The organism is Pararobbsia alpina (assembly GCF_902859895.1).
Lineage (GTDB): Bacteria > Pseudomonadota > Gammaproteobacteria > Burkholderiales > Burkholderiaceae > Pararobbsia > Pararobbsia alpina.
The window spans coordinates 57,672-101,134 of the sequence record NZ_CADIKM010000018.1 but is presented as its reverse complement, the minus strand read 5'-3'; the positions used below and the strand labels follow the sequence as shown (position 1 = coordinate 101,134).

Here is a 43,463-nt window from a genome sequence, read left to right as displayed (position 1 = left end):
AGAAACAGTCTGTCGACGCAGACATTCGGTTACACGGATCTGGAGAATCACGCGAGCGATTCGGGTGACACGATCGGCTTGAGTGCAAGCGGTGGCTTCGGACAGAGTACGTCGGGTGGAGTGAACCTCGATACGCCGGTCAAGCAGGGGGGGAGCAGCACGCCTGGACCGTTGAACTCGCAAGGCTTGGGGCCGAGTGGCTTCTCGACGGCGGGGACGAGTTCGGAGGCGTCGGGGACGACCCATGCGGTGGTCAGTCCCGGCACGATCACGGTTCGTGGCGATGCAGGAACGGGTCAGGACAGCACGGCCGGCCTGAGTCGCGACACCTTGAGCCGCGACACCCTGAGTCGCGATACCACGAGCGCGAACGGTTCGGTGCAGAACACATTCGATGCGCAGCAGGTGCAGAACGATCTGGCGGTCCAGCAGGGCGTCGGCCAGGTCGGGATGCAGGTGGTGGGCGATGTGGCAGGCGCGCTGGAAAGCCGTGCGAGTGCGGCCCAAGCCACGGCGGCGCTGGCGTACGAGAACGCGAAGGCAACCGGCGATCGCGCCGGGATGGCCCAAGCTCAGGCGGACTACGACGCGGCGACGCAGCAGGTCACGCTGTGGGGGAACGACGGAGCAGCGCGGATTGCCTCGCATGCGGCGGTGGCGGGACTGGGTGCGGCGTTGGGTGGAGGCCATGTTGCGGGAGCACTCGGTGGTACGGTTGCCGGCAATGTGGTGGGCAATACGGTCAGTGGTGCGATGAGCCGTGCGAGCGGTGCGGCGGGCGACACGCTGGGCGGGACGCTGATAGCGAATGCGGCGTCGGGGCTGGCGGGTGCGGTGGCAGGCGGAGCGCTGGGTGGAGTATCAGGCGCGACGAGTGGGGCCGGGGGGGCGTTGAATGCTGATCTGTACAATCGGCAGTTACATTCAGATGAAAAAACGGCGATCCGTGAGAACGCGAAGGGTGATGCGGCAGAAGAGAAGCGCCTGACCGCGGCCGCATGTTACGTTGTGCAGTGCTGGGCGGAGTTTTCGCCGAACAGTCCGGGGTGGCTGGCGAACTATGTGAGTCCGGAGGACGCGAAGGATCTGGGACCGGAGTTGCAGTGGGTGAACAGCCAGAAGGTGCAGAGCGGGCTGTTTGTCTACACGTTGCCTCAGCAGGCGAAGGATCTTGGGTTCAGTCAGCTGGATCAGTTCCGACGTGGCGTGGAGCAGTTCGGGCAGGACGTGAAGAACCTGCCGCGGGATGTCGCGAACACGCGTGTCGGGATGCCGGGCGATGTGCAGCAGGGGGATGCGGGTCCGCAAACCGATATAACAGGCGGCGGGAGCGACAGGACGCCGCCGACCGCGACCGCGGTGGTGACGCCGGGCGTCATATCGTGTGGCCCTGGCGTGCTGTGTCCAACGGTGAGTGCTTCGCCGGTGGTGACGCCGGGTGCGCCGATGCTGTCGAGCGGTGGTGGAGACAGCGAGTCGAGCGACGGTAGTCAGGCTTCTGGTTCGGGCGCTTCGTCCGATAGCTCGCAGGCTACAAGCAGCAGGTCTGTAGACGACGTAAACTTGGCATCGCCAAGCCGGACCGATCACATCTTGAACGGAGACGCCACTGGGGGTGGCCACCTTTGGCCTGGCGCCCCTGGCAAGTCTCCATTTCCAGAGGATTGGTCGGCCTCAAAGATCATGAACGACGTGTCCGATATTGCGACTGATCCGTCTATTCCCCAAACGGTTCAGACTAACGGCAGAATTGTGAAGGTTGGCACTCGCGATGGCATCAATATTCAAGTCGTGATTGAGCCGCCAAGGAAGGGGGGCGGGATCGTTAGCGCCTTTCCCACGAATGTTATAAGGAACCCGAAATGAAAATAGATCAGTCTCACTTCGATGGCATCGAGCAATTGCTACGAGAGGTACTTAACCTGCTTGGAGGAAAAATATCAGGCCGAGATAGAACAGATGTCGTTGATTACCTCGATCATGGTGAATACGGTATCGCTTACGAGCTGCTAACCTTCGTGCTCGACAATCAACAAATCACTCGACCGCCTTTGTTGAGAGAGGCGGGAAAAAAAATGGGAATGACTGACTAGCCTGCCAAAAACGATCAACGCTTCAGTACTGGATGTGCCGACTATTTTCAGTAACTTGGAGGCAACCCAGGCGCCACTGGCCGATAGATGTCTTAAATAAGTTGCTATATGCGACACGCAAATATTGACGGTCAAAACTAATGGTCCTGCGCCCGTATATCAAGGCATTTCGATCGGTGTTAGCTCAACCGGCTCATCGTTCGCGCCAAACCAGTTAGCGCGACCTGGTAGCCGTCCCCCGGCTACCGACCGACTGCTCGATGCCTCCTTCGGCCAACCGCTCGCTGTAGCGAATGTTGACGTATTGCGAGCCCTTGTTGGAGTGATGGATCAGCGTTCCGACACTGTCCGGCTGGCGGGCGTACGGCGCCTGTTCGAGTGAGTCCAGAACGAAGTCCGTCGTCATCGACGAACTGACGCGCCAGCCACTGCACGTTCCCGGACTTCAGCAGAAAACTTGTTCGACTTGTTCATGGCTCCATTCTCTCGAGAGTTGGAGCCTCCACCAAACTCGGGGCGGTTCAGATGAGATCGATCGGTGCCCCTTCGCAGCTTCCGGCCAAACAACTTGGCGACCAAAGTACATCGCGAACGTCGCGCGCCCTTCCGGCGGAAGGCGCGCGCCACGCCCACTACTTCGGCGTTCCACATTCTCCGCGGCGCGAGCGTTCTTCCGCCTCCTGGAGATCCTCCGGGTAGTAGGGATCGAAGGCCTTCGGATACCACCCGCACGCCTGGAGTCGCGCCAGGTCGGCCTGGTTCTTTTGATAAACGGGGTCGTCGGTCGCGCATGCCGACAGCAACAGGCCACAGGCGAATGCAGCCGCCAAGCCGACTGGCCGCGAGCCTTTCAAAAGTTGTTTCATTGTCGTTCTCCATGGGGCCAAAGGAGGGCTCGCGACCGAGTGCGGCAGGGGCGTCACCGCCTCGTGGTCAGAGCATCGCGCCAGCTTTTCGTCGCCACAGTGCCTTCGTCCATTGTATGTCTCCCATCGCTTCATGGAGAGGACAACCTCAATGCAGACGCCCCGGATCATCCCGAGGCAGCCTCACGATATTCCACTGTTCCGGTCCAAGGCCGATGCGCCGGTCGGTGTCCCGCTGCGCTCCAAGCGTCCCATCTGGAGCTCCCGGTGAGCGTATAGAATAGCCGCGCCCTTCCCTATCGGCCCGCGCGTTCATGCTTGCGAAACAAAGACAGCAACACATCCTCGACGAGCTCGGCCGGACCGGAGCGTTGTCGGTCGCCGAACTGGTTCGCGAACTCGACGTCTCGCGCGAGACGATCCGCCGCGACCTCAACGCACTCGCCGAGCGCGGCCTGCTCGTCACGACCCATGGCGGCGCCCTGAGCGCCGAGCACACCGAGCCCGACGTCGACACCCGCGAAGCCTCGAACGCCGCGGCCAAACGCGCGATCGGCCAGCGCGCGGCCGAACTGATTGCCGATGGCACCTCGGTCGTGATCGACTCGGGCAGCACGACGCTCGCTGTCGCCCGCGCGCTGCTCGATCGGCGCGGGCTGTCGATCTATACGAACGACTGGCGCATCGCGCTCCTGCTCGGCCGACGCAATGACAACCGCGTCGTCCTGCTCGGCGGCGAACTCTCGAGCCTCGAGGACGCCACCTTCGGGCTCGACACGATCCAGCAACTGCGCCAGTACCACGCGAACTTCGCGATCGTCGGTGCCGGCGGCATCACAGCCGAGGCGAATCTCACCGACTACTCGAGGATGGCGGCCGAGGTACGCGCCTGCATGCTCGCCGCCGCGCAGACCGCCATCGTTGTCGCCGATCACTCCAAGTTCGGCCGCGTGACGCCCGTGCGGGTCGCGAATTTCGAGACGGCCCGCTATCTCGTCACCGAACGCGCACCCGACAAGGCATTCCGGAAGGCGCTCGCCGCGCTCGGACCGGAGCTGCTGGTCGCTGCATCGCAGCAACGCCCCTGAATTTGCACAACGCCGCGTTATTGCCTTGACACACGTTTCGACCCATCAAACGATGCCGGCTCAAGAGTACAGCCCCAGTCGCACCATAGGTAGTATCCCTAGGTAACGGCCCTGCTGTGTGACAGCCCCGCGTCGCAGCCTAGGTCAACCCCGCATGAGCCATGGATCGCAATCCTAAGTTTGCAGCCTCCGCTTGTGCGGTTAAGTGGCGAAATGTGTCAGTTTTTGCAACTTTCCATTTTCGTCATCTCCGCGTCATAAGGAGCGCGGAAGCTTGCGATTTCGTTCAGCCTCTCCCGAGAAACCGAGCCATGATGAAGATCGCTGACCCGCGCACATTCCGAATGATCGTTCGCACCCTGGTGTCCACCGCTGCTGTGTTCGCCACGTTCGGCATGGCGACCCATGCATTCGCCGCCGGCGAAGTCGTGCTCTACACGGCGGACGGCCTCGAAAACCTCTACAAGGACGTGCTGCCCGCCTTCGAAAAGAAGGAAGGCGTGAAGGTCGCGATCGTCACTGCGGGCAGCGGCGAAGTCGTGAACCGCGCAACCGTCGAAAAAGATTCCCCGAAGGCCGACGTGCTCGTGACGCTGCCGCCGTTCATCCAGCAGGCGGGACAGACTGGCCTGCTGCAGACGTACCAGAGCGTCAACTACACGAACGTGCCGGCCATCGCGAAGGCGAGCGACGGCAGCTGGGCCACGTTCGTCAACAACTACTTCTCGTTCGCGATCAACCCGGACAAGGTCAAGACGGAGCCGAAGACCTTCGCCGACCTGCTCGACCCCGCCTATGCGGGCAAGGTCGCCTATTCCAATCCGGCGACTGCCGGCGACGGCATGGCGGTGATCATCCTGACGACTTCCCTGATGGGCGAAGACCCGGCATTCGACTACCTGAAGAAGCTCGAACAAAACGCCAAGTTCCACACGAAAGGCACGGGCTATCTCGACGTGCTGCTCTCGCGCGACGAAATCTCGGTCGCCAACGGCGACCTGCAGATGGATCTCGACGATGCGGCCAACGGTGGCCTCTCGATCAAGCCGGTGTTCCTCGCCGCCAAGCCGGGCGACAAACCGACGACCTTCCAGTTGCCCTATGCGATCGGCCTGATCAAGAACGGCCCGAACCAGGCGGTCGGCAAGAAGCTCATCGACTATCTGATGTCGGCCGACGTGCAGTCGAAGGTGCCTGACATCTACGGGATTCCTGGTCGTACCGACGTACCGCTCGCCGGCAAGAATGGCGAAGTGGTGAAGCAGGCGATCGCCGGCGTGCATCTGATCCCGGTCGACTGGAACCAGGTCATGGCGAAGAAGGCCGATTGGGTCGCGCGCTGGAAAAGCTCGGTGATCGGCGCTTCGAACAAGCCGCTTGAAGTCGTCAAGCCGAAGTAACACGCTGCCGGGCGATGGGCGAGGCGCTGAAACCACCCATCTTCCCGTCGACACAACGATCGACTTGGCCGTCACGCTCTGATCACCGGGTGGCGACCGGCGTGCGCGGTTCTTCCGCTGTCACATTCTGCTGGAGATAAACCGGTGACTCTTGCGAGCGCTTCCTCAATCCTGGGCACCGGTGCTGGAGCGGCAGCCCAGGCTGGCCACGAGGCCGCCGCCGTGCCGCGCGGCGCGGGTGTGCAGATCGACCACCTGACGGTGCGCTATGGCGAACGTGCGGTGCTCGACGACCTGTCGCTCACGCTCGAGCGCGGCGAACTGCTGACTGTGCTGGGCCGCAGCGGCTGCGGCAAGACCACCTTGCTGCGCTTCATCGCCGGCTTCGTCCAGGCCGATCATGTGACAGGCCGGCTGAGCGTCGCCGGCCGCGACCTGACCGACGCGCCGCCGCACCGGCGCAACCTCGGCCTGCTGTTCCAGAGCTATGCACTGTTCCCGCATCTGTCGGTCTTCGACAATGTCGCCTTCGGCCTGCGTGCGCGGCGCATGGTCCGCAGCGAGATCGCACGCCGCGTGGCCGATGCGCTGAAGCTCGTCCAGCTCGGCGATGCAGGTCATCTGATGCCGGCACAGTTGTCGGGCGGTATGCAGCAGCGCGTCGCCCTTGCGCGAGCGCTCGTGATCGAGCCCGATGTGCTGCTGCTCGACGAACCGCTCTCGGCACTCGACGCCAACCTGCGCGCCTCGGTACGCTCCGAGATCAAGGCGCTCCATGAACGCCTGCCCGATCTGACGATCGTCTGCGTAACCCACGATCAGGACGATGCGCTCGTGCTGTCCGATCGCACGCTACTGATGCGCGACGGCCGGATCGCCCAGCTTGGCACCCCGCAGCAACTCTATGAACACCCAGCCGACAGTTTTATCGCGAGCTATCTCGGCGCGGCAAACCTGCTCGCGCCTTCGCTCGTTTTCCCGATCGGCGATGCGCGTCACGGCGAGCGCGAACAGCTTGCCTGCCTGCGTCCCGAGCAGTTGCGCATCGTGCCGCTCGGCCAGGGACATCTGCATGGGGTGATCAGTGCGGTCGACTGGTACGGGGCGACTCTCTCGATCGCGGTGACGCTCGATGCACTGCCGGCCGAACCCGTGCTCGTGTCCATGCAGCGCGTCGCGGGCAGTATGCCGGTCAAAGGCGAGCGAATTTCACTGCACTATGGGGTCGACGATGTCGTTCTCGTCCGGCCCTGATACCGGGCGCGGCGCAGTGCTGCCCGCCGCCGTGAATGCTGACGCCAACGGCACTCCCGGCCGCCTGGGGACCGCGACGCCGATGCCGATGCCGATGCCGATGCCGATGCCGATGCCGATGCCGGGCGATGTTGCAGCATCGCTTGCCGCTGCCGCCGCGCGCGTGCCGCTTCAACAGGTGCAGCACCGGCGCCGCGAGCGCGCGGCCTGGTGGCAGATGATGTTCCTGCTGGTGACCGTACTCGGGCCCATCGTCGTCTATCCGCTCTTCCGCCTGCTCGCGCTGAGCGTGTCGGGCGAGCACGGCTTGAGCTTCGCGCCCTATGCGCGCTTCTTCGGCAATGCGGATACCCGCAGCGTGATCTTCACGACGCTCTGGGTCCTGTTCGCCAGCGCCGGACTCGCCTCGCTGCTCGGTATCGCCATCGCGGCCCTGCTGCATTTCAAGCCCTTTCCGGGCACGCGGCTGCTCACGCGTTTTCTCGAGCTGTTTGTCGCTTTCCCCTCGTTCCTGGTCGCGTTCACGCTGATCTTCCTCTACGGCTCGCAGGGCTCGGTGAGCATCGCGCTCCAGCAGATATTCCATCTCGATGCGCCACCGCTCGACTTCCTGTTCGGCACGGGCGGTGTCGTGCTTGCGGAGGTCGTCTTCTTCGCGCCGTTCGTCGTGCGGCCAACCCTCGCATCGTTCGCTCTGCTCGACATGCGGATCATCGAAGCCGCCCGCAGTCTCGGCGCGAACAGCGCGATGGTCGCATGGCGCGTCGTGCTGCCCCTCGCCTGGCCCGGCATCGCGGCCGGCACGATCTTGTGTTTCCTGCTCACGCTCAACGAGTTCGGCATCCTGCTCGTGCTTGGCAGCGCGCGGCTCGTCACCCTGCCGGTCGCGATCTTCAGCGCGGCGACGGTCGACCTCGATCTGAATGCGGCAGCGGCCGGCGCGGTGCTGATGCTCGCGATGTCCCTGTCGCTCTACCTGCTCTACCGCCATGTCAACCAACGCCACGTCCAACGTTCCCCGACCCGCTGAAGCGGCCCCGCCGCTGGCTTCGCGCGGAAGCCGCCGCCTGCGACGGGTGGCCGGCATGATCGCGGTCGCGTTTGCCGCGCTGGTCTGCTGCTGGCTGTTCGTGCTGCCGGTGATCGTCGTCGCGCTGTCGAGCGTCGCGGCCCACTGGTCTGGCACGATCTTGCCGACCGGCTTCAGTCTGCGCTGGTTCGAACGACTCGGCGGCAGCGATCTCGATGCGCTGACGACCAGCATCGTCGTCGGCTTCACGGTCGCGGGACTCGGCACGCTGCTCGGGCTGTGGCTCGCGCTTGCGCTCGAGGGCCGCGACCGCAAGGGTCTCGGCGCACTCGTCGACGGTATCGCCATGCTGCCCAACGGCGTGCCAAGCGTCGTGCTCGGGCTCGCGGTGCTGATCGCGTACCACAAGCGGCCGCTCGACCTGTCGGGTTCGGCGGCCATCGTCATCCTGGTTCAGCTCGCCCTCGTGCTGCCGTTTTGCTATCGGTGTGCGGCGGCCGCGCTGCGTCCTGAGCTCACGGTGCTGCGCGAAGCCGCGGCAAGTCTCGGCGCGCCCCCCTCGATGGTGCTCAGCCGCGTCGTACTGCCTCAACTCGTGCCAGCGCTGCGCGCAAGCCTCGCGCTCGGTTTCGCGCTGTCCCTCGGCGAACTCGGCGCAACCCTGACCGTCTATCCGCCGGGCTTCGCGACCACGCCGATCGTCGTGGTCGGCCAGGTCGAACGCGGCTACTACCTGCCGGCCTCCGCCCTGTCCCTGATCATGCTCGCCGCCTCGCTCGCCGCGCTGTCGTTGATCGCGGTCAGGATGCCCTCACGGCGAAAGCAGTGACGCCCTGACGCGGCGAGGGTGTCCGCTTCGTATGTGGCGTTACGTGCCTTAATGTTGCATAATGAGGCATTGTGAGCAAGGCACTTCGATCCCTCTCGATCCTTCCCCGCCTTCCACCACCTCGCGTCGATCGCGCCGGAGCGCTCGCGCCTGCGCGATTTCGATGGGATCCAATCGCGCTCAACCACCTGAACGCATGATGGCTACCGTGATCCATGAACATCCGTCGTTCCGCGCCGCACCGATGCTGATCGGGGGCCGGCGCGAGACGTGCGGGCGCGTGCTCGACGTGATCGATCCCTACTCGGGTCAACGTGTCGGCACGGTGCCGATGGCGGGCATCGAAGATGTGCGGCGGGCGATCGAAACCGCCTACGCATACCGGCCGCGGCTGACGCGCTATGCGCGCGCGCAGATTCTCGAGCGTGTCGCTGCGCTGCTGCGCGAGCGAACCGAGGAGGCCTCCGATCTGATCTCGCGCGAATCAGGGCTCTCGAAAAAAGACTTGCGCTATGAGATCGGCCGGGTTGCCGACGTGCTTCTATTCGCAGCGAAAGAAGCCCTGCGCGACGACAGCCAGAGCTTTTCATGCGACCTGACGCCGCACGGCAAGGCACGCCGCGTCTTCACCCAGTGCGAGCCGCTCGACGGCGTGATCGTCGCGATCACGCCATTCAACCATCCGATGAACCAGGTCGCGCACAAGGTCGCACCGGCGATCGCGACCAATAACCGGGTCGTGCTCAAGCCTTCCGAAAAAGTGCCGCTGTCGGCCCAATATCTCGCCGAGCTCCTTTACGAAGCAGGCCTGCCCGAGCCGATGCTCCAGGTCGTGACCGGCGATCCGCGGGAGATCGCCGACGAGCTCATCACACACCGTCACGTCCAGCTCGTCACCTTCACCGGCGGTGTCGCGATCGGCAAATCGATCGCGGCGAAAGCCGGCTACCGCCGGATCGTGCTCGAACTCGGCGGCAACGATCCGCTGATCGTGCTCGAAGACGCCGATCTCGACCGCGCGGCGGCACTCGCGGTTCAGGGTTCATACAGGAATTCAGGTCAGCGGTGCACGGCGGTCAAGCGAATGCTCGTGCAACGTTCGATCGCCGCGCCGTTCACGGAACGCTTGGTCGAATTGACACGGGCGTGGACATTCGGCGACCCGTTCGACGAGGACAACGAAATGGGCACGGTGATCGACGAACGGGCGGCACTGCTATTCAAGTCGCGCGTCGATGAGGCGATTACACAGGGCGCCCGGCTGTTGACGGGAAATACGCGGCGCGGTGCGCTCTTTGCGCCAACCGTGATCGATCGCGTCGATCCGTCGATGACCGTCGTGCGCGAGGAAACTTTCGGCCCGGTGTCGCCGATCATTGCGTTCGACACCGTCGACGAAGCGATCCGGATCAGCAACGGCACGGCCTATGGCCTCTCGTCGGGCATCTGCACCAACCGGCTCGATCTGATCCGGCGTTTTGTCGACGAGTTGCAGGTCGGCACCGTGAACATCTGGGAAGTGCCCGGCTACCGGATCGAGCTGTCGCCCTTCGGCGGCATCAAGGATTCGGGCCTCGGCTACAAGGAAGGCGTTCAGGAAGCCATGAAGAGCTTTACGAATCTCAAGACGTTCTCGCTGCCCTGGGGTTGAGCGCAGGCCGAGTCACTGAACGCGTCGGACATGCGCGCGGCGGCCGCCGGAACGGACCGGTTTCGACTGCGCGTGGCTCAGGCGCACAGAACTGACACACGGCCAGCGTATAAGAGCCCGAACCCCCGGCGCAACAGCGAAAAAGGAATCGCGGCATGGCACTGAGCATCAAAGACATTCGTCAGCTTTACGAACAACATGGCGGCATCGCATACAGCGGCGAGCCCGTGACGCAACTCGAGCATGCGCTGCAGACCGCCTTGCTCGCCGAGCAGGCGAACGCGGGTGACGATCTCGTTGTCGCCGCGTTTCTCCATGACCTCGGGCATCTGCTGAACCTGCAAGGCCATTCACCGACGGTGCAAGGCATCGACGACCAGCACCAGTATTTCGCACTGCCGTTTCTACGCCGCGTGCTGCCCGAAACCGTGCTCGAGCCGATTCGTCTGCATGTCGACGCCAAGCGCTGCCTGTGTGCGATCGACGCCCAGTATTTCGGCAAGCTTTCGGCCGACTCGGTACGCAGCCTGCGCCTGCAGGGGGGGGCGTTCGACGAGACCGAGGCGCGCGCGTTTCTCGACAAGCCCTATGCGGAGGACGCGATCCGCCTGCGTCGCTGGGACGATCAGGCAAAGATCGCGAGGCTGACGACGCCTGGACTGTCGTACTACATGGATGTCGTCTCGCAGGTTGCCGCACGGTTCGCGGAGCGCGCCGGCGTGAATGTCGACATGCGCGCGGGCGTTTGAGTCGCCGGCCTTCGGCGCGTCCCGCACCTCCCGGCACGCCAACACCCGTTGTGTCGCACCGCGCGCTACGCCTGCATGGGATGCAGTCCTACTGCGCGCCGTCGATCTGCGAGAAGGTATAGAGACCCTTGAGCTCGATGCCGATCGCCGCGAGCGTCTCCTTGCCGCCGGACTCGCGATCGATCACGCAGAGTGCGAGCTCGACGGGCACGCCATCGGCGCGCAGCTTCGCGACCGCATCGGTGATCGCGCCGCCGCTCGACACCACATCTTCGATCAGTACGATCCTGCGCCCGGCAAGCTCGGCGCCTTCTGCGTACTGGCATGTGCCGTATTCCTTTGCTTCTTTCCGGATGAATGCCGCCGGCAGGCCGGTAACCTGGCTGAGCATCGTCACGATCGGAATGCCGCCCATTTCGAGGCCGCCGAGCACTTCAGTGCCGGCCGGGATCAGCGGTACCATCGCCTCGGCAATGGCCTTGAGCAGCACCGGATCGGATTCGAAGCGGTATTTGTCGAAATAGACATTGCTGCGCTTGCCTGAGCGGAGCACGAAATCGCCAGTGAGTTTGGAGACTTCGCGGATACGTTTCGGAATGTTCATGGACGCCCTATATTCTGTTGCAATGTGTCTGCGGTGACCGCGGGCACGAATTTACTAGAAAAGCGGCACGCCTGTATCGGTTTAAAAGAAAAAGGCGCCGGGATGCCCCGACCGCAACGAATGGAAACTCGATGAAAAGTTTGATCCGCGGCACCCTGGTACCGATGGCGGTATTGGCCGCCATGACGCTTGGTGCATGCGCTACCCATCCGGGCAACCCCAACGCCCTCTGGAATATCGTCAGCAAGCAGTGTGTGCCGCAAGCGAACGATCCGTCCGCGCACAATGCCTGCGCCTATGTCGATCTCGCAGGCGGCTATGCGGTGCTCAAGGATATCCGCGGGGTCGGCCAGCATCTGCTGATACCGACCGAGAAAATCAGCGGCATCGATAGCCCCCGGCTCGAGCAGCCCGGCCTGCCGAACTACTGGCGCGATGCATGGGAGGCGCGGGTCTACGTTGAACGGAGCCTGCACACCTCATTGCCCCCGGAAGACATTGGCCTCGCGATCAACTCGGCAAGCGGGCGCTCGCAGAACCAGTTGCATATTCATATCGATTGCATGCAGCCCGAAGTCGTTGCCGCGCTCTCCGCGCAGCGCGCTTCGATCGGCGAGTCCTGGCGCGAGCTCGACGTGCCGCTGGAAGGGCATCGCTATCGCGCAAGACTCATCACCGACGGGACCCTGCGCGACACCGACCCGTTCGCGCTACTCGTTGCCGACACCCGCGCCCGCGGCGAGTCGATGGCGGACCAGACCCTGCTGCTGACCGGCACCACGCTGGCTGACGGCAAGCCCGCCTTCATCCTGCTCAACGACCACGTCCACGGGCTCGACCGCGGCTCCGCCGAAGAACTGCTCGATCACGACTGCCACGTGCGGGGAAGATAGGGACCTTCAACTTCGTCTACGTCCTCACCCAGGGTGGCCCCGCGTTTTCGACGCGAACTACTCTCGACGCTCGTAGCGCTACGCGTTCTACAATTCACGATGGGGCCCGCGGCGGCGGCACGCGTGATCAGCGCGACCTTGCCGCGTCGCGACAATGGTGATTTTTTCCTGTCATGCAGCGGCGCTTCGTCGAAGACATGGCGAGCAGTCCAGTCAAGGGTTGAGCCCCGCGGCGGCCCGGCGATGCCGGGTCGCCTGCTTCCGTCCCTTTCTCAACACGCACATAGGCAGAGGTCTCAATCATGTCCTCCCCCGCCGCGTCTATCTCGAACCATGCATCGACTCATGCAGCGCGAGCCGACGCCCAGCAGACCCGGACGGTTCCCAACGACTATCTCGAGCGCGTGTATGCCGGCGTGCTCGGCAAGCTGATCGGCGTGTTCCTCGGCCGGCCGTTCGAGAACTGGACCCACCAGCGCATCATGGCCGAGCTCGGCACCATCGACTACTACGTCCACGACCGCCTCGGCGTGCCGCTCGTCGTCACCGACGACGACGTCGCGGGCACCTTCACGTTCCTGCGTGCCTTCGAGGAGCACGGCGTGAAGCCCGATCTGTCGGCCGAGGAAATCGGCAAGACCTGGCTCAACAACATCGTCGAAAACCGCGCGATTCTCTGGTGGGGCGGCAGCGGCAATTCGTCCGAACACACCGCGTGGCTCAACTTGAAACGCGGGATCCCTGCGCCTGAGAGCGGCTCGATCGAAACCAACGGGCAGACTGTCGCGGAGCAGATCGGCGCGCAGATCTTCATCGATGGCTGGGCCATGGTCTCACCCGGCCAGCCGCAACTCGCGGCGCGGCTCGCCACGCAGGCCGCGCGAGTCAGCCACGACGGCGAAGCCGTGCTCGCGGCCAAGCTGCTCGCCGCGATGGAGGCCGAAGCGTTCGTCTCGAACGATGTCGAGCATCTGCTCGACGTCGGTCTCTCGGTGATTCCGGCGGACAGCCTCATCGCGCGCCTGATCGGCGACGTGCGCCGCTGGCATGCCGAGCTGCCGGACTGGCGCGACTGCCGTCAGCGCATCCAGGATCACTACGGCTACGACAAGTTTCCCGGCAACTGTCACGTCGTGCCCAATCACGCCCTGATCATCATGAGCGTGCTGTACGCGCCGGACGATCTGCAGAAGGCGCTGATGATCGTCAACACATCGGGTTGGGACACCGACTGCAACTCGGGTAATGTCGGCTGCCTGCTCGGCATCAAGCTCGGGCTCGCCGGGGTGAACTCGGGACCCGACTGGCGCGGGCCGATCGCCGACAAGATGCTGATTTCGTCGGCCGACGGCGGCAACGCCATCACGGATGCCGTGCGCATCGCCTACCAGATTGCGGGCTTCGGCTACCGGCTTGCCGGCATGCCCTCGCCCGATGCGCCGAAGCACGGTGCGATCTTCCATTTTTCGCTGCCGGGCAGCGTGCAGGGTTTCGAAGCCGATTCCCGCAAGGGCACGCCGAGCGCGCTGAAGGTCGAGAACCACAACGGCAGGCTCGCGCTGCGCTTCAAGTGGCTTGCACCGGGCCAGACTCTGTCAGCGATGACGCCGACCTTCTCGCCGTCCAATGCACCACAAATGCCGGTCTACGAACTGATGGCGACGCCGCTCGTGTACTCGGGGCAATGGGTCGAGACAAGCATCAGCGCCGCACCCGGCAACTCGGCGCCGGTAAGCGTCGGCCTGCGCCTCAAGGTCTACGGAAAAGGCGATTCATTGAATGTCGTCGACGGCGAGCGGCAGACCCTCTCCGCGGGGCAAAGTGCAATGCTGCGGTGGAAGCTTCCCGATACGGGCGGCCAGCCGATCCAGCAGATCGGCTTCAATCTGTCGACCGAAGCCCTGCAGGCCGACGGTGCGATCGAAGTCGACTATCTGCGCTGGGACGGCGCACCCGAGCTTTGCCTGCGGCGCCCGGACGAGCCCGGCGACTTCTGGCGTCAGGCCTGGATCAACAGCGTCAGCATCTTCAGCAAGAACTTTCGTACGGCGTTCCGCATTTCCCAGAGCGTCGGCGAAGGGATGATCATTCATGGCACGCGGCAGTGGACCGACTACACCGTGTCGTCGAACGTGAACATCCACCTCGGGCATGAAGGCGGACTCGCGGTGCGTGTCCAGGGATTGCGGCGCTACTACGCGATGCTGTTGTCGCGCGACGGCCATGTGCGCCTCGTCAAGGCGAGGGACGGGAAAAGGGTGATGCTCGCAGAGAAGCCGTTCGCCTGGACACTCGAACAGCCTCACCTGATGACGATCACAGTTCGCGGTACCACAATCGAATGCTCGCTGGACAGCGTGCCCGTGTTCTCGGTCAGCGACGTCAGAGAGGGCTACGAGAATGGCGGCATCGGGCTCGTGATCAATGAAGGGGCATTGTCGACGGCGGAAATCCGGGTGAGCGGCGTTCAGTCCTGAACACGTGCGCGGCCATCCTCCTCCTTCAGGGCTCCTTTAAGGCGGGGAGGATGTCAACCACGCTCCCCGTTCAGGCCGCCGTGGATTGCACGACGGCCTGAGCTCCCCTAGCCCTCCCGCGTCATGCGGAGGGAATCAGGCGTTCCGCCTTGAGTCGGTCGAACAGCGAAAAGAACGCATCAGGCGTCGAGCGGTAGTCGAGGAAGCCGGCCTGGCGGCTTTTCGACATATCAGTGAGGACCTCCATCGGGCGGCCGAGGTCGGCGTCGGTATGCCACCACGATGCAAGCTTGCCGATGTCGGCTTCGGCCAGGCCGTATTGCGCGGCGATCTTTTGCCATTGCGCTCCCGCCTCGTGCATGCGCGCTTCGAGCGGGCGGACTTCACCGTCGAACGGCACGGCGATCACGCCGAAGTAATCGGCGATGCGCGACCACATCCACTTCCAGCGGAACAGGTCGCCGTTGACGATGTTGAAATCCTGATTGCGCGCGGACTCGGCCGTTGCGGCCCATTCGAGATGGCGCGCGAGCTGGTCCGCACTGGTCATGTCGGTCAAGCCATTCCATTGCATCGACGAACCCGGAAACACGAAGGGCATGCCCGTCTGCTTGCACAGTGTTGCGTAGACGGCGAGCGTCGTGCCCATATTCATCGCGTTGCCGACCGCGAAGCCGATGATCGTGTGCGGCCGGTGCACGCTCCAGGTAAAGCCGTCGCGTGCGGCTGCCGCGAACATGCGGTCTTCCTGCTCGTAGTAGAAATTCTCGACCTTCTGGCGCCCCTGCTCCTCGCGAAACGGCGTCTCGGGCACCGCGCCCGTCGCATAGGCCTCGAACGGTCCGAGATAGTGCTTGAGACCCGTCACGAGCGCGGCATGCGCGAGCTTCGAGGGTCCGGCCGAGAGCGCGTCGAGTACGTTGCTGACCATCGCGCCATTGACGCGGATGTTCTCGCGCTCCGTCGCCTGCCGTGCCCACGCAGTAAAGAAGACGTGTGTGACGTCGAGACCCTCGAGGGCCGCGCGAACTGAGTCCGCCGAAGTCAGATCGGCGGAGTGTGCCTTGACCTGGGGCAATACCGGCGTACGACCTCGCGACAGCCCGTGCACCTGCCAGCCGCTGGAGAGCAGGCGGCTCGCCAGGCTGCTGCCGGCGATCCCGCTCGCTCCGATGATAAGTGCTCGATTTTGCATGACAAGAATAGTGTGAAGTAGAAAGCGCGCGTCAACGGTTGTCGACACGCTTGAGGAATGGGCGAACGTCCACGCTCTTCCAGATGCCCGCCGCATTGAAGGGATCGTTGCTGTTGAAACGAACGACATCGGCGATGTCGTCGGCTTCATACAGGAAGAAGCTGCCGATCATCGTTTGCTGATCGCTTGCGAGCAGCGGGCCGGACATGACCGTCTTCATTGGAGCCGTGGCCAGATAGGCCTTGTGCGCCTCGTAATGGGACAAACGGCGTTCTACCATACCCTCGTGATCGAGGCAGTACACGGTGAAATGCATATGCAGCTCCAGAAACGTTGTGGTGGTGAGTGCCTGGTCAAGCCCGGTGCGCCGCCGCTTCGACGGCGCGGACGATCGAGAAGAAGTCGAGTTCCGCGCCATCGTCCGCCACGTAGGCGGCAAACTGCTCGCGCACGAGCGCCGCAGCCGCCATCGGCACGCCGGCGGCATGGCCCGCATCGACCACCAGCGACATGTCCTTGAGCATCTGCTTCGATGAGAAGGCCGGGGAGAAATCGCGCTGCTTGAGCGGCTCGAGCTTGTACTTGACAAGCGGCGACGCCGCGACGCTGTCGCCGATCACCGTCAGCATCTCGACCCAGTCGAGACCGCCCCGTTTGCCGAGCGTCAGCGCCTCGGCGAGCAGCACCGCGGTCGAGCCGACCAGGTGGTTGATCGCGAGCTTCAGATAACGCGCCTGCTGATCGTCTCCGACGTAGTACTGGCGTGCGGAGAGTGTTTCGAGCACCCCGCGTGCGCATTCGAACGCGTCTTTCGGTCCCGATGCGAACACCGTCAATTGTGCCTTCTCGGCGAGCACCGTGCTGCCCGATACCGGCGCTGCGACAAAACCCATGCCGCGCGCACGGGCGGCGTCGCGAACCGCCTCCGAAACGCTCGGCGATACCGTGCTCATGTCGACATACACCGTGCCTTTGGCTGCATTCGCCACCACGCCTTGCGAACCGAGCGCGACCCTGCGCAACACTGTGTCGTCGGGAATGATCGAGAATACGAGCTGCACGGACGCCGCAAGTGTCGCGATATCCGCGGCCGGCTTCGCACCCTGCGCGGCCAGTTCATCGACACGCGACGGCTCGACGTCGTAGACCGTGATGTCGAAGCCCGCCCTCAGCAGATTGGCCACGATCGGTGTGCCCATCTTGCCGAGGCCGATCCAGCCGATCGACGGCTTCGCTTGATTGTGCTGTTCAGTCATTCGTGTCGTCTCGGCTATCGGGTCGTTTGCGGATTGATCAGGATCTTCATCTTGTCGCTGCCTTTGTCGCTCAGCACGTCGAAGCCCTTGGCAACGACGTCGTCCGCATCGATCAGATCGTGGATCAGCTTCTCGACCGGAAACTTGCCGTTGGCAATCATGCCGACTATCCGCGGCCAGATCGTGACCGGGTAGCACCAGGTGCCTTCGATGCGGATGTCCTTGAGCGACCACTTCATCGGATCGACGCTCGCGCTGCCGACATGCAGACCGGCCTGCACGACCGCGCCAGCCGAGCGCACCGCGTCCACGCAGGCGTTGAGTGCATGCTGGTTGCCCGCACATTCAATTGCGACATCGACGCCGACGCCTTCCGTAAGGTCGCGGACCTTCTCGGGGAGCCGGCCGTCGGTGGGATCGAATATCTCCGTGACCACGCCGAACTCCGCCATCTTCGCGGCACGGGCCGGATTCGGCTCACTCACGAAGATCTGGCTCGCACCGGCCGCGTGGCAAGCGAGCGCGGCCAGCACGCCGATCGGTCCCGCTCCGGTGATCAGCACGGAGGAACCGACCGTCACGCCACCACGGTCTACCGCATAGAGCGCGACTGCCGCCGGCTCGATCAGCGCACCCTGCTTGTCGCTCACGGTGTCGGGAAGCTTGTTCGCGTGATAGTCGTTGATGACGGTGTATTCGGCCATGCCGCCACCGTCCCAGCTCAGGCCGACGCAGCCCATTCTCGTGCAGAGATGGCGCAAGCCGCGCGCACAGTAGTAGCACTGTCCGCAAGAGGCGAGCGGCATGACCGAAATGCGATCGCCTGCCTGTACGTTCTTCACGTCACGACCGACCTCGACGACTTCGGCGCTGAACTCGTGGCCCAAAACCTGCGGCGCCTTTGCCCCCGTGAGCGGATGCGGCTCGGTCGGCACGACGATCGGGCCGGCCTGATATTCATGCAGGTCGGTGCCGCAGATGCCGCACCACATCGGCTTGACGATCATCTGGCTGGCACCCATGCCCGCCGGGTCCGGCACGTTCTCGACACGAATGTCGTGGGCACAATGAAATCTGACTGCTCTCATGGAACTCCTCCTCTGCGTGGATATGCCGCCTCGGCGGCATCCTCTTGAAATGCGTGCAGGCCGGATGACGGCTACTGCCGACGGCTTCCTGTCTTCAGCGACGTTGCCGAATCACGTAGCACGCCGACGCGCCGATGATGATGACGCCCTTGACAATGGTCTGCGCCTGCACGGGCATGCCGACCAGCAACACGATGTTGAACACGATGACGAGAATCGCCGCGCCGATCAGCCCGCCCGGGAGCGTGCCCCGCCCGCCCGACAAGGCGACGCCGCCCATGACCGCGGCCACGATCGAGTCGAGTTCGAAACCCTTGCCGACCCAGTTGTCGACGATGCCCACGTAGCCCGACAGCACAAGTCCCGCGACGCCTGAAAGCAGCGCGCTGATCACGTAACAGACGATACGCACGCGATCGGGATTCACCCCTACGAGCCGCGCGGATTCCGAATTTCCCCCGACCATGAACACACGGCGTCCAAAGGTCGAGGCGTGCAGCAGTACGCCGAGCACCAGCGCGCAGGCGGCGAGGATCAGCACATTGACCGGCATGCCGCGCACGAACCCCGTACCCATCGAGTGAAACAGCGGTGCGACATTGCCCGAGGGCGCGCCTTGCGTGTAGGCGAAGCGCAGTCCCTCCAGCACGACAGCGGATGCGAAGGTCGCAAGAAACGGCGAGACCTGGCGTTTCGTGACGAGAAAGCCGTTCAGGAGACCCGTGCAAAGGCACATGGCGAATGTCGCGCCGAAGACCGCGGGCACGGTCGCGTTTGTCCCGTCAAAGCCCGTCGCCACCACGGCGGCCGTCGCCATGACCGAGGCAACCGACAAATCGAGTCCGCCGACCAGAATCACGAAGACCTGTCCGATCACGACAATGCCGAGCGGAGCGAACTGCACGAGCATGTTGACAAGGTTGTCCCCGCGCAGGAAAGTCGGGGACATCGCGCCCGATGCGAGCACCAGCAAGACAAAGAAGATGAAGATGCCGTAACGGCGCACGACGTCGACGGAGAAGAAGCGCGCAATGGGCAGCCGTCTGGAAACGATCGAACTCATGCCGCCACCCGTTTGCGCGGCGCATTGAGCGAGACCGCGAGAATGATCGCGGCACCCTGCACGATGAGTTGGTAATGCGAGGGGATTCCTGCGAAGTTGATCAGGTTGTTGAGCAGGCTCAGCAGGTACACCGCGATCAGCGTGCCGACGACCCCGCCACGCCCACCTGTGAGCAGGGTGCCGCCGACCACCACAGGGGTGATCGACGCGAGCGTGTAGTTGGCGCCGAGATAGGGCTGGCCCGAACCGAACTGTGCGGCGAGATAGATGCCTGTCACGCCCGCGCACACCGCGCAGAACACGTAGACGACAAGGATGACCCGTGCCTTGGGAACGCCCGTGAGCGTTGCCGCATGGCCGTCGTCGCCGACCATGTAGACATACCGTCCTAGCCGTGTGTTCTGCATGAGGAACGAGACAATGAAGTAGAGCCCCAGCACGAGCGTGGCGGTAATCGGGATCGTCATGAAACGGCCGTAGGCAAGCGAATCGAAGCCGTCCGGAACCGTGCCGGCCGGCCCAAGCGAGTAGTAGAGAATGGCACCCTGAAGCACCGCGCCCATGCCGAGCGTCACGATCAGCGGATGCACCTTGAGCCAGAGCACAAGTCCGCCGTTGACCAGGCCGACCACCACCGATAGCAGCAGTACGGCGAGCACCGCGCTCGTCCAACCGCCATAGGCGTTGTCGGCCAGGCCGGAGGTCAACGTCGCGCTCACGCTGATCAGCGAACCGACCGACAGGTCGATACCACCGGTCAGGATGGCAAGGGTTTGGCCGAGCGCGACGAGCGCAAGGCCGGTCGCCTGCTGGTGCACGTTCAGCAGATTGCCGAACGTCGCGAAGCGATCGCTGATGCACGCACCAACGACGTACAATGCGACGAGAAGCGCGAAGACCGCGTACGCCGTGGCATTCAACGACAGATGACGGCGCATCGGGGCATGGCGTCGTTGTGTTCGTCCCGCGTGCTGCGTTCCACCCTCCGTCTTACTCAGCGTATTCATGCTCGCGCTCCTCGATCTGTTCCGCCGAAGACGTCGCAAGCCGCATGATGTCGTGCTCCGTCATTCGTTCACCGCTGAGCTCGCCGTTGATGCGACCCTCGCGCATCACGAGCACCCGGTCTGACATGCCGATCACTTCCTGCAATTCGGAACTGATCATCAGGATGCCGAGACCCTGCTGCGTGAGGCTTCGCATCACACGATAGATCTCAGCCTTTGCACCCACGTCGACGCCACGCGTCGGCTCGTCGAGGATCAGCACGCGTTTGCATACGCGCACCCATCGGCTGATGAGGACTTTTTGCTGGTTGCCGCCCGACAGGGTCGCGACACTGCCGGCCGGACGCACGCCGGCGATCGAATAGTCCCTGATGGCGGTCGCCGCCGCTTCACATTCGACGCTGCGGCGTACCAGGCCGAAGCGCGAGACTTGATCGAGCGTGGTCGCCGTCACGTTTTGTGCGACATCGAGCAGCATCAGCAAGCCCTGTGACTTGCGATCCTCAGTGACGAAGCCAAGGCCCAGGCGGATCGCTGCCGCTGGCGTCATGTGCGAACGTCGTGCACCGCCGATCGCCACCGTACCGCGGTGCGCGCGCAGAGCCCCGAAGATGCCCGAGGCAAGCTCCGTGCGCCCCGAGCCGACCATGCCGGCGATGCCCAGGATCTCGCCCGCGCGCACCGTCAACGACGCGTCGAAGACGCGGTTGCCGACGCACAGACGCTCGACCTCGAGCAGTACCGGCGCATCCACCGCGATGGGCAGCCTGGCCGGATAGATTTCCTTCATCTCGCGCCCGACCATCATGCGCACCAGGGCGTCGCGCGTCGTATCCGCGACGGCCTTCGTGTCGACCTTGCGGCCGTCCTTCATCACGGTCACGCGGTCGCAAAGCTCGAAGATCTCTTCGAGCCGGTGCGAGATATAGACGATCGCGACGCCGCGATCGCGCAGTGCGCGAAGCCGTGCAAACAGCAACTGGACTTCCTTGCCGGCGATCACCGCGGTCGGTTCGTCGAGCACAAGCACGCGTGTCTCGCTCGCCATCGCCTTGGCGATCTCGACCATTTGCTGATCCGCAACGGACAGGTTGCCGACACGCTCGCGCGGATCGAGTTGCACGCCGAGCTCCGTGAGCAGCGCCTGCGCCTTCTCGTTCATGGCGCGATGGTCGACAAGGCCGAAGCTCCTGCGCGGCTCGGCGCCCGCAAAGATGTTTGCCGCGACGCTCGATTGCGCAAACAGCACGAGCTCCTGATGGATCACATGGATGCCACGCTGCTTGGCCTGCGCCGCCGACTTCCACTGCACGGCCTGCCCGTCGAAGCGTATCTCGCCTTTGTCGGGCAGGTAGACCCCGGCCATCACCTTGGTCAAGGTCGACTTGCCCGCACCGTTCTCTCCGACAAGCGCGTGGATTTCACCACCGCGCACGCCGAACGACACCTGGTCGAGACTCTTGACGCCCGGAAACGCTTTCGTGACCTGGCACACCTCGATCAGATCATGAGCCGGAGTGATGGGACCGGCGCGGCTCATTTGTCACCCGGCAGCTTGACCTTGAATGTCGACGGGTTATAGCCCGCCCCCATGCCGCCATCGATGAGTTCGTCCGGCGGTCCGTTCTTGTCGACGATCTGATCGATGTACTGGTCGGGATGTGGCACCGACGCCGTTTCGTCGCCGCGCGTCAAGGCGATCTGCGGGCTGATCTCATAGATCTTCGGCAGCGGCTGGCCATTGAGTACCTTGAGCGCGACGTCGATCGCCGTGCCGCCCATCGATGGCGGATAGCCCACTTCGAGCATCGGAATCTTGTCCTTCAGCGCGAGCTGCAGCGGACCGTTGAGGTCGGCCGTCGTGTGGGGCGGAATCTCGCCGGCCTTGTAGCCCGCGGCGAGGAAGGCGTCGATCGAGCCTGCGACCGGCAGGCCATGTGCACACCAGACCGCATTGATGCTGCGCCCGTACTTGGCGATCATCGCCTGCATCTGCTGCTTGGCTTTCACGGGACTCCAGTCCGAGTAGACCGTGTCGAGCACCTTGATGTCGGGGTATTGCGAGAACACCTGCTTGGCGGCCGTTTCGCGATCGGCACTCACGCTCGAGCCGGCCTGCCCGGCGAGCATGATCACATTGCCCTTGCCATGGAGCTTCTCGACGATCCACTGCGCCCAGAGGCGCCCCATCATCGCGTCCGAGCCAGTCACGAAGGACACGAAGTTATCGGATGAGATGCGGCGATCGACCATCACCACGGGAATACCTTGCTTCATCGCCCGTGTGACAACCGGGTCGAGCGCCTTCGAGGTGTTCGCGCTGACGATCAGCAGATCCACGCCGCGCGAGGTCAGGTCCTGGATATCGGCGGCCTGCTTCGCATCGTCCATATTGCCGTTCGTGATGATGATCTGCTTGATGACGTCGGCATGCTCCGACGCGGCCTTCATTAACGAATGCTGCATGACGACGCGCCAGCTGTCACCGAGCCCCGCATTTGAGAAACCGATCACATAAGGCGGCTTCTTCTTGAACTTGGTCGTGTCCGAGAACGGGATCTGGACGGCGGGATTGAAGAGAAAGGTCCGCGGTGCGCCCGTGTAGTCCGCATGCGCGCTCATGGCCGGGATCATCAGTGCAGCGGCAACGGCCAGCGCGCCCGCGCGGGTCAGGCAAAGCAAGTGACGCATGTATGTCTCCATGAATGTCTTTGTGCATCGCCTTCGTGTCCCCCGCTTGAACCGGCTTCCTACCCTGAGCAAGGCTCATCTTGCTTCGGATAGCGATCTATAATCGATCGACCGCATTCGCGAAACGGAACTTGTTCCGACGATGAACGCAGCGTGACACGAATGGTTTGGGGCATCTAGCAACTGCTATTACTAGTAATGGCAGTAACAGGCAAACACACCAAGGAGACAGGCAATGGAGAACCAGCAGCGACTCGACGAACTCGCGGACTTCCTGCGCACGCGGCGTGCGCGCCTGCGTCCCGAGGACATCGCGTTCCCTTCAGGCCCGCGCCGCAAGACGCCAGGCCTGGGACGCGAGGAAGTCGCCGAACGCGCGGGTATCAGCGTCACGTGGTACACCTGGCTCGAACAGGGGCGTGAAGTGAATGTGTCGTTCCGGACGGTCGAGAGCCTTGCGAACGCGCTCAACCTGTCGCCGCACGAGCGGACGCATCTGTTCGAGCTGGCCAATCACTACACGCCGCCCGGCCCTTACCCGATCGCGCAGAATGTGACCGACACGGTGCGCCGCATGCTCGACCAGCTCGGCAACATGCCCGCGTACGTCGTCGACGGAAACTGGAACTACGTGACGTGGAACGAAGCAGCGGTCCGGGTATTCGCGGATTTCCGGGCATTGCCGGCGGGCCGTTGCAACCTGCTGTGGTTCACCTTCCAGGCGGAAGGCTCGCGCACGCTGTTCCGCGGCTGGGATGCCTACGCCAAATGCGTCCTCGCTCAGTTCCGCGGCGATTACATTCTTCGGCCGTCCGGAGAGGTGTTCCTGCGCGATCTCGTCGAAGAACTGATCGATACCGACGCCGACTTCTGCAAGTGGTGGGCCGAGCACGAAGTGCTCAAGCGCAGCGACTGGCGCAAGGTCATCGAGCACCCCGTTGCGGGCGTGCTCGAACTGGACGCGCTGTCGCTCGAAGTCCCCGATGCGCCCGGTACACGCATCATGGTGTACACACCGGCGCCGTCAACCGACACCGCGCAACGGATCGAAGCGCTGATGAAGAGCGCCCGCTCGGCGAAAAAGCCGTTCGAGGCGGCGCGGGTGCTCGACAACTTCCGTTATCCGCGCGCTGCCTCGGTGCCTGAGAAGTAAGCAACCGGCTACGTCGAAGCGTGTGCAGCCGCGAACCGTTCGGGTCCGGCTGTTGAGTGTAAAACGCTCCACCGCGAGCAGGCATCACGCGTTTTGTTGCACCGCGCCATGCCTATCTCGCAAAATGAACGGCCTCGTTGCCGAGGCCCCCTACTGGCTAGGGGTGCCTGAGTCGTTCAGTCCGTACGGCACCGTGAAGCGTCGGGTCGCTATCCGTGTCACCGCCGGCGTCCTCGAACAAGGGGCGATGGCGAAAGCCGAGATTGCCCGCCGTCACGGCGATGATCCCGCCGACGATCAGCGCCGCAAAGGAAAACCAGCTTGCACGTGCGACGGTGCGCGCGGCCGCCTCAGCCGTCGCGCGGTCACTGTCGCTCATCGCCGCGACAGCGCTGGCCGGGTTCATGGCCTGCGCGACCGCATCGCTCGCCTGTCCCAGCGACGGCATGGCCGTGCCCGCCGCCATATCGGCAGCCATGGAGGCCGTGCCGCCGACCAGCGAACCCATCGCAGAGGTCACGAGGATGATCGTGACCGCCCACGCGAGCAGGCCGTGAAGCCAGCCGAGCACGGGTGCGCATCGGCCCGCGAAGTACGAACCGGTCACGACGGCGAGCACGGTGGTAATGATGATCCAGACGCCCGAACCGAAGCCGAAGCCTCGCAGTGGATTCGGCTGGGACATCGGCGCAACCAGGGAAGCCCCTATCCCGGTGCCGAGCACTCCGAGAATAAGGTAAACCACTAGGGACAAGATAACGCCAGCAATGACGGCTCCCCACGAGACGCGTGGCAAGCCCTCTTCAGTAGTCAGAATTCGCATGCTGCCCTCTGGATAGTTGAACGCGTTGCCGCGGTTGCCCTGCACGAACCGGATGGTGCGTCACATGACACCCATGACATTGCAATTCGCGTTCCCAGGGTAGCGATCGTTCCGCCCCCTACTCGAGCGAGAGCGCAGCTGGTGATTGCGGCAATTCTGAAGGTGCGGAGGGCCGCCTCCGGGTTCTCAATCCACGGCGATGATGACGCTCGATGCCTTCACGACGGCGCTGGCCGGTTTGCCGGCAGCGAGCCCGAGGCGGGTAGCGCTTTCGTTGGTGATAATCGCGGCGATCTCGAGCTTGCCCGCGGTAATCGTGACCTCGGTGTTCACGGCACCGGCCTTGACTGCCTTGACCGTTCCGGTGAGCACGTTGCGCGCTGAGATCTTGGCGGGGTCGGCGTCAACCATGACGATCACCGAGGATGCCTTGATAAGGGCGAATGCCTTGCTACCGGTGGCAAGCCCCAGCGCCTTCGTGCTGTCCTGCGTGACGATCGCGACCAGAGTCGCGTCGCCGACTTTAAGAGTGACTTCGTCGTTGACCGCTCCGGACTTGATTCCGCTGACTTCGCCTGCAAAATGATTTCGCGCGCTCGTCTTCATGGTGATTCTCCTGGGTAGTCCTGCGTCGTTTCCCCTGCGTTGCTTCCGATCCTTCGGTGTCGCCCCTGGACTCGAGCCCCGGAACATCCACTCTAGCGGAAATCGCTGGCCGCTCCCCATTCGGACAACGTTGTACCGCTCTCACGGTTCCGCCTGCGGCACGGTAACGCCCGGACCGCTCCATTTCCCCTTCACGTCGGTGTTCGGTGAAAATGAGACCATACGGACCAAAGGAGCACGGAAACAATACCCAAACCGTATCCTTACCTCCCCGGTCTGAAGGCCGAGGTTTCTCGGAGACAGTGATGAAGTTTCAGATTGCGTCGGACCTCCACCTGGACATGCTGGCACGCTTCCCCGGCTATCGAGTCATCGAACCGGCGGCCGAGGCGGACGCGTTGATACTGGCCGGCGACATCCATCAGGAGGCGCAAGGAATCCGGGCGTTCGCCGACTGGCCGGTGCCGGTGTTTTATGTGCACGGAAACCACGAGAACTACGACGGCGACTGCCTGGCCGTCGGCGAGGCCCTGAGGCGCACGGCCGGCGAGACCGGGGTGCGCTATCTCGAACGCACCGCCGTGCATCTCGATGGCGTCCGGATACTCGGCGCCTGCCTCTGGACAGACTACCAATTGTTCGGCAACGCCCCGATGGCGATGCGGGCCGCCGGACACACGCTTGCCGATCATCGGGCGATCCGTATGGGTGAGCGCGACCCGTTTCTACCTGAGCACGCCTTGTCAGAGCATCGGAGATCGGTGACCTGGCTTCGAGAGCAGCTCGACATACCCTTTGAAGGCAAGACTGTCGTCATCTCACATCACGGTCCGCATCCTTTATCGGTTCATCCCCGGTACGAGGGTGACATCGTCAATGCGGCATTCGTGAGTGACCTGACACCGCTCGTCGAGCGTGCTGACCTCTGGGTCCACGGCCATGTGCATGATTCGTTCGACTATCGCGTCGGCAAGTGCCGGGTCGTGGTGAATCCGCGTGGCTACGCGAAGAATCGCCGCGATGCCGGAGCGCCCGGCGATCTGCGGTGGGAAAACCCCAGCTTTGGATCGCGGCTGGTCGTAGAGGTTTGAATTCGGACACGGTTCTTAAGACCGCCGCAGCATTCGCTGAGTAATAGGAATGGTGCCTCTGCAATAAAACACTTCGAGTTGAGCAAACGCAAGTGTTCCGGCGACATCACCCGTTCTCGCCGGAGGGAAAGAGTACCGGGATACACTAAGACCTTTCATCCGAGGTCAGCTGAGGTGCCCAAAGTGTCCACGATTCGCGACGTCGCTGAGCATGCCAGCGTGTCGAAAGCCACTGTCTCGCGCTACCTGAATCGCAGCCTCGCGCTCCCCCCCGAGACCGCGAAACGCATCGACGATGCGATCCGTGCTCTCAACTACCGGCAAAACAGTCTCGCACGGCGCCTGAGCCTCGGCAGCAGCGAGACGATCGGACTTGCGATGCCCGACGTCGCCAATCCGTTCTTCGCCGAAATCGCCGACGAAGTCGAACTCGCGGCATCGAAACTCGGCTATGGTGTCGCACTCTGCATCACCCGCAACCAGCTCGAGCGCGAATCGCTCTACCTGCGCTGGCTCGATACCCGGCATCTCGATGGCCTGATCCTCGTGACCAACCGACCCGACGACGGCACGCTGCGCACGCTGATCGGCGAACGCCGCAATATCGTGTTGATCGACGAGGATGTACCAGGCACCGAGGTCCCGAAGGTTTTCGTCGACAACGTCGAAGGCGGGTATCTCGCCACGCGCCATCTGATCGAAGCCGGTCACCGGCGGATCGGCCATATAACGGGCCCCAAGGCACTGCTCACGGTGCAGGAACGTTTCGACGGATACCGGCGCGCCCTCGCGCAGGCGGATATTGCATTCGATGCGACGCTGGTCCGCTTCGGTGCCTACGAGCGTCAGTTCGGACACGACGCCGCCGTCGACCTGCTTGACCTGCCCTCACCACCCACCGCTGTCTTCGCATCGAGCGACTATCTCGCGGTCGGCATGCTCGAGGCGCTGCGCGACCGTCAGCTCGAAGTGCCTCGCGACATGTCGATCGTCGGATTCGACGATATGGAATTCGCGAACCTCCTGATGCCGCCCATCTCGACACTTCGCCAGTCCGCGCGCGATCTCGGCCGCACCGGTGTCGAAATGCTGCTCGAGCGTCTTGCAGGAAAACGCCAGGGCGCCACCGACACGCCGCCTACCGTGCACCGCCTGCCGGTGCGCCTGATCGAACGCGCCTCCGTCGCCCGTCCGCGTCACGACTGAAGCCCCCGATACACGTGCCCCTGTCCGTGCGGCGCCGCAGCACGCTCTAGATTTTGAAATCATTGACAAAAAAAGCCGCCAAGCAGTAACGTATGTAAACCGGTTTACAAGCGTCAGGCGCGGCGTTTGAAAGCGCCTTTTCGAAGTTTCACCACACTGGGCCCGGCATCGCGCTGACGTCCAGCCCTCATCGCAAAGGGGTCGTTGATGAATGCACCTTTGAAACTCCGCCGGATGACCGCCGCCGCTCTTACGCTGGCAGCAGCCGTGACGATGTTCGGCTTCACGGATGCCGCGAATGCGGCGGGTAAGAAAATCGCGCTCGTGCAGATCAACCAGGAAGCCCTGTTCTTCACGCAGATGGACGAGGGTGCACGAAAGGCCGCCAAGGCTGCCGGCGCGGACCTCGCGATCTTCAACTCCAACAACGATCCGACTGCACAGAACAACGCGATCGAAACCTACATCCAGCAGAAGGTCGATGCGATTCTGGTCGTCGCGATCGACGTCAACGGCATCAAGCCCGCGATCACCGAAGCGAAGAAGGCCGGCATTCCGGTCGTTGCGATCGACGCGATCGTCAACGGCGACAACGACGTGCAGGTCGGCGTCGACAACAAGAAGGTCGGTACCGACATCGGTCAGTACACGGCCGACTACATCAAGAAATCGCTGGGCGGCAAGGCCGAGGTGGGCGTGGTAGGCGCATTGAATTCGTTTATCCAGAACCTCCGGCTCGACGGATTCAAGACGGGCCTCGCGAGTGCACCGGGCGCCAAAATCGTCGCGACGGTCGACGGCCAGAATGTGCAGGATCAGGCGCAGACAGCCGCCGAAAACCTGATTTCAGGCAATCCGAATGTCAAGGTTGTTTATGCCACCGGCGAGCCCGCACTGATCGGCCTCGTCGCGGCGGTCTCCGCGCAGGGGGCGACCGACCGGGTCAAGATCGTCGGCTGGGATCTCAGCGCACAGGCCATCAAGGGGCTCGATCAGGGCTTCGTGACGGCCGTCGTCCAGCAGGATCCCGAAGGCGAAGGCAAGGCGGCCGTCAACGCCGCGCTCAAGCTGCTCGCCAAGCAGCCCGTCGAAAAGAATATCTCGGTACCGGTCACGATCGTCACCAAGGCGAACGTCGCCCAGTATCGCGCAGTCTTCAAGTAAGCCTGCGCACGAGGCGCGATACGCATGTGCGCGGCCTGCGGACGACAGGGGGCCGTGTGCTTCACCCGACGCCCGCCATGGATGTCCTTCACCCTGACTAAACGGGAGCCTGTCCTGATGAACAGTGTGGCCAGTACCGCGGTACCCCCGCGGGTGCGCATGCGCAATATCGCGAAGCGGTATGGCGCAATCCAGTCGCTGCGCGGCGTCAATCTCGAAGTCGCGCCGGGCGAGGTGCTCGGACTTGTCGGCGACAACGGGGCCGGCAAGTCAACGGTATCGAAAGTGCTGTCCGGCGCCGTGATCCCCGACGAAGGCTATATCGAGATCGATGGAAAGCGCGTTCATTTCGAAAATCCCGGCGACGCGCGCGTCCATCAGATCGAGATGGTCTACCAGGACCTGTCCTTATGCGACACCGTCGACGTCGCAGGCAATCTGTTCCTGGGCCGCGAACCCATGCGGCGCATCTGTGGCGTTCCCGTGCTCGACCTCGCGAAGATGCACCTCGACGCACGCGAGATGCTCGACGGTCTCGGCATCCGGATCCCGAACACCCGGCTCGATGTCGAAAACCTCTCGGGCGGCCAGCGGCAGGCCATCGCGATCTCGCGAGCGGTTTCGTTCGATCCGAAAGTCCTCATCATGGATGAGCCGACGGCCGCGCTCGCGGTCGCCGAGGTCGAGGCCGTGCTCGATCTCGTGCGTACCGTCAGCGCACGCGGCGTGAGCGTGATCCTGATCAGCCATCGGCTGCAAGACCTGTTTCTGGTCTGCGACCGTATCAGCGTGATGTACGAAGGCCAGAACGTCGCCGATCGCCCAATCGGCGAGACGAATCTTCAGGAAATCGTCGATCTGATCGTCGGACACAAGTTCAACGCCCGCTCCGCGCGCCCGACCATCGAGAACTGAACATGGATGTGACCTTGTCCGACTCCACCCAACCCACTCGCCTGCCGCTCAGACACCGCCTCGGCCGCAATGCCGGCGTGACCAGCATCGCGGTGTTCTTCCTGTGCTGTGTGATCGCCTTCGCGTTCTCGACCGACACATTCCTGACGGCCGGCAACCTGCTCAACGTGCTCCGCCAAAGCGCGCCCTTGCTGATCGTCGCGACGACGATGACCCTCGTGATCACGACGGGCGGCATCGACTTGTCGATCGGCTCGACGCTTGCGCTCATCGGAGCGCTCGCGGCCATCGCGCTGCAAGCCGGCATCCCCGATACGGTCGTCTTCATCGGCGGTCTCGTCCTCGGCGGGATCATCGGTTTGATCAACGGCTACTTCATCGCCATCGCGGGCATGCCTGCCTTTATCGTCACGCTCGGGACCCTGTCGGTCGTGCGCGGCATCGCCCTGCTGATTACGCAAGGCTACTCGGTGCCCATCGAAGGCGACGGCTGGTTCGTCGAGCTCGGCCGCGCCTGGTTATTCGGTACCCCGCTGCCGGCGGTCATCGCGATCGTCACGCTGCTCGCGGGCTGGGTCGTCCTGCGGCATATGCGCTTCGGCCGCTATATCGTCGGCATCGGCACGAATGCCGAAGGCGTGCGCCGCGCCGGCGTCAATGTGCGTCTCGTGATCATCAAGGTCTACGTCCTCAGCGGAGCCGCCGCGGGTCTCGCCGGCCTGATCACCACGGCCCGGCTCGGCAGCGGCTCGTCGAACCAGGGCGTCGGGTTCGAACTCGCCGTGATTGCTGCGGTCGTGCTCGGCAGCACGAACCTCTTCGGCGGCCGGGGCACGATTCTCGGCACCCTGCTCGGCGCGCTTACGATCGCCGTGCTCGGCAACGGGTTGATCCTGATCCATGTCTCGCCGTTCTATACCCAGATCATCCAGGGCGCGATCATGCTGTTCGCGATCTGGATGAATACACGAATCTTCGCGCCGCAGCGCACGAGCAAGGGCTGAGCGATGACGCAAGCACATTCGGTGTTCGGACATGCTTCGCCTTTGCCAATCGGCGTCGACAGCGGCCATGTGATGACGGTGCTCGGGCCTTTGCCCGTCGCGCAAATGGGCATCACGCTGATGCACGAGCACATCCTGATCGATGCCTCGGGAAAATGGGTCGCGCCGTCGTGCTGCGGCGAACGGCATATCGGCGAACAGAAGGTTCATATCGGCATTCTCGGCGCATTGCGCATGAACCCGCTGATGAACCGCGACAACTGTCAGCTGTTCGATCCGGACCTCGCGGCCGAAGAACTCATGATGTTTCGTGATCGCGGAGGACAGACGGTTGTCGATCCGACGAATATCGGCATCGGCCGCGATCCGCTCGCGCTCCAACGCATCTCGCGACGCACCGGACTCAATATCGTGATGTCGACCGGTTTCTATCTCGAGCCCTCGCATCCGGCCTATGTGCGCGGAAAGTCGATCGAAGCGCTCGCCGAGCAGCTTGTCTTCGAGGTCGGAGGCGCATCCGGCAAACCCGATGTCATTGCGGGAATGATCGGCGAGATCGGGGTCTCGGCCGCCTTCACGGCTGAAGAAGAAAAGTCGCTGCGCGCGGCCGCGCGCGCGAGCGCCGCCACGCGCGTTCCGCTCTCGGTGCATCTGCCCGGCTGGGTCCGTCACGGTCATCGCGTACTCGATATCGTCGAGCATGAAGGTGCCGACCTCTCGCATACGGTGCTCTGCCATATGAACCCGAGCCATCTCGATACCGAGTATCAGCATTCGATCGCACGGCGCGGCGCGTGGCTCGAGTACGACATGATCGGCATGGACTACTACTACGCCGACGAGCAGGCGCAGTCCCCCTCGGACGAGGAGAACGCACGCGCGATCCGCGCTTTGATCGATGCGGGTCATATCGATCGCCTGCTGCTTTCCCAGGACGTGTTTCTGAAGATGATGCTCACGCGCTTCGGCGGGTATGGCTATGGCTACATCCTCGAACACTTCGTGCCTCGCCTGCGGCGGCACGGCGTGACCGATGCGCAGATCGAGACGATACTCGTTCGCAATCCCGCACGTGTGTTTTCGCGTCAAGCCCTTGCGTAACTGAGTCTCGCAGGCGAAGAAGCGTCCGCAGTCATTGAAACGTCTGTCGCATTCGATCGGCTTGTCGCCATGCGGTCGCGCGCGGCCGCGAAGTCAACTTTTTTAGCAGGCGCCGGCGATGACTTCCCACCGTCGGACTGCGTTTCAGGGAGATTGGAATGAGCAAGTCAGTCCTACTCGCCGGGGAGTCCTGGACGAGCACGGCAACCCATGTCAAGGGGTTCGACCAGTTCGCCTCAGTGACCTATCACACAGGGGCGGCCCAGTTTCTCGCCTTGTTCGGTCACGGCGACTATTCGGTCACGCATATGCCCAGCCATGATGCGCAGACCGTGTTTCCCTCGACGCTCGAGGGCCTGCAGGCCTATGACGCGATCATCTTGTCGGATATCGGCGCGAACACCTTGCTGCTTCATCCCGACACCTGGGCCAAGAGCCAGCGCACACCGAACCGGCTCAAGCTGCTGCGCGAGTATGTCGAGGCCGGGGGCGGCCTCATGATGATCGGCGGCTATCTGAGCTTTCAAGGGATCAACGGGAGCGCCCGCTTCCGCAATACGCCCGTCGAGGAGGTGCTGCCGGTCAGGTGCTTGCCCTACGACGACCGCATCGAGGTTCCTGAAGGGTTCACGCCGGCGATCGTTGCCTCCCATCCGGTCGTCGCTGGGCTTGGAACGCAATGGCCCCATCTGCTCGGCTATAACGAAGTTGAACTGAAACCCGATGCGACACTGATCGCCGAAGTACCGGGCACGCACCATCCTCTGCTCGTTGCGGGTCGGTTTGGCCGGGGCCGCACGCTCGCCTGGACAAGCGATATGTCTGTTCACTGGCTGCCTCCCGAGTTCTCGGAGTGGGACGGCTATGCGCGTTTGTGGCGCAACAGCCTCGACTGGCTGACCGAGCCCCGCACGGCACAATGATCGGGACCGTCGTGAGCGATGCGCCCATCAGCGAAGACGACGGCACTCCCGCACGTGTGTGCGTCGTCGGCAACGCGGCGATCGATCTGACACTGCGTGTCACCGAGCTGCCGCGGGCGGGCGAGACGTCGCTCGCGACGTCGACCGCACTCGATTTCGGCGGCAAGGGCGCCAACCAGGCGGTGATCGCGGCACGCGCGGGCGCGCACGTCGTGCTGTTCGCCGCGACGGGCGACGATCACGACGGTGATCGCATCATCGCGATGCTCGATGCGGAGCACATCGATACCTCGAATGTCGTGCGCTTCGCATGCGCGACCGACCTGTCGATTGTGACCGTCGACGCGCGCGGTGAGAATACGATCGTCACCCGCAACGACGCCGCAGGTCGCTACCGGCCTGATACCCATGCATTCGATCGCGCGACGCGGCGCGGCGACTGGGTCGTCCTGCAGGGCAATCTCAGCGCTGAAGTGACCGAAGCGCTCCTCAAGCATGCCCATGCCCACGGACGCCGCACGATGTTCAATCCAGGACCGGTCGGGTTCGATTGCCGCCCCCTGCTGCCCCATGTCGATGTGCTCGTCGTCAATCGCATCGAGGCGGCAACGCTGGCACAGTGCGCCGATCCGGAAGGCGCCTCTCGCTCGCTGCGTGAGGCGGGCGCGCACGACGTGCTCGTCACGCTCGGCGCGAACGGCGTGATCTGGTGCGGCGGCGACGGTATCCAGCATGCGCAGGCGCCGCGCACGGTTGCAGTCGATACCGTCGGCGCGGGCGATGCGTTCTGCGGCACGCTCGTCGCGGAGATTGCGCACGGCGTGCCGATCGCACAGGCGTTACCGTCGGCACAGTCCGTCGCAGCCTTCGTGGTCGCCCACCGCGGTACGCAATCGAGTTTTCCGGACCGCGCCACGCTGCGCGAACTTCTCTCTTCTCAACGCACCAACGGGTAGATCATGAGTTCCTCCTCGGAAGTAGGACGCGGACGCGCCGACAGCATCAAACAGATCTTCGGGCGCGCACGCGGCGTCGTGATCGGCGTCGTCCACTGCCCGGCCTTTCCCGGCTCGCCGCGCTATGAAGGGCAGCCGACTGAAGCGCTGCTCGAAGCCGCACTCGCCGATGCGACCGCGTATGCACGCGGCGGTGTCGATGGCCTGATCATCGAGAACCACGGCGATGTTCCGTTTGCCAAACCCGAAGACATCGGTCATGAGACGTCGGCATTCATGGCGGTCACGGCGGACCGGATCGTGCGTGAGACGGGCTTGCCGATCGGCATCAACGTTCTGGCGAATGCAGCCATTCCCGCCCTCGCCATCGCCGCCGCGAGCCGTGCGGCGTTTGTCCGGGTCAACCAGTGGGCCAACGCCTATGTCGCGAACGAAGGGCTGATCGAAGGTGCCGCGGCCCGGGCACTGCGCTACCGGTCGCAGTTGCGTGCCGAAGGCATTCGCGTTTTCGCCGACGCACATGTCAAGCATGGTGCGCACGCGATCGTCGCCGACCGTTCGATCGAGGAACTCGTGCGCGACGTTGAATTCTTCGATGCCGATGCGATCATCGCGACAGGCCAGCGCACGGGCGATGCGGCGAGCAGCGACTATCTGCGCCAGATACGCGCGGCTACGCACCTGCCCTTGCTCGTCGGCAGCGGGTGCACGGAACACAACGTCGGCGAGATCCTGTCGATCGTCGACGCCGTCATCGTCGCAAGTTCACTCAAGGTCGGTGGCGTATGGTGGAACGCCGTCGACGAGGAGAAGGTCAGGCAGTTCATGCGGGCCGCTCGCTGAGCACCTTGAACGGAAGGTGCCGCGCTAGCCGGCAGGTCATCGACGGTAGGGATGAGGTAAGGACGTCCTAGCTTGCAAACAGGTCCTTGAACTGGCGAGGCTGGGAACGAAGGTACTGTTTGGGCACGCGCACCTGTGCGCCGAGTTCCGCGGCGGCGTGCCATGGCCAGCGCGGATCGTAGAGGACCGCGCGTGCCAGTGCGATCAAGTCGGCATCGCCGGTCGCGATGATCGCCTCAGCCTGCTCGAAGCTGGAGATCAGCCCGACAGCCACCACCGGCATGCTGACCGCGGATTTGACTGCCCGGGCAAGCGGCACCTGGTAGCTTGGACCCGCCGGGATCTGCTGCGCGGGATGCAGGCCGCCGCTCGATACATGGATTGCATCACAGCCGCGCGCTTCGAGGGCGCGGGCAAAGGCCACGGTCTGCGCGACGTCCCACCCTCCTTCTACCCAGTCCGTACCCGATACTCGCATGCTGAGCGCCTTCTCGGCAGGGAGGGCCGCGCGCACGGCATCGAACACCTCGAGCGGGAAGCGCATCCGGTTTTCCAGCGGACCGCCATATTCGTCGTTGCGCTGGTTGGAGAGCGGCGACAGAAACTGATGCAGAAGATAGCCGTGGGCGGCGTGAAGCTGGATCAGGTCAATCCCAAGTCTTGCGGCACGCCCAGCAGATCCCGCGAAGGCATCCCGCACGCGCTGGAGCCCTTCCCGATCCAGCGCGACTGGTGCAACCTGACCGCTTGCAAAAGGTATCGAAGAGGGTGCCTCGGTCTGCCAGCCATGCGGATCGCCCGGCGCAAACTGCGCGCCGCCTTCCCAGGGGACCTCGGTCGAAGCCTTGCGGCCCGCATGGGACAGCTGGATGGCAATCGGCATGTCCGAATAGCGGCGAATACCCGCCAGTGTGCGGGCTATGGCGGCTTCGGTCTCGTCGTTATACAGTCCGACATCCGCCCAGGTAATGCGGCCCTCCGGGAGCACCGCGGTTGCTTCGATGGTCAGCAGGGCCGCTCCCGAGAGAGAAAGGTGGCCGAGGTGGATCAGATGCCAGTCGTTCATGCGCCCGTTCTCGGCGGAGTACTGGCACATGGGCGCAATCACGATCCGGTTGGACAGAGTCAGATGACGAACGCGGATCGGGTTGAATAAAGCGGGTGGAGCCACGGTGATCTCCTTCCGGTGGTCCGGCGAAAGCGGTGCGGCTGCCCGGACGTCCAGCAATCAAGCCTGCAACGATTTCCCCGGGTCCTTGACGTGCGCTTCGACTTCGAGTCTGTAGAAACGCCCGCTGACAAAACCGAACAGGGTCCAGCCAGCGAAGATGCGCAGACCACCCAGCATCAGCGCCTCCTGGCCGGCGCTGAAGAGCGCATAGAAACTGTAGACCGTTGCAATCATCGCCACGATATTGGTCAGCAATGCGCGATGGGGCGGCACGCCGGCGATTTTCTGGATCGTGATGAGCGCGGCCATCGACATCACATAGGGCACGAGATTGGTCACGACGGCAAGGTTCACGACTTTCTCGAACTGGCTGCTCAATTGCGGGCTGATCGTCATCAGCGACAACGCGACCTGCGCTGCCAGCAGGATCACCATGCCGACGATCGGCGTGCCGGATGAGGTCGCGATCTTGAAGACAGGAACGAAATAGCCGACGTCAGCCGAGCTCTTGAAAACCTGAGCGACGGTGAACTGCCATCCCAGCAGGGAGCCGATGCACGCCACCACCATCAGCGCGGTCACGATGCTGCCGACGGTCGGGCTGAACATGATCGAGAATGCAAGACCGAAAGGTGCGCTCGACTTGGCGAGTATGTCGTTGGGAACGATGCCGGCAATGACGTTGGTGGAAATGATATAGATCACGGCGGAGCCGATCGTACCGCCGAGCACCGCGATGGGAACATTGCGCTCGGGGTTCTCCACGGCATCGGAATTGGCGCAGGCTGATTCGAGCCCGAGAAACGCCCACAGCGTAATTGAAATCGAACTGCCGACCGCCGGCAGAAATGCCACGTTGTGCGGATTCCAGGCTGCGGCCCAGGTGCTGCTGCTGAACCAGAGCCATCCCAGGATCGAAACGGCGACGACGGGAAGAATGACACCCCATACCGTGACGACGCCAATGCGGCCCGTAATCCGGGAACCGCCGAAATTGGCGACCGTGGTGATGATCAGCAGGAAGATGGTCCACAAGCAGGTTTGCACCGGCGTGAGCGTCGCATTGAACAGGACCGTGCCGTAACCCACCGCGGTGATGGCGATCGCCACATTGGCGATGACCAGCGACAGACCATACGTGTAGTTCGCCATATAGTTGCCGGCCTTGCCGAAAGCGTATTCCGCGTAGCCGCCCATGCCGCCCGGCTTGCGGCTGAGCATGCCGCATCGGGCAAACGCATAGGCAAGGGCAAGAGACCCCCCCGCGGTGATGATCCAGGAGAACAGGGAAATCGTGCCGACCTCGGCAAGCTTCGAGGGTAGCAGAATGATGCCGGAGCCCATCATGTTCACCGCCGTCAGGACGGTCAGTTGCCACACATTCATCTTGCTCTTCGATGCGCTCATCTCAATCCCCTCGGATAAAGCGCAGTCCACTTTCGACTGCGACGATAGATGGACTGTCAACTGGATGAAGCTCGACTCGCCTTCAGCGTCACGGGGCCGCTCGCGTCAGCAGATCTCGTGAATGCCATGCGTGAACGTGTGCCCCGGTTTGCGCAAAGTCATTGGGTGAGAACGTGGCCATACGCGCGCTTGGTACCATCGGGCTCCACTTGCACATACACGCCCTGAATCTCGGGCTCGAAGCCGGGCAAGGCGTTGATGCCTTCTTCGAGGGCGCGGAAGTACTGCAAGGCAGGACCTCCCCACACTTCACCCGGTACGACACATAGAACGCCTGGCGGATAAGGCAAAGCGCCTTCGGCAGCGATGCGTCCATCGATGTCGGCAAGCGAAACCAGTTCGACGTTATTGCGCACCAGTTCGGTATTCGCCTGAGACGGGGACATGGCCTGCCTTGGGAAATGCGACTTGCGGAACATCTCCTTTTGCAGCCGCTTCATATCGTGGCTCTTGTAGAAGTCGTGCATCTGGTGGCAGAGCCCGCGAATCGTCTTGCCTTCGTAGCGAGCGCGGTGCCGCTCGTAGATGGACGGCAACACCTCGCGCATGGGACTGTCGTTATCGATGTGTTTCTCGAAACGGCAGATGTAGGCAATCAGATGTTGGAGCTTGGCGAAATTTTCCGAGGGCGTGAGCAGGAACAGAATCGAATTGAGATCCGCCTTCTCCGGGATGAGGCCGTTCTCACGCAGATAGTTCGCCAGTATCGACGCAGGGATGCCGTTGAGCCCGTACTCGCCGGTGCGCATGTCGATGCCGGGTGTCGTCAGTAGAAGCTTGCAAGGGTCGACGAAGTACTGATCCTCGGCATATCCTTCGAAAGCATGCCACGGTTCCTTCGGATTGAACTTGAAGAAGCGCAGGTCGTCGCCGATCATCTCCGTCGGATAGTCGTCCCATGGACGTCCATCCACCGTCTGCGGAATGAAAGGCTTGATGTATTTACATGAGCGCAGCAGCAGCTTGCGCGCTTCGACGCCGGTACGCACGCAGTCGCGCCAGAGATTCCTGCCGGCCGCGCCAGCATGCATCTGCGCATTCACGTCGAGCGCGGCGAAGAGTGGATAAAACGGGCTGGTGGACGCGTGCATCATGTAGGCGTTGTTCAAGCGCTTGTGACTGCAATACCGTTTTTGTCCCTTGATGTGCCGGTCTTTCTTGTGAATCTGCGAGGTCTGGGAGAAACCCGCCTGTTGCTTGTGCACGGACTGCGTCACAAAAATGCCGGGATCGTTCTCGCCCAGTTCAAGCAGCAAAGGCGAACTCGGTTGCATCATCGGAATGAACTGTTCATATCCGACCCATGCCGAGTCGAACAGAATGTAATCGCATAGATGGCCGATGCGCCGAACCACCTGACGGGCGTTGTAGATCGTGCCGTCATAGGTGCCGAGCTGGATGATCGCGAGGCGCAGAGGCCGGGCTTCGTCGGCGCGCTCCGGTGCGACTTCGCGAATCGCATCGCGTAGGTAAGCCTCGTCGAAGCAATGTGCGTCGATCCCGCCGATGAAGCCGTAGCCGTTGCGCGCGGTCTCCAAGTAGACAGGGATCCCACCCGAGAGAACCAGCGCGCCCAGATGGTTCGATTTATGGTTGTTGCGATCGAATAGCACGAGATCGTCCCGCGCGAGCAAGGCACTCGTCACGACCTTGTTCGAGGTCGACGTGCCGTTCAGTACGAAATAGGTCTTGTCCGCGTTGTAGATGCGTGCCGCATTCCTTTGCGCTTCGGCTGCCGGGCCTTCGTGTATGAGCAGGTCGCCCAGCTTGACGTCGGCATTGCACAGGTCCGAGCGGAAGAGCGTCTCACCATAAAAGTCGAAGAACTGCCGCCCCAGCGGATGGTTGGAGAAGAATTGTCCACCCTGATGGCCGGGGCAATCGAACGCGACATAGCCCTGCTTCACATAGTCCTTCAGCATTCTGAAAAACGGTGGGAACAGGTCCTCGGTATATTTATCCGCGGCAGCTGCAATCTGCCTGCCGTAGTAATGCCGATTGCCCCTGCCGATTTCAAAAACACCACTGAGTTGTGCCGCGATACCGCCGGGAATGTCCTCGCCGGGGTTCAAGGCCAGGAAAAAGGGAACATTGAAACCGGTGTCGTGAATTTTCGCGAGAACTCCGGGCGCCTCGCCCGCAGTTGCCACCGCGGCCGCAACATTTGTGAAATCCGTCCGGTGGATATCTACCGTTCCGTAATCCATGATGAAACAATCGGAGAGCGACGGCGACACTGCCACATGTAGCGTCTTCATGAGGCATCCGTAAGGGCGGTGCTACAGCCGCGCCTGCAAAATATCGCGCTTAGGAGGTTCGCCGTCCATGATCTCGAAGATGAACCCGTCATATAGCAAGCCATGACCTATGCGTTCCTTATCGAATTAACCGTTATGACGACACTCAATTGATGTGCGTGGCAGCCGATAGCACCGCCACTTATATACGTGAGGGGAGCAACCGCCGAATCTAGACTGATTGCATGATTTCGCTACAGTCTAGGATACAAAACGCCGAACGCCACCCGCCATCTCGAATTTATAGGAAGGCACCGCAATGAAGCCCGGAAGGACTCTCGGGTTCCTCTGCGTACAAGGCAGGTCGAAGGAATGACTCGCTTGGTCATCGGGCACGATGACCACGTCCGTGGCTTCGTTCCAGTCCAATCGATGGGCAATCGCCTGAGGGGACTGACCCATCGACCGACCGAGCGCAGTGACCTGGCGTTAAAGCGCCGCCCGGAATGCCACGGCGCGGCGACTGTATAGCGCAAGCGTTGCACCGAACGCACAGACCGCGGCGAAGCTCATCCAGTAGCCGGGTGCAGCCTTGTCTCCGGTTGCGTGGATGAGCGCGGTCGAGATCGCCGGGGTGAAACCACCGAAGACGGCGGTCGCCAGGCTGTATGCGAGCGAGAAGCCCGCAACCCTCACTTCCACCGGCATCACCTCGGTCAGTGCGGCCACCATCGCCCCGTTGTAGAGCCCGAAGATCAATGACAGCCACAAGAGCACGAGCAGCATGTGGACAAAGCTCGGCGCGTGGGCAAGCAGAGAAAGCGCCGGGTAGGAGGTGGTCATCGCCAGGGCCGTCATTGCCAGTAGTACGGGCTGACGCCCGACCCGATCCGACAAGGCACCGCCGCAGGGTAACCAGATAAAGTTGGACACGCCTACGCACAGCGTGACGAGCAAGCTGTCAGTGGTACTCAGATGCAGCACGGTCTTGCCGAACGTGGGGGCGTAGACAGTGATGAGATAGAACGTGGTTGTGGTCATTGCTACCAGCAGCAGTCCCGCCACAACGAGCATCCAGTGTCCTGCCAGCGTGCGAAACACTTCGCCCATGCTCGGTCGATGGCGGCGCGCCTTGAATTCACTCGTTTCCTCGAGATTGCGGCGCAGAAAAAAGAGGAAAGGCACGATCAGGCAACCGACGAAAAATGGTACGCGCCAGCCCCATGCCGCAATCGCCGTAGCAGGCAACCATTGATTCAGCGCAAAGCCCAGACCTGCGGCCAGGACGATCGATACCTGCTGACTGGCGGATTGCCAACTGGTGAAGAAGCCCTTTTTTCCCGGTGTGGCCATTTCGGCGAGATAGACCGAGACGCCACCCAGTTCAGCGCCCGCGGAGAAACCCTGCAGCAGCCGACCGATGAGTACGAGCGCGGGAGCGAACAGGCCAATCGTTGCGTAATCCGGAACGAACGCGATCAGGATCGTTCCGCTTGCCATGATCGACAGCGTCACGATCAGGCCCTTGCGGCGGCCGACGTCGTCGATATAGGCGCCCAAAATCACGGCTCCCAGCGGCCGCATCAGGAAGCCCGCGCCGAACACGGCGAAGGTCAGCATCAACGATGCGAATTCGCTACCCGCCGGGAAAAACGCTGCGCCGATCTGTATCGCGTAAAACCCGAACAAGAAAAAATCAAACTGCTCGAGGAAATTTCCGGCAGTCACGCGAAAAACGGCGCCAACTTTAGAAAACTGGGGAGCTGGGATTGGGTACAGTGTCTTGCATCAAGTGTGTCTCCAGGAACGCTTGTCAAGGAAGGGTTCGTTGTTTTGACGCGTATTCTCCCAAATGGCGCGTGTCGATCGATGCAATTTTTCGAACGATGGATGTTCCTTGACGATCAATCGTTCGGTTTGCCCTTCGGACGCATCATGATGCGTCAGCGCGACTTGTGCCCAAACGCTCCGTCGGGATTCGCGTAGGGATTCGCTTTCTTTCGCTTGGCCAAGCGGTCTTCGTCGGACAAACCGGCCTTCTCTCACAGTGCCGCGGGCACTGTTTTCCCAGGCTTCGCATCGGGCTTGATATCTTCAAGACCCTGCGCCCACGCATTGAGCATTCCCTTGGCAATTTCACGGAACTCCGGATATCGCTTGGCATACTTTGCGACGATCGGAAGAATCTTGTGCACAGCCTCCGTTACTTGCGCCATGCAAGTCGCCATGTCGGTGCGCGACAGGGCCAGCCGCGCCCCACCGTACTGCATGAGCAGCTTCCCGGACGCCCATACTCGCTTTCCGGCCAGCGGCAACGCCGGGATGTCAGATGCGAATTCCGGATAGGCCGTCACAGTGACGACGTCGTACACGGGGGCCAGCCTCACATCGTCGGTACTCGTGTACATCACTGCGAAGTTCTTCAGATGCGCATCTCCATTCCGGAGCGCGTAGTTGAGCAACAGCAGGGTGAACAGCCGTCGGGCGCTTTCTTTACGAAACGGTTCGCTGATATAGGTCGTAGACAGCTTCGCGAGGTCCTCGAGCGTACCCTTGTATTTGTTGACAGGGTCAAGACCCTTGAGCGCGCAGAAATCCTCGATCGCAATTTGGGTACCATCCTTCAGCCGATCGAAACGGCGTATTGCCAGCACCTGCCCGTCGTCCGACAGATGTGTCTCCGGGACTTCGAGTCCGGCATGTCGTGCCACCTCCATACAGAGATACTCATTGACCGCGAAACCAGGCAAGTCCGCTGGACCAGTCTTCACGACGAATTCGTCGGTCCACGCCGTAGCCCTGTCCGTCGGCTTTGTGAGGGTCTTCGGCATAACGCCCGAGACACCTTCGGCAATGCCGGCTTCAAGTTGCCGCAACAGGTTGTCCCTCGCCCCAACCGTGGCAAGGAGCGTCGCCAGGTCGATATTCGACGAGGTGAACTGCGGTGCCGCACCGTGTGGCAGCACCCTCACCCGGCCGATACCGTTTGCGCCGGTGAGCGCCAACAGTCCCATGTCGCTCACATCTGCGTGAGCGCCCAGCCGACGGCGAATCAGATCCTTCTTGAATCCCTCGGGAAGGTTCATCTGGAAAAACGGCAGCAGTCCCGCAGCCCACTTGTATGACTCCACCCGAACGGGCAAAAGAAGGGAAACGAGCTCGGATGCCGCTACGTCCGGGAAATAAGTCAAGACGCTTGCTCGCGCCTCCTCGGCCAAGATGCCAACGGGCTTCGAATCGACATACACATCCAGCGTGCGCGTACTGCTCATGTGGAACCCTTGCGACTGCGGCTTGGAGAAGCTTCGCGGTCAGGCGTCAAACGATCGGCTTCTTCGACATGCGCCGAATGGTTGCGAGCGTGTCGAACGCGAGTGCGCATTAGGCTCGAAAGCGCCTGCTCCTCGTCTGCCTCGGCCAAAACGTCATCCAGCGTTCTTCGACGCCCCAGTGGGCGTGCTAGCAATTCAAGCCCGACCGCTTCGAACAGACTCAGCAGTTTTACAAAGCCCAATTCCGGCAGAGCACCCGTCTCGAACAGGCTGACGCGGGCGCGCGGCACGCCGCTT

At 62.8% G+C, this 43,463-nt stretch carries 39 protein-coding genes and 1 pseudogene (1 of these 40 only partly in view); 21 read left to right on the top strand and 19 right to left on the bottom strand.

Features of this window, described 5'->3' with window-relative positions:
* The coding region (locus tag HV670_RS17960; protein WP_175106151.1) for an EndoU domain-containing protein at nt 1-1,866 on the top strand (1,866 nt) is incomplete at its 5' end.
* A complete protein-coding gene (locus HV670_RS17955; RefSeq protein ID WP_175106150.1) occupies nt 1,863-2,093 on the top strand; it encodes a hypothetical protein in 231 nt (76 codons plus the stop codon). The genes HV670_RS17960 and HV670_RS17955, both read left to right, overlap by 4 nt.
* Before the next feature lie 235 nt (nt 2,094-2,328).
* On the opposite strand, the pseudogene HV670_RS17950 reads toward HV670_RS17955, so the two are convergent.
* A pseudogene (locus HV670_RS17950) lies at nt 2,329-2,520 on the bottom strand (DDE-type integrase/transposase/recombinase); the annotation flags it as partial.
* A 205-nt stretch (nt 2,521-2,725) separates the two neighbouring features.
* On the bottom strand, nt 2,726-2,959 hold the full coding sequence (locus HV670_RS17945; protein ID WP_175106149.1) for a hypothetical protein: 234 nt from the start codon (nt 2,957-2,959) through the stop codon (nt 2,726-2,728).
* Between the two features lie 314 nt (nt 2,960-3,273).
* Between HV670_RS17945 and HV670_RS17940 the strand changes: the two genes are divergently transcribed.
* The 7 genes from HV670_RS17940 to HV670_RS17910 all read left to right on the top strand — a co-directional run bounded on the left by HV670_RS17940 (nt 3,274) and on the right by HV670_RS17910 (nt 10,960).
* Nucleotides 3,274-4,047, top strand: coding sequence for a DeoR/GlpR family DNA-binding transcription regulator (locus HV670_RS17940; protein WP_175106148.1), 774 nt, complete (start codon nt 3,274-3,276; stop codon nt 4,045-4,047).
* Between the two features lie 344 nt (nt 4,048-4,391).
* Nucleotides 4,392-5,447: a 2-aminoethylphosphonate ABC transporter substrate-binding protein gene (phnS, locus tag HV670_RS17935; RefSeq protein ID WP_425511438.1), complete on the top strand. Its 1,056-nt coding sequence runs from the start codon at nt 4,392-4,394 to the stop codon at nt 5,445-5,447.
* A 222-nt stretch (nt 5,448-5,669) separates the two neighbouring features.
* Entirely contained in the window at nt 5,670-6,701 is a 1,032-nt protein-coding gene (locus tag HV670_RS17930) for an ATP-binding cassette domain-containing protein (protein ID WP_246257645.1), read from the top strand.
* Nucleotides 6,702-6,807: 106 nt separating this feature from the next.
* The gene (locus tag HV670_RS17925; RefSeq protein WP_175106160.1) at nt 6,808-7,731 is read left to right on the top strand and encodes a 2-aminoethylphosphonate ABC transporter permease subunit; all 924 of its coding nucleotides are present in this window, start codon (nt 6,808-6,810) and stop codon (nt 7,729-7,731) included.
* Nucleotides 7,691-8,560 (top strand): 2-aminoethylphosphonate ABC transport system, membrane component PhnV, encoded by an 870-nt coding sequence (phnV, locus tag HV670_RS17920; RefSeq protein WP_175106146.1) that lies wholly within the window; start codon nt 7,691-7,693, stop codon nt 8,558-8,560. Before HV670_RS17925 ends, phnV begins: the two co-directional genes overlap by 41 nt.
* A gap of 244 nt (nt 8,561-8,804) precedes the next feature.
* Nucleotides 8,805-10,211, top strand: coding sequence for a phosphonoacetaldehyde dehydrogenase (gene phnY / locus HV670_RS17915; RefSeq protein ID WP_425511437.1), 1,407 nt, complete (start codon nt 8,805-8,807; stop codon nt 10,209-10,211).
* A 155-nt stretch (nt 10,212-10,366) separates the two neighbouring features.
* Entirely contained in the window at nt 10,367-10,960 is a 594-nt protein-coding gene (locus HV670_RS17910; protein WP_175106145.1) for a phosphonate degradation HD-domain oxygenase, read from the top strand.
* Between the two features lie 88 nt (nt 10,961-11,048).
* Here the strand turns inward: HV670_RS17910 and pyrE are convergent, their stop codons facing one another.
* Entirely contained in the window at nt 11,049-11,564 is a 516-nt protein-coding gene (gene pyrE, locus HV670_RS17905) for an orotate phosphoribosyltransferase (RefSeq protein ID WP_175106144.1), read from the bottom strand.
* A 131-nt stretch (nt 11,565-11,695) separates the two neighbouring features.
* Between pyrE and HV670_RS17900 the strand changes: the two genes are divergently transcribed.
* Complete coding sequence (locus HV670_RS17900) at nt 11,696-12,457, top strand: CDP-diacylglycerol diphosphatase (RefSeq protein WP_175106143.1); 762 nt, start codon at nt 11,696-11,698, stop codon at nt 12,455-12,457.
* A gap of 302 nt (nt 12,458-12,759) precedes the next feature.
* On the top strand, nt 12,760-14,934 hold the full coding sequence (locus HV670_RS17895) for an ADP-ribosylglycohydrolase family protein (RefSeq protein WP_175106142.1): 2,175 nt from the start codon (nt 12,760-12,762) through the stop codon (nt 14,932-14,934).
* 121 nt (nt 14,935-15,055) lie between these two features.
* Here HV670_RS17895 and HV670_RS17890 read toward each other — a convergent pair whose 3' ends face one another.
* The 8 genes from HV670_RS17890 to HV670_RS17855 all read right to left on the bottom strand — a co-directional run bounded on the left by HV670_RS17890 (nt 15,056) and on the right by HV670_RS17855 (nt 23,234).
* Complete coding sequence (locus tag HV670_RS17890; RefSeq protein ID WP_175106141.1) at nt 15,056-16,129, bottom strand: SDR family oxidoreductase; 1,074 nt, start codon at nt 16,127-16,129, stop codon at nt 15,056-15,058.
* A 31-nt stretch (nt 16,130-16,160) separates the two neighbouring features.
* The gene (locus HV670_RS17885) at nt 16,161-16,445 is read right to left on the bottom strand and encodes a YciI family protein (RefSeq protein WP_175106140.1); all 285 of its coding nucleotides are present in this window, start codon (nt 16,443-16,445) and stop codon (nt 16,161-16,163) included.
* 37 nt (nt 16,446-16,482) lie between these two features.
* On the bottom strand, nt 16,483-17,385 hold the full coding sequence (locus HV670_RS17880) for an NAD(P)-dependent oxidoreductase (protein WP_175106139.1): 903 nt from the start codon (nt 17,383-17,385) through the stop codon (nt 16,483-16,485).
* A gap of 14 nt (nt 17,386-17,399) precedes the next feature.
* Entirely contained in the window at nt 17,400-18,473 is a 1,074-nt protein-coding gene (locus HV670_RS17875) for a 2,3-butanediol dehydrogenase (protein ID WP_175106138.1), read from the bottom strand.
* 94 nt (nt 18,474-18,567) lie between these two features.
* Nucleotides 18,568-19,536 (bottom strand): ABC transporter permease, encoded by a 969-nt coding sequence (locus HV670_RS17870; protein WP_175106137.1) that lies wholly within the window; start codon nt 19,534-19,536, stop codon nt 18,568-18,570.
* On the bottom strand, nt 19,533-20,543 hold the full coding sequence (locus HV670_RS17865) for an ABC transporter permease (protein WP_246257627.1): 1,011 nt from the start codon (nt 20,541-20,543) through the stop codon (nt 19,533-19,535). Before HV670_RS17865 ends, HV670_RS17870 begins: the two co-directional genes overlap by 4 nt.
* On the bottom strand, nt 20,527-22,083 hold the full coding sequence (locus HV670_RS17860; RefSeq protein ID WP_175106136.1) for a sugar ABC transporter ATP-binding protein: 1,557 nt from the start codon (nt 22,081-22,083) through the stop codon (nt 20,527-20,529). Before HV670_RS17860 ends, HV670_RS17865 begins: the two co-directional genes overlap by 17 nt.
* On the bottom strand, nt 22,080-23,234 hold the full coding sequence (locus HV670_RS17855) for an ABC transporter substrate-binding protein (RefSeq protein WP_175106135.1): 1,155 nt from the start codon (nt 23,232-23,234) through the stop codon (nt 22,080-22,082). The genes HV670_RS17860 and HV670_RS17855 overlap by 4 nt, the downstream gene beginning before the upstream one ends.
* Before the next feature lie 235 nt (nt 23,235-23,469).
* On the opposite strand from HV670_RS17855, the gene HV670_RS17850 reads away from it, so the two are divergent.
* On the top strand, nt 23,470-24,387 hold the full coding sequence (locus HV670_RS17850) for a helix-turn-helix transcriptional regulator (RefSeq protein ID WP_175106134.1): 918 nt from the start codon (nt 23,470-23,472) through the stop codon (nt 24,385-24,387).
* Between the two features lie 157 nt (nt 24,388-24,544).
* Here HV670_RS17850 and HV670_RS17845 read toward each other — a convergent pair whose 3' ends face one another.
* Both HV670_RS17845 and HV670_RS17840 read right to left on the bottom strand, forming a co-directional pair.
* Complete coding sequence (locus HV670_RS17845; RefSeq protein WP_175106133.1) at nt 24,545-25,210, bottom strand: hypothetical protein; 666 nt, start codon at nt 25,208-25,210, stop codon at nt 24,545-24,547.
* A gap of 186 nt (nt 25,211-25,396) precedes the next feature.
* On the bottom strand, nt 25,397-25,816 hold the full coding sequence (locus HV670_RS17840) for a TOBE domain-containing protein (protein WP_175106132.1): 420 nt from the start codon (nt 25,814-25,816) through the stop codon (nt 25,397-25,399).
* Nucleotides 25,817-26,121: 305 nt separating this feature from the next.
* Here HV670_RS17840 and HV670_RS17835 point away from each other — a divergent pair, with 305 nt between their 5' ends.
* The 9 genes from HV670_RS17835 to HV670_RS17795 all read left to right on the top strand — a co-directional run bounded on the left by HV670_RS17835 (nt 26,122) and on the right by HV670_RS17795 (nt 35,019).
* A complete protein-coding gene (locus tag HV670_RS17835; RefSeq protein WP_175106131.1) occupies nt 26,122-26,907 on the top strand; it encodes a metallophosphoesterase in 786 nt (261 codons plus the stop codon).
* Nucleotides 26,908-27,090: 183 nt separating this feature from the next.
* Nucleotides 27,091-28,113, top strand: coding sequence for a LacI family DNA-binding transcriptional regulator (locus tag HV670_RS17830; protein ID WP_217478457.1), 1,023 nt, complete (start codon nt 27,091-27,093; stop codon nt 28,111-28,113).
* 207 nt (nt 28,114-28,320) lie between these two features.
* On the top strand, nt 28,321-29,277 hold the full coding sequence (locus tag HV670_RS17825; protein WP_175106129.1) for a substrate-binding domain-containing protein: 957 nt from the start codon (nt 28,321-28,323) through the stop codon (nt 29,275-29,277).
* A gap of 117 nt (nt 29,278-29,394) precedes the next feature.
* The gene (locus tag HV670_RS17820; protein WP_246257624.1) at nt 29,395-30,192 is read left to right on the top strand and encodes an ATP-binding cassette domain-containing protein; all 798 of its coding nucleotides are present in this window, start codon (nt 29,395-29,397) and stop codon (nt 30,190-30,192) included.
* 2 nt (nt 30,193-30,194) lie between these two features.
* Nucleotides 30,195-31,196: an ABC transporter permease gene (locus HV670_RS17815; RefSeq protein WP_175106128.1), complete on the top strand. Its 1,002-nt coding sequence runs from the start codon at nt 30,195-30,197 to the stop codon at nt 31,194-31,196.
* Between the two features lie 3 nt (nt 31,197-31,199).
* Nucleotides 31,200-32,297, top strand: coding sequence for a phosphotriesterase family protein (locus HV670_RS17810; RefSeq protein WP_175106127.1), 1,098 nt, complete (start codon nt 31,200-31,202; stop codon nt 32,295-32,297).
* A 158-nt stretch (nt 32,298-32,455) separates the two neighbouring features.
* Nucleotides 32,456-33,220: a glutamine amidotransferase gene (locus tag HV670_RS17805; protein ID WP_175106126.1), complete on the top strand. Its 765-nt coding sequence runs from the start codon at nt 32,456-32,458 to the stop codon at nt 33,218-33,220.
* Nucleotides 33,217-34,176, top strand: a complete 960-nt coding sequence (locus tag HV670_RS17800; protein ID WP_175106125.1) for a ribokinase — start codon at nt 33,217-33,219, stop codon at nt 34,174-34,176. The genes HV670_RS17805 and HV670_RS17800 overlap by 4 nt, the downstream gene beginning before the upstream one ends.
* Before the next feature lie 3 nt (nt 34,177-34,179).
* Entirely contained in the window at nt 34,180-35,019 is an 840-nt protein-coding gene (locus HV670_RS17795; protein ID WP_175106124.1) for a BtpA/SgcQ family protein, read from the top strand.
* Between the two features lie 67 nt (nt 35,020-35,086).
* Here HV670_RS17795 and HV670_RS17790 read toward each other — a convergent pair whose 3' ends face one another.
* From HV670_RS17790 to HV670_RS17765, 6 genes are all read right to left on the bottom strand, one after another.
* Nucleotides 35,087-36,190: an NADH:flavin oxidoreductase/NADH oxidase gene (locus tag HV670_RS17790; RefSeq protein ID WP_175106123.1), complete on the bottom strand. Its 1,104-nt coding sequence runs from the start codon at nt 36,188-36,190 to the stop codon at nt 35,087-35,089.
* 57 nt (nt 36,191-36,247) lie between these two features.
* The gene (gene potE / locus HV670_RS17785; RefSeq protein WP_175106122.1) at nt 36,248-37,597 is read right to left on the bottom strand and encodes a putrescine-ornithine antiporter; all 1,350 of its coding nucleotides are present in this window, start codon (nt 37,595-37,597) and stop codon (nt 36,248-36,250) included.
* A 158-nt stretch (nt 37,598-37,755) separates the two neighbouring features.
* Nucleotides 37,756-39,915: an ornithine decarboxylase gene (locus tag HV670_RS17780; protein WP_175106121.1), complete on the bottom strand. Its 2,160-nt coding sequence runs from the start codon at nt 39,913-39,915 to the stop codon at nt 37,756-37,758.
* A gap of 468 nt (nt 39,916-40,383) precedes the next feature.
* Entirely contained in the window at nt 40,384-41,673 is a 1,290-nt protein-coding gene (gene tcuC / locus HV670_RS17775) for an MFS transporter (RefSeq protein ID WP_175106156.1), read from the bottom strand.
* Between the two features lie 263 nt (nt 41,674-41,936).
* Complete coding sequence (locus HV670_RS17770) at nt 41,937-43,166, bottom strand: type II toxin-antitoxin system HipA family toxin (protein WP_281362418.1); 1,230 nt, start codon at nt 43,164-43,166, stop codon at nt 41,937-41,939.
* A protein-coding gene (locus HV670_RS17765) for a helix-turn-helix domain-containing protein (protein WP_175106120.1) crosses the window boundary here: on the bottom strand, nt 43,163-43,463 show its 3' portion. Its footprint extends 80 nt past the window's final position; the window shows 301 of its 381 coding nt (coding positions 81-381); the start codon falls outside the window, past its right edge; it ends in the stop codon at nt 43,163-43,165. The genes HV670_RS17770 and HV670_RS17765 overlap by 4 nt, the downstream gene beginning before the upstream one ends.

Excerpts from the sequence above, each read along its gene's own strand:
- HV670_RS17955 (WP_175106150.1), top strand. The coding sequence starts at position 1,863 with ATGAAAATAGATCAGTCTCACTTCGATGGCATCGAGCAATTGCTACGA.
- HV670_RS17945 (WP_175106149.1), bottom strand. The coding sequence starts at position 2,959 with ATGAAACAACTTTTGAAAGGCTCGCGGCCAGTCGGCTTGGCGGCTGCA.
- HV670_RS17940 (WP_175106148.1), top strand. The coding sequence starts at position 3,274 with ATGCTTGCGAAACAAAGACAGCAACACATCCTCGACGAGCTCGGCCGG.
- phnS (WP_425511438.1), top strand. The coding sequence starts at position 4,392 with ATGATCGTTCGCACCCTGGTGTCCACCGCTGCTGTGTTCGCCACGTTC.
- HV670_RS17925 (WP_175106160.1), top strand. The coding sequence starts at position 6,808 with ATGCCGATGCCGATGCCGGGCGATGTTGCAGCATCGCTTGCCGCTGCC.
- phnV (WP_175106146.1), top strand. The coding sequence starts at position 7,691 with ATGTCAACCAACGCCACGTCCAACGTTCCCCGACCCGCTGAAGCGGCC.
- phnY (WP_425511437.1), top strand. The coding sequence starts at position 8,805 with ATGCTGATCGGGGGCCGGCGCGAGACGTGCGGGCGCGTGCTCGACGTG.
- HV670_RS17910 (WP_175106145.1), top strand. The coding sequence starts at position 10,367 with ATGGCACTGAGCATCAAAGACATTCGTCAGCTTTACGAACAACATGGC.
- pyrE (WP_175106144.1), bottom strand. The coding sequence starts at position 11,564 with ATGAACATTCCGAAACGTATCCGCGAAGTCTCCAAACTCACTGGCGAT.
- HV670_RS17900 (WP_175106143.1), top strand. The coding sequence starts at position 11,696 with ATGAAAAGTTTGATCCGCGGCACCCTGGTACCGATGGCGGTATTGGCC.
- HV670_RS17895 (WP_175106142.1), top strand. The coding sequence starts at position 12,760 with ATGTCCTCCCCCGCCGCGTCTATCTCGAACCATGCATCGACTCATGCA.
- HV670_RS17890 (WP_175106141.1), bottom strand. The coding sequence starts at position 16,129 with ATGCAAAATCGAGCACTTATCATCGGAGCGAGCGGGATCGCCGGCAGC.
- HV670_RS17885 (WP_175106140.1), bottom strand. The coding sequence starts at position 16,445 with ATGCATTTCACCGTGTACTGCCTCGATCACGAGGGTATGGTAGAACGC.
- HV670_RS17880 (WP_175106139.1), bottom strand. The coding sequence starts at position 17,385 with ATGACTGAACAGCACAATCAAGCGAAGCCGTCGATCGGCTGGATCGGC.
- HV670_RS17875 (WP_175106138.1), bottom strand. The coding sequence starts at position 18,473 with ATGAGAGCAGTCAGATTTCATTGTGCCCACGACATTCGTGTCGAGAAC.
- HV670_RS17870 (WP_175106137.1), bottom strand. The coding sequence starts at position 19,536 with ATGAGTTCGATCGTTTCCAGACGGCTGCCCATTGCGCGCTTCTTCTCC.
- HV670_RS17865 (WP_246257627.1), bottom strand. The coding sequence starts at position 20,543 with ATGAATACGCTGAGTAAGACGGAGGGTGGAACGCAGCACGCGGGACGA.
- HV670_RS17860 (WP_175106136.1), bottom strand. The coding sequence starts at position 22,083 with ATGAGCCGCGCCGGTCCCATCACTCCGGCTCATGATCTGATCGAGGTG.
- HV670_RS17855 (WP_175106135.1), bottom strand. The coding sequence starts at position 23,234 with ATGCGTCACTTGCTTTGCCTGACCCGCGCGGGCGCGCTGGCCGTTGCC.
- HV670_RS17850 (WP_175106134.1), top strand. The coding sequence starts at position 23,470 with ATGGAGAACCAGCAGCGACTCGACGAACTCGCGGACTTCCTGCGCACG.
- HV670_RS17845 (WP_175106133.1), bottom strand. The coding sequence starts at position 25,210 with ATGCGAATTCTGACTACTGAAGAGGGCTTGCCACGCGTCTCGTGGGGA.
- HV670_RS17840 (WP_175106132.1), bottom strand. The coding sequence starts at position 25,816 with ATGAAGACGAGCGCGCGAAATCATTTTGCAGGCGAAGTCAGCGGAATC.
- HV670_RS17835 (WP_175106131.1), top strand. The coding sequence starts at position 26,122 with ATGAAGTTTCAGATTGCGTCGGACCTCCACCTGGACATGCTGGCACGC.
- HV670_RS17825 (WP_175106129.1), top strand. The coding sequence starts at position 28,321 with ATGAATGCACCTTTGAAACTCCGCCGGATGACCGCCGCCGCTCTTACG.
- HV670_RS17820 (WP_246257624.1), top strand. The coding sequence starts at position 29,395 with ATGAACAGTGTGGCCAGTACCGCGGTACCCCCGCGGGTGCGCATGCGC.
- HV670_RS17815 (WP_175106128.1), top strand. The coding sequence starts at position 30,195 with ATGGATGTGACCTTGTCCGACTCCACCCAACCCACTCGCCTGCCGCTC.
- HV670_RS17810 (WP_175106127.1), top strand. The coding sequence starts at position 31,200 with ATGACGCAAGCACATTCGGTGTTCGGACATGCTTCGCCTTTGCCAATC.
- HV670_RS17805 (WP_175106126.1), top strand. The coding sequence starts at position 32,456 with ATGAGCAAGTCAGTCCTACTCGCCGGGGAGTCCTGGACGAGCACGGCA.
- HV670_RS17800 (WP_175106125.1), top strand. The coding sequence starts at position 33,217 with ATGATCGGGACCGTCGTGAGCGATGCGCCCATCAGCGAAGACGACGGC.
- HV670_RS17795 (WP_175106124.1), top strand. The coding sequence starts at position 34,180 with ATGAGTTCCTCCTCGGAAGTAGGACGCGGACGCGCCGACAGCATCAAA.
- potE (WP_175106122.1), bottom strand. The coding sequence starts at position 37,597 with ATGAGCGCATCGAAGAGCAAGATGAATGTGTGGCAACTGACCGTCCTG.
- HV670_RS17780 (WP_175106121.1), bottom strand. The coding sequence starts at position 39,915 with ATGAAGACGCTACATGTGGCAGTGTCGCCGTCGCTCTCCGATTGTTTC.
- HV670_RS17770 (WP_281362418.1), bottom strand. The coding sequence starts at position 43,166 with ATGAGCAGTACGCGCACGCTGGATGTGTATGTCGATTCGAAGCCCGTT.